The sequence below is a fragment of the Nocardioides hungaricus genome (assembly GCF_054782915.1).
In genome coordinates this window covers 1-43,071 of record NZ_BAAGRO010000015.1, presented here as the reverse complement: position 1 = coordinate 43,071, position 43,071 = coordinate 1, and the positions used below count along the sequence as shown (strand labels likewise).

Genomic DNA, 43,071 nt, shown 5'->3' with positions numbered 1-43,071 from the left:
CCCTCCCAGGAGGCCCTGATACAGACCGCCTAGACAACGACTGTCTCACCAGCCTTGACATCTTCCGGTGACCCCGGCGCCGTCCCCCACGATCGCACCCGTACTCACGCCTGTCCAGGCATACTGTCCCGGCTCTCTAGACGAACTCGCCTCGGCCCGCCAAGTGGATCGCCCCGTCGACGCGGCCACGCCTTCCCTGATCTCCCCGCCTACCGGACGACATCCTCGGCGCCCGTTGTTGTTGCGCGCAGGAGTCCCACTGCCGCGTTTCAAGAGCAAGACCGGGTTCTGCGTGAGGCGGAGCGTTCGCAGCATCGGCGCGCGGTTGGTCAGGTCGAACGCCAACCATGACCCGATCACCGAGCCGGATCGCCGCCGCGCCGAGGTGGAGCGATACCTTTCTACGGACGGTGCCACGATTGACGGCGACCGGCGGCAATGACGATGACCCGGCACGTCATCTTCGACGTCGATGGGACGTTGGTCGACAGCGTAAGAGACCGTCATCGGGTGGCTTTCAACTGTGCCTTCAAGGAGAGCGGTTTCCCGTATCAGTGGGACGAGGAAGAATACGCAGCCTTCCTCACGGTGACGGGCGGCGGCCGACTGGATCGATGGTTGCGCCTACAAGGCTGGGACGAGCACGAGGCGAACAAGGTGGCCGCCGAGTTGCACAGGCGCAAGATTGAGATCTTTCGCACTTTGGTCCTGTCGGGAGGGATCCAACCTCGCCCAGGTGCTGTCTGGCTGTTGCGCTCGCTGCGCGAAGCAGGGGCGCGCATGCATGTCGCGACGACTGGGTCACGTATCTGGGTCGAACCACTGCTGGGCCGACTTTTTGGCGACACCTTCGAGGTGATGGTGACGGATAGCGAGGTGAGGCGTTTAAAACCGGCTCCCGATGCCCACCGCGAGGTTCTGCGCCTGGGGCATGTTCACCCCGACCACGCGGTAGCAGTGGAGGCTTCACCACTCGGGGTCGAGGCAGCCCTGGGTGCGGGACTGCGCTGCCTCTGCATCCCCAACGGCTTCACCGAGCACCATGATCTTTCCGCAGCCACGTGGCTTGGCGCCCGGCTCGACGATCATCAGGTGCTCGACTGGCTGCTCACAGCATGACTGGTCCGGCTTCCTCGCAGGCAGCGAAGGATCCCCGGGGCTCGAAGGAACGCCGCCGACGCTTCTCCATATGGTGCGCACCGAAACGCTCGTGCACACGGCTGCGCGGTATCCGGTGCTCGGACGCCATGAGCACCTCTTCTTGGAGGGGCTGGCGACTGCCAATGGCCGCGGACCACAGGCCCGGGCACAGCCGCCGAGCGCACGTCCAGGCGCCGCGCCGAGGCCCCAGCTCGCGGTCGACCCCTCGACCTTGGTGAGCAGCCGGACCGGCGCCGTCGCCGATTCAGTCCGCGGAGCTTTCTCTCTCCTCGGCCCGATCGGTGAAGAGGGTGCTACCGCGGACGTCCTCGGCGGTCAGCAAGATCAGGTCCTGCTTCCCCAGCGGACGGTCGAGCCCGACAAGTCGCCGCGCTTGACGGAGCCGGCACCGCTCGATCGCGTTGCGGACGCTGCGTGCGTTGGAGAAGTTCGGTCGAGCTCGCCGAAGGGTGAGGTACTCCGAGAAGACCTCGCGTGCCTCCTCGTCGAATCGGAAGTTCTCCCCCGCGACCATCAGTTCAGCGATCTGCATCAACTCGTCGTGGTTGTAGTCCTCGAACTCGATGTGGTGGGGGACACGGGAGCTGAGGCCGGGGTTCGCCGAGAAGAACGTCGCCATCCGGTCGGGATAGCCGGCGAAGACGACCACGAGGTTCCCACGGTCGTTCTCCATTTCGGTGAGCAAGATTTCGATGACTTCCTGTCCGTAGTCCCGTTCGTTTTCCGGACGGAAAAGGTAGTAGGCCTCGTCGATGAAGAGGATCCCCCCTGCTGCCTTGGCGATCGCCTCTTTTGTCTTCGGCGCGGTGTGACCGATAAATTGGCCGACGAGATCGTCGCGGGTGACAACGTGCACCCGCGGCGCACGGATGTAGCCGAGCGCGTGCAGAATCGCCGCCATCCGCATGGCCACGGTGGTCTTGCCGGTTCCCGGCCCACCGGTGAAGCTCATATGCAGGGTGGGCTTCGACGACGATAGGCCGAACTGGCCGCGCGCGCGGTCGACCTGGAGCAGTGAGGCGATCTCCCGAACCCTGCGCTTGACCGATGCCAGCCCGACCAGCTCCGCGTCGAGGGCAGCCAGGGTCTCCTCGACCCTGGCTGCAGCCTCGTCCGCGGCAAGATCCAGCTGGGCGTCGTCTGCGAGGATCACGGCCTCGGCCGTCTGCTCATCGGGGGTGGCGGCCGGTCCGCCACCAGTAGCGGCCGTTGGTGGATATCCGAACCCCTGGGATGCCATGATTTCACTCTCCCGCGTAGCGCGTTCCGGTAGGCCGGTCGGTGGCGTAAGACTTCACTGAATAATGCTGGACTCGGTCGTGGGCGTCCTGGCGCACGAGCAGCAGGCCCGGCTCGTTCGTGGGGGTCTGGACTAGGAACGACATGGCGGTCGTCTGCTTGCCGAGCCTGGCGTCGTAGGCGAGCACGCGGATGTAGTGCTCCGGCTTGGCGGTCCGGCACTCGTTGATCTGCGTGAGGACGCCGTCGGGCTCGATCAGGTCGAACATCGGCAGGCCCCACATCTCCCAGTAAATGTTGCGGGGGTGGGGGTCGTCGGTGTACTCGATAGACACGGGCCACTCGTGGTCGAGCGCGTACTTCACCTGGGCCGCGATCTCCTCGTCGGTGAGATCTGGCAGGTAGGAGAAGGTACCGTAGTGGATCTTGCTCATGGTGTGCTCCTCTCGATGAGTTGTGGTCAGGACGGGGTCGCGGTCGGGACGAAGTCGGGGGCGTCGGTGCTGGTGTAGTCGAAGGTGACCTCGCCCCAGGTGGTGAGAGCGGCCTCCAGTGGCTGGCAGGTCTTGGCCGCCTTGCGGAGCAAGTCGGGGCCTTCTCGCAGAAGGTCCCTGCCCTCATTGCGGGCCTTGACCATTGCTTCGAGCGCGACCCGGTTGGCCTCGGCGCCCGCGGCGATGCCGTAGGGGTGTCCGATTGTGCCGCCGCCGAACTGCAGGATGACGTCGTCCTGGAAGAGGTCGAGCAGTTGGTGCATCTGCCCGGCGTGGATGCCTCCCGAGGCGACGGGCATGACGCCCGGTATCGATGCCCACTCCTGGTCGAAGAAGATGCCGTTCTGCAAGTTGGTCGGGACCTTGTCCTCGCGCAGCGTGTCGTAGAAGCCACGCGTGGTGGCCGGATCCCCCTCTAGCTTGCCGACGACCGTGCCGGCGTGCACGTGGTCGACACCCATCAGTCGACACCACTGCGAGATCACTCGGAAGCTCACACCATGCGTCTTCTGACGGGTGTAGGTCGAGTGTCCGGCCCGATGCAGGTGAAGCAGCAGCCCGTTCTGACGGCACCAGTTCGCCATCGACTGGATCGCGGTGTAGCCGATCGTCAGGTCGATCATCACAATGATGCTGCCGATCTCCTTGGCGAACTCCGCCCGGCGATACATCTCCTCCATCGTGCCCGCGGTGATGTTGAAGTAGTGACCCTTCAGCTCACCAGTCTCGGCCATCGCCTTGTTGAGGCCCTCCATGCCAAAGAGGAACCGGTCGCGCCACCGCATGAACGGCTGGGAGTTGATGTTCTCGTCGTCCTTGGTGAAGTCGAGGCCACCCTTGCAGGCCTCGTAGACGACACGGCCGTAGTTCCGGGCCGACAGGCCGAGCTTGGGCTTGATTGTGGCGCCGAGCAGCGGGCGTCCGTACTTGTTGAGGAACTCCCGCTCCATGACGATGCCGTGCGCAGGCCCTTGGAAGGTCTTCTTGTAAGCGACCGGGATCCGCATGTCCTCCAGCCGCAGTGCCTTCAGGGGTTTGAACCCGAACACGTTGCCGATGATCGAGGAGGTAAGGTTGGCGATCGAGCCCTCCTCGAAAAGGTCGATGTCGTAGGCGATGTAGGCGAAGTACTCGCCCGGACGACCCGGGACGTCCTCGACCTTGTAGGCCTTGGCCTGGTAGTGCGAGTTGGCGGTCAGCCGGTCTGTCCAGACCACGGTCCAGGTCGCGGTCGAGGACTCTCCCGCCACCGCCGCGGCGGCCTCGACCTTGTCCACGCCGTCCTGTGGCGTCATCCGGAAGACCGCGAGGATGTCGGTTTCCTTCGGCTCGTAGTCGGGGTTCCAATAGCCCATGCCTGCATAGCTCTGGACGCCTGGGTCCCAGCGTTCCTTGATCTCCGTGCTCGTTTCGATGGTTGTCATCGCAGTTTCCTTTCCGGTTGCCTGCGGGAGACCAGTCTGTGGGCGCAACTGGTCAACTACAATTGACTCTTCACTGCCAAGAGTTAAGAGATAGATTAGCTATGACCAGAGCCACGGACCTCCCGGCAGCTGCCACCTGGGCTCGTCTGCAAACGTTCATTGCGGTGTACGACGGCGGTAGTGTCCGGGTGGCCGCCGAATCCCTCCACGTGACGCCGCCTGCCGTGTCGGCCGCCATCACCGCGCTGGAATCGGTGCTCGGCGTACCCCTCTTCACCAAGGCTGGTCGCGGCATCGTGCCCACCGACGCCGGAGTCATCTTCGCCTCCTATGTCCGCAAGCTGCTGGGTCTGCTGGCCGAGGCGGCCGGAGCCGTGCACGAGGCGGACCGCGGCCGCGTGCGGATCGGAGCCGTCGCGACGGCGAGCGAATACGTCCTGCCTGCCCTGGTCGCGTCCTTCGCCCGTGAGCACCCCCAGGTCGCGCTGTCGCTGTCGGTGCTGCCACGAGACGAGCTCTTCGCGCTGGCCGCCGATCACCACGTAGACGTGGTGCTGGCCGGCCGGCCCCCGCGCGGCGCGGGCCTGATCACCCGCGCCCGCCGCCCCAACAGGCTGCTGCTGGTCGGACGCCCCGGCCTCGACGGTGACCCGTTGAGCACGCCGTGGTTGCTCACCGCCGTCGGCTCAGGCACGCGGGACACCGCGCTGTCGCTCCTCAACCGGCTCCAGGCCAGGCCTCCCCTCCTCACCCTAGGCACGTCCGGGGCCGCCGTGGCCGCTGCGCGGCAGGGGCTTGGCGTGACCCTCGTGCACGAAGAGGCCGTGCGCGGCCAGGTCTCAAGCGGGGAGCTCACCACCTATCCTCTGGCCGGCACCCCCCTTGACCGCCCCTGGCACCTGTGCACCAGCGCCGAGCCGAATTCGGCGACGCGGTTGTTCGTGCGGCATGTCAGCAACGAGGAGGCCGTGGGGGAAGCGAGGTTTCACACCAGGGATCGCCCGAAGGGGTGAGTCCCCGTCGCCGCGCCCTGCGCATGCTGCGGGCATGAGCATCCTCCACAGCACAGCCCGCGAACTGACCCACGGTGGCCGCGGCATCCTCGCCGCCGACGAGTCCATCAAGACGATGTCTGCCCGCCTCGAGGGGCGAGGCATCACGGCCAGTGAGGCCGCGCGCCGGGACTACCGCGAGCTCCTGCTCACCGCTCCCGGACTCTCGACGGCGGTCAGTGGCATCATCCTTGCCGACGAGACGTTTGGTCAGGAGCTCAGCGATGGGCGCCCGTTCCCGGTCGCGGCCCGCGAACTGGGAGTCCTGCCCGGCATCAAGGTCGACACCGGCACCACCCCGTTGCCCGGTGGTGGCGGCGCCCTCATCACGGAAGGGCTCGACGGCCTCGGCGCTCGCCTGTCGTCATACGCCGAACGTGGAGCCGCATTCGCCAAATGGCGAGCCGTCATCGAAATCACCACGACCACCGAGCACACGGCTCGCGCCAACGCGCACGCGCTGGCTCGCTATGCGGCCCTGTGCCAGGAGCACGGCATCGTTCCGATCGTCGAACCGGAGGTGCTCTGCGCCGGCGACCACGACATCGTGGCATGCGCCGACACAACCCGCCTGGCGCTCGCTGTCGTCTTCAGCGAGCTCGATGACGCAAGCGTCGACCTGAAGGGCATCGTGCTCAAGCCGAACTTCGTCACGCCTGGCCTGGATGCGGCGAAGGTCAGCGCGGCTGTCGTTGCCGCCGCAACCTTCGAGATCCTTCGCGAGACGGTGCCATCGGCCGTCCCCGGGATCGCATTCCTGTCCGGGGGGCACCCGACGGAGGACGTGTGCGCTTTCCTCAAGGAGCTCAGCGCGATTCCGAACCGACCCTGGGACGTGACGTTCTCGTTCGGGCGGGCCCTGGTGAGTGCGGCACTGAACAGATGGGGTGGAGACCCGGCCAACGTCGACGCTGCGCAGGAACGACTTCTCGACAACTGTCGTCGGGCCGCCGATGCCACCGCCTGAGTCGGACACACAAGAAACGACGGACCAGAAACCTGTTTCTACGACAGGGGTAGCTCGACCAAGACGGTGGTCCCGCGACCGGGCGCCGACTCGATTCGCAACGAGGCCCCGATCACCGCACACCGCTCCGCGACCGAGCTCAGGCCGAAGTGCTGGTCCCCGTCCAAATTCCCCACTCGGGAGGCACGCGCGTCCGCCACGTCGAAGCCCAGGCCGTCGTCGGCACATCCTAGAATCATTGAGTCGCTCACGCGTCGTAGCGAAAGAGTGATCTTCTCAGCTACGGCGTGCTTGATCGCGTTGGCGAGCGTCTCCTGGGCAATCCGGTAGAGCGACGCAGCCGCGTGGTCCGGGATCGTGGCTAGGTCCGCCTCGGGGTCCACGACGAGCCGGATGTCCGGCCCGTCGTCTCGTTGCGCTGTCTGCACGAGCGATTCGATCGCCGCGACCAGCCCGAGGTCGTCCAGGACTAGGCTGTGCAGTCCGGCGATCGCCGCGCGGGTCTGGTTGTAGGCCAGGTCCGCGAGCGCCCGGGCATTGGAGAGCTCGTCTCGCGCGCGGTACAGTTCCCTGACCCAAGCAGCTAGATCGGGCTCGTCGCTGCAGGCGAGCTCGGACACGGTGAGGTCCGCAGCCGAGAGGTGGAACGACATCGATGCCAACGCCGTGGTGACCCCGTCGTGCAGGTCGAACGCCAGTCGGCGGCGCTCTGCCTCCTGGGCATGGACTGCCTGCTGGATCAGCCGGTCACGCTCGGTGCGGTGCCGGCTGACAGCCCGGAAGAGCTGTTGCGCGTGAACGCGCAGACCGAGCATGGCAACCACGGACTCCGCGGCCACCAGATCCGGCTCACCGAACGGGCGACGCGAGTTTCGGTGCACGGCAAGCACGCCGATCACCCGACCGTCGACCCCCGGGAGCGGCAAGCACATCCGCGCCACCGTCTTGTCGGGCGTGAGCCCGAGCAACTGCCGATGGAGCGCGTTGCGCGGAGAGTCCGCCTCCAGTAGCACCGGCTGCTGCGTGCGAGCCACTCGGCCGGTGACGCCAAAACCGACCTGCAACACCAGGGATGCGGCGGAGGGATGCGGGGGGAACATGTCGGCGATGGTGAGATTCTGGTCGTCGATCTCGTATAGGAGCGCGCCGTCCGCATCCAACAGCTCCGCGAGCTGTCGGGCGTCGGGCACACCGTCGCCGGCGGGCCTCACCGGAACAGGCCCTCCCGGAGCGCCACCGCGGTCGCACCGCTGCGGTCGGAGACCCCGAGCTTTCGGTAGAGGCCGCGAATGTGGCTCTTCACGGTGTCCTCGCTCACCACCAGCTTGTTGGCTACGCCCTTGTTCGAATGACCTGAGACGATAAGCTCGAGAACCTCGGACTCGCGGTGGGTGAGCCCGAGATGCGCCCCCGACCAGAACTCCCCGGCACTCAGCCTGGCGGCAGAGAACGCCACCCGACCCGCCAACGCGCGATCCACGACCGTCTCCCCCTCACGGACCAACAGTAGATCTGTTACAAGGTCCTGTCCGTCAATGCGCTTGAGGATGTACCCCGAGGCGCCGACCCGGAGCGCCTGGTAAAGGTAGTGATCGTCGTCGTACGCCGTCAGCAGGACGACCTTGGTGCCGGGGTACTGGGTAGTGACCTGCCGGCACAGGTCGAGGCCGCTGTCCTGGCCGATGCGCACGTCGCACAAGAGCACGTCGGGGCTTAGATCCGCGACAAGCGCGACGGCAGCCGTTGCGTTGGTCGACTGGCCCAGAATCTGCACATCTCCCGCGAAGTGGCCGAAGATTGCGCACAGACCTTGCAGCACCATCTCGTGGTCGTCGACGAGGACGAGGCGCAGGGGGCTCGGGGCGATCTCCGGCATGGCACAAGGTTAGTCATCGGAGCGGGTCCACGGGGATGTCCGTCGAGCATTTCACCCGCACCTCCACCCAGGTGGGTGAGTGCCCTACACCGACGCGCGCGGTCGAATGGAAGCACCAGACCAGAAGGGAAGCGATCCCGATGGCCCAGCCCGCCGCGAACGACACCCGAACCCATAGTCCGCTCATCGTGCCCTCCGTGCTGCCCGCTGACTTTGCCCGCATCGGTGACGAGGTCCGCGCGCTCTGCGAGTCCGGCGTCGACCGCATCCAGTGGGACGTGATGGACGGCGTGTTCGTCCCCAACCTCACCTTCGGTCCCGACGTGATCGCGGCAGCGCGCCCGCACAGCTCGGTCGGCTTCGAGGCGCACCTCATGGTCGTCAATCCCGACGAGTTGCTGGGAAAGTATGTCGACGCGGGCTGTGACCTCGTCATCGTGCACTCCGAGGCGTGCACCCACCTGCACCGCACGCTTCACCGCATTCGTGAACTCGGCGCCCGCAGCGGGGTCGCGTTGAACCCGCACACCCCGGCCGAAGTTTTCCAGCATGTCATGGAGGAGACCGACCTGGTCCTTGCGATGACGGTCAACCCGGGCTTCGGGGGCCAAGCTTACATCTCTGCGGTCGAGCCCAAGGTCGCAAGCCTGCGCCGGATGATCGATGAGTCCGGCCTCGACATCGAGCTTGAGGTTGACGGCGGCATCACCGACTCGACCGTTCGCGGGGCGGCGGCCGCCGGCGCAGACGTCTTCATCTCAGGCTCGTGGATGTACGCCTACCCCGACGGCAAGACAGCCGCCGTCAGCCGGCTCCGAGAGATCGCCGCCGCCAACATGACCAGTCCCCTAATCACGACATTCCGAGGTGCCCCATGACCGACGTCCTGCAGTCCGAGCCCACGACGGTCTCGACCGACCAGCTGGCCATTGATACCCTCCGCTTCCTGGCCGCCGACATGGTCCAGGCCGCCAACTCGGGGCATCCCGGCATGCCCATGGGTGCTGCGCCGATGGCATGGACGCTGTGGAGTCGGCACCTGCGCCACGACCCCGCCGACCCGACCTGGGCCGACCGTGACCGCTTCGTGCTGTCGGCCGGCCACGGCTCGGCGCTGCTCTACGGCCTCCTGCACATCTTCGGCTACGACCTGCCGACCGAGGAGCTGCGGACTTTCCGCCAGCTCGGCTCGCGCACACCGGGACACCCGGAGTTCGGGCACACCGCCGGCGTCGAGTGCACCACCGGACCGCTCGGCCAGGGGCTGGCCATGGCCGTGGGCCTGGCTCTCGCCGAGCGGATGACCCACACCCGGTACCCCGAGGTGACGGACCACCGCACCTACGCGATCGTCGGCGACGGCTGCCTGATGGAGGGCATCAGCCACGAGTCGGCGTCTCTCGCCGGCCATCTCGGGCTGGGGCGACTCATCGTGCTCTGGGACGACAACGCCATCACCATCGACGGGGGAGTCGAGCGCTCCACCGGTGATGACCAGCTCGCCCGCTTCGCGGCCTACGGCTGGCACACCGAAGCCGCGGTCGACGGCACCGACCTGGCCGCGATCGACGCGGCGATCACCCGCGCCAAGGCCGACCCGCGACCCAGTTTCATCGCCGTCCGCACCATCATCGGCCACGGCGCACCAGGGATCGAAGGTACGGCGAAGGCGCACGGCTCCCCGCTCGGCGAGAACGTCCTGGCCGAGACGAAGCGGCTCGCGGGCTGGGGCTACGCCCCGTTCGAGGTGCCGGCCGAGGTGCAGCAAACCTGCGCCGCCGTGGCCGCCGGAGGAGCCAACGCGCACGGAGCGTGGGACACCGCGTTCGCCGCACTCGAGGAGGACGACCCTGACCTGGCCGCGCAGTTCCGCCGTACGCGCGACCTGGTGCTGCCTCCTGGTGTCGCCGAGGCACTCCTCGTGACCGTCGGCGAGAAGCCCCGGGCCACCCGGCAGTCCTCGCAGGCCTGTCTGGATGCCCTGCGCGAGGTCATGCCGGAGCTCGTGGGCGGTTCCGCCGATCTGTCCGGCTCGACCGGCACGGCGTTCGGCGAGCTGGTCACCCGTGACAATTACGCGGGGCGCGCGATCGCGTTCGGTATCCGTGAGTTCGGGATGGCCGCGATCATGAACGGGATCAGCCTGCACGGCGGGTTCCGGGTCTTCGGCAGTACCTTCCTCGTCTTCGCGGACTACCTGCGTCCGGCCCTGCGCCTGGCCGCGCTGATGCATCAGCCCGTGATCCACGTGCTCACCCACGACTCGATCGCTGTCGGCGAGGACGGGCCCACGCACCAGCCCGTCGAGCACGTGGAGTCACTGCGGATCATTCCCGGCCTGCAGGTCTTGCGCCCTGCCGACGACGCGGAGACCGCGGCGGCTTGGCGGCTGGCGCTGGAGCGCACCGACGGCCCGACCGCGCTGATCCTCTCCCGTCAGGGCCTGCCGCAGCTCGATCCGTCCAGCTTCGAGGGGGACGGCCAGTCCGATGTCCAGATCGTGGCCACCGGGTCGGAGGTGTCCCTGGCCGTGGCGGTCGCCGAGCGCCTGCGCGAGGAGGGGTACGGCGCCCGCGTCGTCTCGGTCCTGGACCGAACCCACTACGCGCCCGACCCCGGGGTCACGACGGTGAGCCTCGAGGCCGGCGCAACCGCCGGCTGGGCCGGCCTGGTCGACCTCGCCATCGGCCTCGACGGATTCGGCGACAGCGGTCCCGGTGATGAGGTGATGGCTCACCATGGCTTCACCGTCGACACAGTCGCGGAGCGGATCCGCGCGCACCTCGCTGCGCGATGAGTGACCTGTCGGCGGTCATCTTCGATGTTGACGGCACCCTCGTGGACAGTGAGCGTGACGGCCACCGGGTGGCGTTTAACGCGGCGTTCGACGAGGCGGGGTTGCCCGACCGGTGGGATGTCAGGACCTACGGCGACCTGCTCCGCATCCCCGGCGGCGTCCAGAGGATGGTGCACTGGTTCGAGCGCGCCGGCCGACCCTCTGGCGAGGCGCGCGAGCTGGCCGCCGCGTTGCACAAGCGCAAGACCGCAATCATGCGCGACCTCGTCGAGGCGGGGCGCATCCAGGCGCGGCCGGGGGTTCACGAACTGATCGGTGAGCTCGCGACTCACGGGGTGCCGATGCACGTCGCCACCACCGGCACCCGCGCCTGGGTGGAGCCCCTGCTCGACCGGGTTTTCGGAGACCGCTTCGGACTCGTCGTGACCGGGACCGAGGTGCCAGACCTCAAGCCCAGCCCCGCCGTCTACCTCGAGGTGCTGCGCCAGCACGGCACCGCACCGGAGGGGGTCGTGGCGGTCGAGGACTCGGCGAACGGCGTACGCGCGGCCGTGGCCGCAGGCCTGGTCTGCGTGGCCACCTACAACACCTACACCCGTGACGACGACCTGTCCGCAGCGACGCTGGTGGCCCCTGACGCCGGGGACCCCGCGTTCACGGCCTGGTTCCGGGACCGGCTTCGAGCGGCGGCCCGCCCGGCCTGATCGCTTGCACACTCAGGACAATGCAGATCGCCGAGGCCGTCGCCGAGGCCGTCGCCGAGCTCGTCAGCCAGCTCCCCGACGGGGTGGTGGTGACGGGCGCCGACGAGATGGACAAGTACCGCGAGGACTTCGCGCGGGACGGGTCGGCCGGGATGCCGATCGCCGTCGTACGCGCCGGCAACGCCAGCCACGTGCAACAGGCAGTGCGCTGGGCGGCCGCGCACCGGGTGCCCGTGGTCCCGCGTGGCGCCGGCACAGGCCTATCGGGCGGGTCCTCGGCCGTCGACGGCGGGATCACGATCTCGTTGGACCGGATGCGACACATCGAAATCGACCCCGCCTGCCAGGTCGCGATCGTCGACCCGGGGGCGCTGAATGCGGACGTCAAGCGAGCAGCTGCCGAGCACGGCCTGTGGTACCCGCCCGATCCCTCGTCGTATGAGATCTGCTCGATCGGTGGCAACCTCGCCACCAACGCCGGCGGCCTGTGCTGCGTGAAGTACGGCGTGACGACCGACTACGTCCTCGGCATGGACGTCGTCCTGGCCGACGGCACGCTCGTCACGCTGGGCGGCAAGCAGATCAAGGACGTCGCCGGGCTGTCGCTGCTGAAGCTGTTCGTCGGCAGCGAGGGCACCCTCGGCGTGATCACCCGGGCGACTCTGCGGTTGATCCCTGCCCAGACCGCAGGCGCGGCTCTGGTCAGTGCTTTCCCGACCATGGCCGCCGCAGCGCGGGCCGTGGTGGCGATCCGCAGCCGCGTGCGTTGCTCGATGCTGGAGCTGATGGACAACACCACCATCAACGCCGTCGAGGACTGGCGCTCCCACGGACTCGACCGTTCGACCGGCGCACTGCTGATCGCGCAGTCGGATGCGTCCGGCCCGTCGTGCAAGACCGAGATTGACCTGATCCGCGAGCACTGCGAGCAGGAAGGCGCGACGGACGTCTTCACGACTACCAACGCCGACGAGGCCCAGATGTTCGTCGCAGCCCGCCGCAACGCGTTCCTCGCTCTCGAGCAGCGCGGGAGCGTGCTGTTTGAGGACGTCGGCGTCCCGGTGCCGCTGCTGCCCGACCTCGTCGACGGAGTGGCCGGCATCGCGAAGCGCTGCGCCGTGGAGATCGCCGTCGTGGCCCATGCCGGCGACGGAAACACCCACCCGATCATCGTGTACGACGCCGCGGATCCCGGTGCCGCGGTCCGGGCGCGTCAGGCGTTCGACGAGGTGATGACGATCGCGATCGCGCTCGGCGGGACCATCACCGGGGAGCACGGAGTGGGACGCGCGAAGAAGGCCGCACTGCCCGACCAGCTCGGTGCCGACGTGATGACACTGACGAAACGCATCAAGGATGCTCTCGACCCCGACGGCATCCTAAACCCCGGCGCAGTCCTGTAGTGCCAACGAGGAGAGAGATGACACCCATCGTCAGACGCCACCTGTTCGGTCCCGGCCCGACCAACCCCTACCCGGAGGCGACGGAGGGTCTGGCCCGGCCGTTGCTCGGTCACCTCGATCCGGCCTTCATCGCGATCATGGACGAGACCTGTGATCGCCTCCGGGAGGCGTGGGGCACCGCCAACGTACGCACGCTTCCGCTCTCGGCAACAGGGTCGGCGGGCATGGAGGCGGCCTTCGTCAACACCGTACGGCCCGACGACGTCGTGGTCGTCGCGGTCAACGGCCTGTTCGGGCAGCGGATGTGCGAAGTGGCGAGGCGATGCGGCGCCCACGTGGTCCCTGTTGAGCACACGTGGGGCACCCCCGTCGATCCCGAGCGAGTGCTGGCCGCCCACCCTTCGCCCACACTCGTGGCCGCAGTGCACGCCGAGACGTCGACGGGGGTCCAATCCGACATCGCGGCGCTGGGTGAAGCCGTGCGCGCGGCCGGGGACGCACTCCTGGTCGTCGACGCGGTGACCTCCATCGGCGGCCTCAAGCTACGGGCCGACGACTGGGGCATTGACGTGGGCTACGCCGGCACTCAGAAGTGCCTGGGCGTCGCACCGGGACTTGCTCCGTTCACCATCAACGATCGCGCGTTCGCGCGTCGCGTCGAACGCCCGCAGTCCTGGTACCTCGACCTCGGTCTCATCGGGGGCTACGCCGGCGAGGCGGTGTCGAAAGGAGGTGGCCGCACGTACCACCACACGGCGCCCGTCGCGATGGTCACGTCGCTCCACGCCGGCCTCGGCAGGATCCTCCACGAGGGATTGCCGAACGTGTGGGCCAGGCATGCGGCGGCGGGCCAGGCTCTTCAGGACGGGCTCGAGGCCATGGGCCTCGAGTTGTTCGCAGAAAAGGGTTCACGGCTGCCCGACCTCACCGCGGTCAAAGTGCCGGCCGATGTCGACTCGGCCGCGGTCCGGCGCACCCTGCTGAACCGCTACGACATCGAGATCGGCGCCGGGGTCGGCGAGTTCGCCAGCTCGGTGTGGCGCATCGGTCTGATGGGTCCCAACGCGCGACCGGACGCGGTCACCATGGTGCTCGGCGCCCTGGCGGAAGTGCTGGGACGCTAGTTAGCGTCGGTCGGCCTGGTCGGGTTCCGCCCGCTGCCCAAGCCGTTCACGGCTGTTGAATGGCCACGGGATCCTCCTAGCGCGGGGACGATGGCGTTGATGGGCTCAGCGGGCCTTGTCGCGGTGCTCGAGCAGCCGCCACAGCATCGGCGTGAAGATCAGCTGCATGGCCAGGTCCATCTTCCCGCCGGGGCACACGATGGTGTTCGGCCGCGACATGAACGAGTCATGCAGCATCGAGAGCAGGTAGGGGAAGTCGATCCCGCGCGGGTTGGCAAATCTGATCACGAGCATCGACTCGTCTTGGCTTGGGATGGTCCGCGCGATGAAGGGGTTGGACGTGTCCACGATTGGGACCCGCTGGAAGTTCACGTGCGTGCGGGAGAACTGTGGGCACATGTAGTTCACATAGTCGTCCATCCGGCGCAGGATGGTCTCGGTGACCGCCTCCGCGGAGTAGCCGCGCTGGGACTTGTCGCGTTGTACTTTCTGCGTCCACTCGAGGTTGATGACCGGCACTACACCGATCAGCAGATCGGTGAATTGCGCGACATTGACCGTCTCGGTGGCCACCGCGCCGTGCAGACCCTCGTAGAAGAGCAGATCGGTGCCAGCAGGGATCTCCTCCCAAGGCGTGAACGTGCCCGGCTCCTGGTTGTACGGCGCCGCTTCCTCGTCGCTGTGGAGATACTTGCGCAGCTTGCCGGTGCCCGTTTCGCCGTACACCCGGAACAGCTCCTCAAGTTCCCCGAAGAGGTTAGCCTCGGGCCCGAAGTGGCTGAAGGTGTGGTCACCCTCGGCCAGCGCACGCGCCATCTCCGCCTTCATCTCCACGCGGTCGAACCTGTGGAAGCTGTCGCCCTCGACGAAGGCCGCATTGACGTGCTCGCGACGGAAGATCTGCTCGAACGTGCGCATCACCGAGGTGGTTCCGGCGCCGGACGAACCGGTGATGGCAACGACTGGGTGCTTGACGGACATGGGGACCTCCTCAGGTGTTGACGCGGAACAGACCGCGCAAGCCGTAGAGCGGGTGGTTGTCGGCCGCCGCGTCGGCCGGCTCGGCGTGATAGCGCTCGATGCGCTCCACTTCCTCGCGGCTGCCGAAGATGAAGCCGATGCGCTGGTGCAGGTCCTTCGGCTTGACGTCCAGGACGCGTTCGTAGCCGGTCGTGGCGCGGCCACCTGCCTGCTCGATCAGCATCGCGATCGGGTTCGCCTCATACAGGAGGCGCAGCCGGCCTGCCTTGTCGGAGTCCTTGGTGTCGCGCGGATACAGGAAGACTCCGCCGCGGGTGAGGATCCGATGCGTTTCGGCAACCAGGGACGCGACCCAGCGCATGTTGAAGTCCCGTTCGCGCGGGCCGTTGACCCCTTGGAGGCACTCGCTCACGTAGCGCAGAACCGCCGGCTCCCAGAAGCGCTGATTGGAGCTGTTGACGGCGTACTCCGAGGTGGACTCGGGGAGGGTGAGGTCTACCTCGGTGAGAAAGAACTCGCCAAGACTCGGGTCCAGGGTGAAGACGTGCACGCCCCTCCCGACGGTGATCACCAGGACGGTGGCCGGACCGTAGACGGCGTACCCGGCTGCGACCTGCTGGGTCCCCGGTTGGAGGAAGTCCTCGACCTCGGGGTCCTCCCCCGCGGTGGTCGCGCGCAGGATCGAGAAGATGCTGCCCACCGAGACGTTGACGTCGATGTTGGAGGAGCCGTCGAGCGGATCGAAGGCAAGGAGGTACTTGCCGCGTGGATAGGCGGCCGGGATCAGGTAGGGGTCATCCAGCTCTTCGGATGCCATCCCGGCCACATTTCCGGTGCCTTCGTTGACGGACAGGAAGATGTCGTTGGCGACGATGTCCAGCTTCTGCTGCTGCTCACCCTGGACGTTGACGGCCCCCGCCTTGCCGATCACATCGGTGAGGGCGCCGGTGGCCATCCGCTTCGCGACCGCCTTGCAGGCCAGAGCGACGTCGAGGATGAGCGAGTTGAGTTCGCCGCTCGACTCGAGGTGACGGCGACGCTCCTCGATGAGGAACTGCGCGAGCGTGGTGCGTTCGATCAGCATCATGAACTCCTCAAAGGAAGGTGGCGGGGACGACGGGTGCGTGCGACCTGGACCGAGCAAACCAGCGGGGCCGGTGGCCCGGCATCCATCCGAGGGGTGGCCGGAGGGGTGGATCGGCCTGGACAGCGCCTGTGGGAGGCCGACAGGTCTGGGACCTACCTAGGTTCGCGTCGTGGCGCGGGCTCATCCCCCCTTGGCGGCGGGGTGGAGTGCCTGGGCAGCGGCGCGGCACGACGCACTGAGGGCAGCCTGGCCGGAAATGATGCCCCCATCCTGGCTCGTCCAGGCAAGGGTGGCCGGGGCGACCAGTGCGCGCCCGAACGCGAACGTGATCGGCAGACGCAGTCCTGCCTCCGCCGCTTGGCCGCTCACGGCACCCAGGGAGGCACAGGCAACGTCGTTGTCCAGCCCTGTCGACATGAACATCACCCCCGCGAGGGTGGGGGGAACATGCTCCCTGAGCAGCTGAATGGTGGTTTGGGCCACGAGCTCCGGGTCGGCCGGATCGTCGTGCCACACGCCCGGCCGCACGAAGTTCATCCTGATCACCACCTGGCTCGCGGGGACGGACGCAGCGGCCAGCGCTCTGTCCAGCGCCCGGATGGCGTTGCCGGTGACCGCCATCGCCACCGCATGACTGTGCGAGCACTGGTTGGGCATCGCAATGTCCAGCATCGGCAGCAGGCCCACCTCAAGGCTGGCCGCGGCCCGTTCAGCGAGCAGGGTCGTGTCGACGTACGCCGCCGGTCCGGTCGTCGTGAAGGGGTCGAGATCTGCCCGCCACTTCACGAAGCTGGCACCATCTCGAACAAGGTCGCCCAGGTCGCGTTCTGCCCGATGCGCGTCGAGGCGCACCCCGACCACGATTCCCGTGGGCGCGGCCCCGCGGCACTGGGTCAACCCCTCGGGCGCGACCAGCACGCCCGAGATCCACTGATCGAGTTCGGGGGTCTCGAGCAGCATCGCTCGGTGGCCCTGGGCCTCGAACTCGGCTCTCCCATCGGTGTCGGTCGAGATGCGATCGAGGTGCTCGTCGACCGCGAGCAGACCCTTCCCCGGAGTGAACAGGCGCGCGGCGATGCGTTCGGGAGTCATGAGGCCGGCTGCGCTTCGAGGACGTGCCGAACGGTGCTGATCAGGAGGGTGCGGATGCGGCCGTTGGTCATGGCGATCTCCCTGGAATCGGTGGATCTCCACCTTCGGACCGGCGGAACCGCGCGTCCACCACCCCCAGGGTGAGGTCGGGGGTGAGGTCGGGGGTGAGGTCGGGGGTGAGGTCGGGGGTGACCTCGTACCTGACATGTCGTGGGCCCCGAAGTCTGGAGACCTCACCCACCCGCTCCCCCGGCAGGGTGATCCATTCCGGCGCGGGCCGGTCGATGGTGGAGCCAGGCACTTGTTCCCTCGTCGAAGGAGACGAACAACCATGGCCCCGAGCACCACGACACCCAGCGGCCTCGACCCCGACCTGGCGACCCACGAGCAACCGATCCAGGAGATCATCCGGGTCGCCCATGAGCGCCTGGCGCAGCGTTTCGAGGACATCCATGTCATGACCTGGCCGCGTCAGGCCCGCGACGTCCAACACCGCGCCGACGCGATGCTCATCGAACTCACGCGCCACGTCAACGCCGTGCGCGCCGTGGCCATCGACGAGGTCCGTTCCGTCGGCGAGGCCGACCTGGCCCAAGCGCTGCGCACCCTGTGCCGCGACGTCGAGCAGAGCACGTTGTGGATCAAAGCCCGGCTCTACGGCAGTTCCAGCATGAGCAAGTGTTCGTTCCCTGCCCTGGTGGCCGAGGTCGAGGAACAGGTCGCCACCCTCCTCGACCTCGAGCAGCAGGCCCTGACCCAGCTGCGTAAACACCACGACCACGCCGGCCTGGTGCGCATCGGCGAGCGACTCCTCCGGGTCGAGGCCCACTCACCCACCCGCCCGCACCCCCACCTGCCCCACCAGGGGCGACTCGGCGCCCTGGCGCGCGCGGTGACGTCCCGCACCGACGCCATCTGGGACACCGTCGAGGGCCGCTAGGACACCGACTGCGGACGGCCCGTCAGGCCCCCTGTTGCGCCAGCCGCGTGTTGGTGAGGACCACCTGCTCCGCCGACCTGGCCAGCAGGGTTTCGGCCTGCGCCGACGTCAGCCGGTCGCACGCGAACGACCAGTGGATCGCCGCCCAGTCGCCCTCGGTGAACTCGGCCATCGCGCCGTCTGCGGTACGCCACGCCACGCGTTCGTGACGCGGCTCGCCGATCCGCAGCAGCCCGTCGTGGTGCAAGGTGTCGACCTCCACCAGCATCGAGTCTTCATCGACGTCCAGCACGCGACCGGCGCGGATCCGGCATGAGTCCAGGACGTGCAGCGGCTCAGGCAGTCCGGTTGAGAGCAGCCGCGTCCAGGGATATACGCCGAGGACGTGGAAGGCGTGAGTGGGCCGCACCTCCGGCAACAGCTCGGCACGCAGATGGGACCAGTAGTGCCCCGCCTGTGCGGCGAACCGGTCGATCAACAACTCACCGAGACGCTGGTCGTCCACCTGGTCGGTGACGTCCGACCCGGTCCAGTAGGCCCGGCCGACCGCCTCGGAGAGCGGGTCGAGACCCACGAACTCGCCGATCAGCACCTGATAGGGCCAGACCCCCGAGAACTGCGTGGCTGTGCGCCGTACCCCACCTGGCTCGACCGGCCGGCCGCAGGCCGAGCGCTGGAGGACGGCCGCGGCCGAGGGACCGCAGTAGCCCAGGGCGTTGGGCGCGTGCGCGTAGCGGGCGAACAGCCGCTCGCCTTCGACGTCGTGGTCCGAGGTCTCGCTCACAGCTCGGCGCGCTCACCCACCATGATGGCCGTGTCGCGGTGCAGTCGGCCGAAGTTGTAGTACGCCGCGCAGGCGCCCTCCGGCGAGACCATGCAGGTCCCGATCGGGGTCTCGGGGGTGCACGCGGTGCCGAAGACCTTGCACTCCCATGGCTTGATGACGCCCTTGAGGACTTCCCCGCACTGGCAGGCCTTTGGGTCGGCGACCCGGATGCCCGGCATCGAGAATCGCTCCTCGGCGTCCCAGTCGGCGTAGTCGCGGTGGACCTTGAGGGCGCTTTGTGAGATGAAGCCGAGACCACGCCACTCGAAGTGGGGACGCAGCTCCATGGTCTCGCCGAGCAGCTTGAGTGCCTGCGGATTGCCCTCGGCTCGGACGATGCGGGAGTACTGGTTCTCGACCTCGCATCGGCCCTCGTCCATCTGCTTGAGCAACATGTGGACCGACTGAAGGATGTCGAGTGGTTCGAAGCCGGCTACCACCATCGGCTTGCCGTAGACCTCGTTGACGAACCGGTAGGGCCTGGTGCCGACCACGGTGGAGACGTGACCGGGCCCGAGGAAGCCGGAGAGCCGCAGGTCGGGCGAATCGAGGATGGCCTTGATCGGCGGGACGATCGTGACGTGGTTGGCGAACACGGAGAAGTTGGTGACTCCCAACTGCTTCGCGCGCACCAGGGTGACCGCGGTGGAGGGCGCCGTCGTCTCGAACCCGACGGCGAAGAACACGACGTGCTTGGTCGGGTTCTCCATCGCGATCTTCAGCGCGTCGAGCGGGGAATAGACGAAGCGACAGTCCGCGCCGCGCGCCTTGGCGTCGAGCAAGGAGCCCGTCGACCCGGGCACACGCATCATGTCGCCGAAGGTCGTGAAGATGACACCTTCTTGCTGGGCGAGCCAGATCGCATCGTCGATGCGTCCCATCGGGATGACACAGACCGGGCAGCCGGGCCCGTGCACCAGTTCGATGTTGTCCGGAAGGATGTGCTCGAGGCCGTGTCGATAGATGGTGTGGGTGTGTCCGCCACACACCTCCATGAACTTGTATTCGTCCTCGGTGGCCAGCTGGGTGATCTTTCTGACCAGAGCGCGCGCAGCGGCCGGGTCTCGGAACTCGTCGACGAACTTCATCTCGCGTCTCCTACAGGCTCGTGGAGCTGAACTGCTCCAGTTCGTTGTCGTACTCGCTGCCCATCTTCTGGAGCTGCGCGAGGGTGATCGCCGCTTCTTCCTCGTCGATCCTGGCCATGGCGAACCCGACGTGCACCAGCACCCAGTCGCCGTCCTTGAGGCCGGTGTCGGCCAGCAGTCGGACGCTGATGGTTCGCCGTACTCCCGACACGTCGACCTTTGCCAGGTAGTTCTCCGCGTCGACCGTCTCGACGACCTGTCCCGGGATTCCCAGACACATGGCTCTTCCTCTCGATCAACAATGGGGGGCATCAGCTAGGGGTCAACAGATTCGGGGCAACGGGTCGCCGACGAGCATGTCGACGATTCGGCTTCCGCCGAACGGGGTGCGCAGCGCCACGATCCCCGGGGGATCGGCCACCACCTCCGCGATGATGTCGGCGTCATGCCCCAGCGGGTGCGCACGAAGGGCCGCCAGCGCGGCCGCCGACTCCTCGACTGGCACCACCGCGACGAACTTTCCTTCGTTGGCGACATAGAGCGGATCGATGCCGAGCAGGTCACACGCGCCGTTGACGATTGGTCGGACCGGGAGCCGCGCCTCTTCGATGATCACCCCGACGTTGGCGGACTTCGCCAACTCGTTGAGCACTGTGCCGACCCCACCGCGGGTAGCGTCGCGCATCCAGCGAGTGCCCGGTGCGGCCGCGAGCAGTTCGCTCACGATGCCGCCGAGGGCCGCGGTGTCGGAGGAGATGTCGGCCTCGATGTTGAGCTCGCCGCGCGCGAGCATCACCGCCATCCCGTGGTCGCCCATCGTGCCGGAGACCAGGACTCGGTCGGTGGGCGCGACGCGCTCGGGTCCGAGCACTCGATCGGCCGGGACGATGCCGATGCCGGCGGTGTTGATGAAGAGGCGGTCGGCGGCGCCCCTGGGTACCACCTTGGTGTCACCAGTCACGATCTCGACGCCGGCAAGTGCCGCTGCCTCGGTCATGTCGGCGACGATCTCGCGCAGCACCTCGATGGACAGTCCCTCCTCGATCACGAAGCCGGCCGAGAGCCACTTCGGATTCGCGCCCGAGACTGCCAGATCGTTGACCGTGCCGTGCACGGCGAGGTGGCCGATGGACCCGCCGGGGAACTGGATCGGCTGGACCACGTAGGAGTCGGTGGAGAAGGCGAGACGTTCACCACTCGGCAGGGTTAGTCCGGCCGAGTCGCCGAGGGCGGCGAGGGTGGGGTTGCCGAAGGCTTCCAGGAAGACGGCGTCGGTCAGCGCCGCCGACGACTTGCCGCCGGCGCCGTGGGCCAGCGTGATGACGTCCTCGAGCAACCGGGGCCGACGTTGCCGGAAGGCCTCGATCCGGGAGAGCACCTGCAGCTCACGCGGCGTCTGGGCGCGTGGTGTGACCGTCATCGGCTGACCTCTTCTCGCGTAGGCGGTTCCGCGGCAGCGGCTGGCGCCGAACGGCGCACGGCGCGCCACTCCCGCATGGTCTCCTGCGCAACGGACCACAGCCGGTGGCCGATCATCGCGTGCGACTCCTGGATCCGGTGGATGGATTGGGAGTCGACGGTGAAGCAGTAGTCGAGTTCGTCACTGGCCTGCATCTGCCCGCCGTCGTACCCGGCGAAGCCGATCGTCAGCAGGCCGAGTTTGCGGGCCTCTGCCAGACCGCGGAGCAGGTCGTCGGAGTTGCCGCTCGTGGACAGGGCGATCGCGACGTCGCCGGGGGTGGAATGGGCGATGATCTGCCGGCTGAAGATCAGCTCGAAGCCGACGTCGTTGCCCAGGGCGGTGACGACCGCCTGATCGTCTGTGAGCGACCACGCCGCCACCGGTCGCCCGGCAGGCGGGTTGCAGAAGAGACCCGCTAGGGTCGCGGCATCAGTCGAGGAACCGCCGTTGCCGAACGTGTAGAGCCGACCGCCGGCGATGAATCGCTCGCCCATGGCGCGCCCAGCGGCCACGATGTCGGGCTCCATCCGCGCGAGGGAGGATCGTTGCAAGTCACGGGAGATCGCCGCCTTGTCGCGCGCCGAGGAAGCGAGGTCGGCGAGCAGGGCCTGCGGATCATTCTCGTCGGCCTCGATGAAGGGATAGAGGAAGCCGGTGCTGTCGTCCGTCATGAAGGCTCCACCTTGGTCAGGGCCATGCCGGCATGGATGAGGATCAGGTCGCCCGGAGCGACGTCGCCAACCAGGCTCACGTCGACGTCCTCCTCACCGGTGGCAGTACGTACGGCGGCGGGCTCTGTCGGCTCGGAGGGCGCCTCGAGGACCTCGGCGAGGCGGCCCTCGTCCGAGCAGGTCACGCAGACCTCCTCGGTGCACTCCTCGTCCTCGGCGGTGAGCAATCCCGGGTGCTCGAAGCAGACGTGGGTGAGTTCCCAGAGCAGGTGGTACATCAGCACGAAGCGCCCCGTCGCCGGGACCATCGGATCGTCGGAGGCAACCCAGAGCACGTGGTCGGCGGCGCCGTCCGGTGGTCGCTGGCCGAAGCCGACCCAGATCGTGGAGACCCCCCACGCGGGCGCCCGCTGCATAAGGCTAAGTGCGGTGGGGTCATCGGCGGCCGCCACCGCGATCACGACGTCGCCGGCCCGCACGGCGACTCGGGTCTGAGCCACCGGGTCAGCGCCCACGAGGGCCACCGACGGAAGCGCACGCTTGCCCATGATCACCGGGTGCACGAACTCCACGGCGACGTGGTGGGCGTGTGGCTCCCACTGCGGGCTGACCACCCACAAGGTGGCGCCACGGTGGAAGGCCCGGGCCAGCGACAACGAGGCCTGGGCGAGGTCCTGGGAGAGGTCGGCGCCGATCAGCTCGTCGGCGATCTGGTCACGCACGGTCTGAGCAGTCATGCCGTTCCCTCCAGCAGTCCGACCTCGCGCATCACCGCGACAGTCTTGCGGGCCTCTGCCTCGTCGAGCCGGGTGAGCGCGAAGCCAGCATGCACGATGGTCCAGTCGCCGACGGCGAGGTCAGGCAGGTAGTTGAGCCGGATCACTCGTTCCTCGCCGACGAAGTCGGCACGGGCGAGCAACGCGCCCTGTGGGTCGGTCCACCGTTCCCGGATCTGGCCGGGCACTCCGAGGCACATCAGATCTTCTCCTTCATCGCGATAGTCGAGGTCTTCAAGATCGGCCTGGTCGTCGGTGTCCCGGCCAGCATCGCGGTGGCCACCGCGGCCTGGCCGAGCGCCAGGCCACCGTCGTTGGGTGGCACTTCGCGGTGCGTGAGGACCTCGAAGCCGGAGGCCTCAAGGCGTCGCGTGACGGCGTCGGCGAGCAGTCGGTTGCAGAACACGCCTCCGGTGAGTCCGATCGTCTCGGTCCCGGCGGCGGCCGCCTGGACGCTGGCGAGAGTGACGGTCGCGTCGGCGAGCGCGTGGTGGAACAGCAGCGCCGAGCGGCCGACGTCGACGCGAGCATTGGGCCGACACAACGCCCGTACCAGCGGTTCGGGATCGAGGAAGGGGATCCCGCCGGCCGGGTTACGCATTGGCAGCCACGCCGGGGCCACCGGCTCGTCACCCGCGGAGTTCCGCTGAGTGACGCGAGCGGCCATTTCGAGCTCGATCGCGGCCTGTGCCTCATAGGTGACTCGGCCGCGGATGCCCAGCAGCGCCGCCGCAACGTCGAAGAGCCGGCCTACCGAGCTGGTGGTAACCCAACCGGTGCCGTGCTCAAGGAGGCCGGGCAGGACCTGTCGCTCCTCCGGGGTGAGCTCGAGGGGGAGGTCGTCGAGCGACCCGCCTGCGGCGAGGACTGCAAGAGCGGCCGTGCGGAGGGGGTTGCGGACGCCAGCGTCCCCGCCGGGGAGGCGTACGGCGCCGAGGTGGCCGACCCGCTCAGCGGACGCGCCGGAATGACCGAGGACGAGGAACTCACCACCCCACACAGTGTGGTCGCAGCCGTAGCCGGTGCCGTCAAAGACGACGCCAAGAATCGTGTGGTCCAGACGGCCGTGTTCGGCCGCCAGCGCGGCGAGGTGCGCGTGGTGGTGCTGGACCTCGACAACCGGAACGTCGAGCTCCTCGGCCCGGCGTCGTCCCCAGGCCGACGAGGCGTAGGCCGGGTGCGGGTCGACGGCGACGGCCTCGGGGGTGGCCCGGTGGAAGCGCAGCATCGTTGCCGTCGCCGCGTCATGGACGCGTTGGGCCTCGAGCGAGCCGAGGTCGCCCACGTGTGCGGAGAGGAAGGCCTGGCCGTCGCGCGTCAGGGAGAACGTGTTCTTGATCTCGGCCCCGGCGGCCAGCACGACCGCATCGCCGGGCAGTGCCACTGGCAAGGGAGCGTAGCCGCGCGAACGTCGAACCGGCACCGGGCCGCGAGGGCCCACCGCGACGACGGAGTCCTCGCAGGGCACCACGATCTCCCGGTTGTGGGTGAGGAACAGGTCGGCGATCCCGGCGAGGCGATCGAGCGCGTCGGCATCGGTGAAGGCGATCGGCTCGCCGGAGGCGTTGCCCGACGTCATAACCAGCACGCTCGGCGCGCCGGGCGCTCCCTCAGGCAGATCGGCGAAGAGCAGGTGGTGCAACGGGGTGTAGGGCAGCATCACGCCGAGCTCGTCGTATCCGGGCGCCACACAGTCGGCCACCGGCGCTGCGGGATGGGCGGGCAGCAGGACGATTGGGCGTGCCGCTGACGTCAGGAGAGCCTCGCCGCCACGGACGTCGACCAGGGTGGCCGCGGTCTCGAGGTCGCGGGCCATCAGCGCGAAGGGCTGGTCGGGGCGGTGCTTGCGGCCCCGGAGCACCTCGACGGCGGTGCAGGAGGTGGCGTCGCAGGCGAGGTGATAGCCGCCGATCCCCTTGATGGCCACGATCGCCCCGCCGCGAAGGGACGCCACGGCGGCGCGCAGCGCTCCTTCGGTGTCGGTGGCCAGCTCTGTGCCGTCGGGCGAGCGCAGGACGAGCCGCGGGCCGCAGTCGTGGCAGCCGATGGGCTGGGCATGGTGGCGGCGGTCCCGCGGATCGGCGTACTCCCCAGCGCACTGTGCGCACAGCGGGAACGGTGCCATCGAGGTCTGTGGCCGGTCGTAGGGCAGGTCGCGGGTGATCGTGAAGCGCGGACCACAGTTGGTGCAGGTGATGAAGGGGTGCCGGTGCCGGCGATCCCCGGGGTCGACCAGCTCGCTCAGGCAGTCGTCGCAGACCGCCGCGTCCGGCGCGACCAGCGTGCGGGCGCCGACCGAGGCGGAGGAGGTCTCGATGGTGAAGCCGACCTCGCCGGTGGGACTCACGGGTGCTGCGTCGACCGAGGCGATGCGCGCCATCGGCGGCGCCTGGCCGACGAGCCGGATCAGGAAGTCGTCGACCCGCTCCGGCGGGCCCTCGACCTCGATGATGACGCTGGTCGCGTCGTTGCGGCAGTGTCCGACTAGGCCGAGCTCCTCGGCGAGTCGGGCGACGTGCGGCCGGAAGCCGACGCCCTGGACGACGCCTCGGACCACCACCCGTTGCCTAACATTCGTCTCGGTCCAGCTCCTCAGCGACGTCATGGCCGCTCCCAGATGGCGATGCGGTTGTTGCCGCTGTCGGCGACCAGCAGCAGGTCTGGAGCATCCCCGCCGCCCGGGTGCCAGTGCACGCCGTACGGCCAGCACAGTGTGTCGGCCGCGACCTGCTCCCAGCGGTTCTCCCCGTTGGCTGCGAAGGTCGGCTGCCCCAGCACGGCATCGGGTGCGGCGTCGTGAGTGGCCTCGACCGAGCCGTAGATCAGCACCCGGTTGTTGGCCGTGTCGGCGACCGCCATAGCCCCACTGGGTGTCGTCGAGACGGCGTAGGGGAAGCGGAAGCGCCCCGCCTGCGAGACGTAGGGGAACTCCATCGAGGCGGTCATGTCGAGTTGGCCGAGCACGGCATCGGCCGGGCAGTCAGTCTCCGGGTGCCGAGCCCAACGCAGCAGGCGGTGGTTGCCGGCGTCGGCGACGACGATCCCGTCGCCCGCGGCGGCGATGTCGTGGGGCCATCGGAAGGAGTCGGCGCCGGCTTCATCGCCACGGTTCTCCTCGCGGTCGGCGGGTCCGGGCTGTCCCAGGACCACGTCCGCGGGCCGGTCCGTGGTGGGGACGCCATCGCGCCACACCAGGACCCGGCGGTTGCCGGTGTCGGCGACGTAGAAGCGGCCGCCGATGACCGCGATCCCGAACGGCCAGTAGAACGACGCTGCGTCCGCCTCACCGCCACGGTTGGCTTCGACGTGGTGGGCGTCGACCTGCCCGAGCACGCGGTCGGGCGGCGTCCCGGTCACGGTCGGGACGGTGTCCCACATCAGGATGCGGTGGTGCCACGCGTCCGCGACGACTAGACGCCCCTCGTGGACCAGCACCCCGGTGGGCAGCTGCATCCCGACGGCCGGGCCGAGGCCGCCGGCGGCCGGGCCCTCCGTGTGCTCGTCGGGCTGGCCCAGCACGACATCGGCCGGCACCCCGTCGCTGGTGGGGACGCCGTGCCAGATCATCACGCGATGGTTGCCGGTGTCGGCAGCGACCACGATCTGCCCGTCGGTCCAGGCCGCCCGGGGCGCGTAGAGCTGGCCGGCAGCCGGTGCCGCCGCCGGCAGTTGCAGGCCGCCAGGGGAGTCGGCGCCCAGGATCGCGCGTGGTCGCCAGCCGCCGTACGACGCGGGCGCGGCCTCGTCGAGGCCGCCGAACCCGTGCCCCGGCAGCACTCCGGTGTGAACGGAGCCAGTTGCGATCACCTGAACCCGCACGCGTCAGCCCCCGAGGTCTCCGCTGGCGCGGACCCAGACCTGGCCGTGCTCGAGACGCAGCGGCAATTGTTGGAGCTGCGCGCCGGGCATCGACATGCACTCGCCGTTGCTGGAGTCGTAGCAGAAGCCGTGACCGGCGCACGTGATCGTGCCCTCTTCGGCATCCACGAGCGCGTCGTCGAGACGGCGCCCCATGTGGGCGCACTCGTTGATGAAGGCCGCCATCTGCCCGGCGGCGTTGACCACGATCACCTCGAGTGAGGGTGCGTCGCGCGGAGTCAGGGTCACCGCACAGACCTCGCCGACACCGACGGTCCCGACGGCAACCGCTGATGACCAGCCAGCTTCCTCGAGCGCACGCTCGGCCCGGGCGAGGTCCTCGGCAGCTTGGTCGGGTGAGCCCACCGTGATCGAACTCAAGGGGATCAAGGTCGGCGACGGGTCGTTCGGCAGCACCTCGACCGAGGTGAGACCGGGTACGCCCTCGACCAGTGCGGCCTCGACCCCGTTGCGCATCGTGACCGATGCCATCGAGCAGCCGTTGCAGGCACCCTGGAGCTTCACGAACGCCGTGCTCCCCTCGATCCGGTCGAGCTCGACGCCTCCCCCGTGGGACGCCAGGCCGGGGCGGACCGAGTCGAGCACCCGGCGAGCCTGGGTCATCGCGTCAGGTCGGACGATCCCGTGCATGGTGAGGGCCATCAAGACGTCAGGCTCGTCCACCAGCTCGAAGAGCAGCTCCTTGCCGCGCGGGTCGTCCCGCAGCCGACGTACGACCGTGGTCAACGCCTGCTTGTGCAGGGCGTTGAGCGCGTCCAGGGCGTCGGTGATGACGGCGCGCGAGTCCGGCTCGAGGCCGGACAGCCCGCCCATCGCCTCGTCGAGCGCGGCCGCAAGCTGCTCGATCGATCGATCGGCGACATCGTGGACCGGCTGTGCCTGGGTGCTCATGGCCGGTCCTGACCAGGGCGAAGCACGGTGACCTTGGGCTTCGGCGGTGTCACCGCGTCGACGCCCAGCGCCGCGGCCTGCGCGCGGACCCCCATGCCCGAGGTGAACGTCTCCGGCTGCGGCATCCGGCCGAGCTGCTCGGCCCGCCGGGCCATGTCCGTGAGAGAATCGTCGGGGTCCTCGACCCCAGACCTCGCGATTTCGTCGAGCACACCGCGGACGGCCAGCGCCGAAGCGTGGTCGAGCTGGGTCTCAAAGAGGTAGCGAGCTTCGACCAGTTTCGCCTTGGCCTGGTCGAAGATGCCCAAGTGAGCCAGCACGTTTCCCTGGTTGGCGAGCAGCCGGGCAAGGGCCGACGGGTCCGACTGGCGGATGCCGCTCGCCAGGATCTCCTCGTAGAGCTCGACCGCCTCGACGAGGTTGTCGCCTTGGTGGGTGGACGGGGTGTAGACCAGCGCGTTGGCGAGGTTGAGGGTCGCCGTCGACCACAACTCTGGCGCTGCATCGGAGGTGAACACCCGACGACACGCGCGCAGCGCCTGGGTCGCGACACCGAGTCGCAGCTGGTCCGAAGCCGTGGTCATCGGGGTCGCCAGGTGGGCGGTGGCCAGGTCGAGCTGCAGGCCGGCCCACAACTCGGGCGCCGACTCCTCGGTCACGAGCTGGAGCGCGTCGTAGTAGCAGCGCATCGCCTCGTGGAGCAGGGTCCGCGGGTCGCCCCGGCCGCTGGCGGCGTCCTCGTGGGACAGGCTGCCGAGGTGGTGCAGGAGCTCGGCGCGCGACTCGCGTAGGTCGCTGCTGCCGTCGAGGAGCGTGGTCGCCTCGGTCAGTGCGGCCCTGGCCTCCTCACGGTGCCCGGCCTCGCGCAGCAGCGTGCCGTGGTGCCCGCGCAGGACTCCCGCGAGTGCCGCAGCCGGAGCAGCAGCCTGTGCGGCCCGGTCGAGCAGGTCGAGGGCGGTACGGCCGTTGCCGGCCTCCAAATGCTCAGTGGCCAGAGCTGCCCACACGAGCGCCTTGACCTCATCGGCGGCCACCGCAGGCGGAAAGGCCGGCAGCTCACCTTGACCGGTCGTGTAAGCGACCACGTCGACCAAGGGGGCCAGCTCGGGGGGAAGACCGGCGCGGATAACGGCCGGGTCGGCCGACTCGGGATCGAGCACCCAGCGGTTGTAGGCGCTGATGGGGTCGTCGCCCCAACAGACGTCCGAGGCGGCGACCGGCTCCCCGGTATGTGCCAGTTCGTGGGTTCGGAGCTCCTTGGGCCAGACTGTGGGCAGGACTCCCGCCGCGAGGTCTGCCCGCACGTCGGCGTACCCCTCGACGAGCAGCAGCCCCTGGGGGAAGGCAAAGGCGCCCAGACCCCAGACCGTCGCCGTGTCAGCCGTGCCTGTCATCGTTGTCCTCCACCGGCGCGCGACGCCGGGCTGCTGTTCGGCGGATCACGTCGGCCGCCAGGTTCGCGTGCGCCGGCGATCTGTGGGTCGAGACGGCTCGTCGCTCGAGTCCCTGGTCGCTGATGACCACGAGGTAGACCGTCCACTGGCCGGACTCCCGGATCACCTCTGTCGTCACCTCGAGTCCCATGGCGGTCCTCCTCTCCGGAGTCGTCACCGGCCAGCTGCACGGAGAGCACGCCCTTCGCGTCGTCCCAGCTCGCCGAGAACCGGCCCGCCACCGGTCGAAAGCCCAGCACCTCGTGGATGAGGACGGTCCGGTCGCCTGCGGCGTTGCGTTGGCGGAGGACCAGGCCCCCGTTGGCGGCGCCGATGAGTGGGATCAGCTCGAGGACCGCACCGTCGAAGCTGGCGACGCACACGTCGGCCGGGAACCGGGCGTTCGCGAGCTCGGCCCCCAGGTGGAGGTAGCCGTCGTCGGTGATCTCGACGGTCGAGGTTCCTGACCGGGGGTAGAAGTCGCGGTCGATGAGTCTGATCACCTGGTGCATGGCCTCGTCCACCTCACGGGTGAGTGGCGCCCCGAAGTCGATGGTGGCGACCTCGACCAGGAACACGGTGATGTCAGTGGGTCGCTCCGGACCGAGCAGCCACTCGGAGAACGCCAGCGCGTGGTCCCACCTGAAGTTGTGAGTGTGCAGCCCGTCGATCGGCGGCAGCTCCTCGAGCTCGGCCGCCGGCACCTGGTAGATGGTGCCCGCCTCGGCGCCGGTGTGTGCCGCGTCGACGATCACCACCCGCCGGGCGCCGCGCATGCCGAAGGCGACGTCCATCCCCGACGTACCGCCGTCCACGATGCGTACGCCGTCGGGCACCCCCCGGGTGAACAGCGTCCGGATCAGGACGGGCCCGACGGCGTCGTCACCGCGCAGGATGTTGCCGCAGCCGATGACCAGCAGGTCGCAGGCCTCCGGCGCGAACCCGTCATCGAGGAGGGCGTGCGGAGGTGGGGCCGGGTGGGTCGTCCCGGCCCCGGGACCGGGACCGGGCTCAGACCATGCCATTGATCACGAACTTGTTCAGTTCCTTGCCGGTCTTGCCGTCGTAGGCATGCACGGTGCAGACCAGACAGGAGTCGAAGGAGCGGGCGACGTGCCCGAGCTCCACGGGGTCGGACATGTCCTTGACCGGCGTGCCGACCAGAGCGGCCTCGATGGGTCCGTTGGTCCCCTCGGAGTCTCGCGGCCCGATGTTCCATGCCGTCGGAGTGACGACCTGATAGTTCGCGATCTTGCCGTCCTCGAGCACGATCCAGTCGGCCAGCGCGCCGCGGGCCGCCTCGGTGGCACCGAAGCCCTTGCCCGAGGAGGGCTCTTCGGGCTTGGTGTAGAACGACCCGTGCAGGTCGATCTCGCTGAGCCACTCCATCACCCAGCTCAGATACTTCGGCGCCTCGTGCATGCGGGCCATCTGACGAGTGAACACCGACGGGCCGAGCTTCTCCAACATGTCCACGAACAAGGGGTCGTCGTCCTGGTGCGCGGCCGCGCCCGGAGCACCAGCCGCGATCCGCCGCGCCAGCGGACCGGCTTCGAGCGGGATCCGGCCGAGGTCCGGCACGTCGTAGCGCGGCGACTTGGCCCAGGAGTACTTGCCGTCCTTGCGACCCTGCAGCGGGTCGATCGGGTTGGTCTCGCCCTCCCACGGGTGTAGTGGCCGGTCGCCCGTGAAGAAGGAGTGGGTGACGTCCTCGGTGACCCGCAGGTGGTCGAAGTCGTGCCACCGGCCGTCCGCATAGACACCCGAGCGACCCCGCAGTGCGTCGTTGCGGGCGTCAACCGTGGGGTTCTCGTACATCGACGGCTCGAGGTAGGTCCCGGTGGCGAGGAAGTTGCCGCAACCGGCGCCGTACTTGTCCAGGCCGACGTCCAGGGCGTAACGGATGAAGAAGCCACAGTCCGAGTTGTACTGCGACTCGTTCTCCTCGACCCACGCCTGCATGTCGTCCCAGGTCTTGATCTCCATCCACCGTTCGATGGAGCAGCCGAGCCACTCCTTCTCCAGCCAGTTGTCCTTCCAGTGGTGGAGGATCGCGGTAGCGCGCGTGATGTCGGAGAGGTTCGGCGCACTCATCACACCGCCCGGAACCATGAACGAGCTGTGCGGCCACTGACCACCGAAGATCGCGTAGACCTCGACCGGCTTGCCGGAGAGGACCACGCCCTTCTGGTAGGCGGTTCCGACGTACGGCGCAAAACGGCGTACCGCCTCGTCGTACAGGGGCGAGTTGGCGTAGTTCTTGTTCACCAGGTCGACTGCGAAGAGCGCGTAGAAGTAGCGGGGAATCGACTGGAGCGTCTCGCAGGCCTGCGCAATGTTGCGGATCAACGTGGCGTTCTGCGGGACGTGCGTGGCCCACGCCGTGTCGAGGGCGTAGCAGGCCTTGTACAGATGGGAGCCGCCGCAGATGCCGCAGATGCGGGGCGTCACGATGAGTCCGGCCTGCGGGTCCTTGCCGCGCAGGATGATCTCGAAGCCGCGGAACATGGCGGCCTCGGTCCACGCGGAGGTGACCACGCCATCCTGGATCGTGACCCGCACATCCAGGTCGCCCTCGACGCGGCCCATCGGGCTGACGAAGAGGTCGATGGAGTCGGCACCAGCAACCGGGTTGTCAACTGCAGTCATGGGTTCCTCGTTCCTGTTCCGACATGTCCGTCAGACGACGAACATGTCCTCCTTGGACCACTGCGGAGCAGCGATCCGAGCGGCGGCGGCGTGTGCCATGTAAGTGATGTGATCGGCACCCTCGGGGACTTCCTTGGGGATGGTTCCGGAGACCTTCTGGGTCTTGAAGACGGTTCCCTTCGCCAGGTCGAAGAACGGGAACTCCGGCTCCGTACAGCCCAGACATGGCATGCCGGCGCGCGTCTTGGAGCTCTGGCGATTCCACAAGATGCGGTTGCACGGGCTGTGCGTCATCGGGCCGCGACAGCCGAACTCGTAGAACAGACAACCGGTGCGGGTGCCCTCGCCGAAGCTCGTCGTGGACTGCTTGTACTCGAAGAACTGGACCCGGGTGCAACCCGTCTGCGTGAACGTCTTGAAGAACGTCTGGGGACGGTGCAGATCGTCCAGCGCGATATCGCCGGCGCGACCGGTGGCCAGCGCAACCAGGATCTGGGTGATCCAGTCGGGGTGGGCCGGGCAACCCGGAATGTTGATGACGGGGAGACCGGACTTGCTGCGCCAGTCGGGTCCCAGGAAGCCTCCTCGATCACGCTTGTGGAACTGCAGACCGGTCGAGTCGCTGGGGTTGGGCTCCATGGCGGGGATGCCGCCCCAGCAGGCGCAGTCGCCGATCGCGACGACGATGCTCGCGGCCTCGCACAGCTCGGTGACCCACTCGATCATGGGTCGGTCCGCGAACATGTCCATCCGCCCCGAGCCGTCCGGACCCTGGATGACGGTTCCTTCGAGCACGAAGATGTCGAGCGGCCGTGCGCCGGAGGCACAGTCGTTGAAGATCTTGGTGGCGTTGTCTCCGAGTTCCATCCCGAGGCTGGGGTGCCACAGGAGCTCGAGCCCGAAGTCGACGATCAGGTCGACGACATTGGGCTCCTCGGCGTTGAGAAAGGACATCGTGTTACCTGAACACGCGCCTGCTTGAAACCACAGCACTGACGACATCTGATGACCTTCCTAGTTCTCTGAGAGGTTGACGGTGGTCGAAGACGCTGCTTCGAGCTCCTGGCCGATGGACTTCGCGACGGTGGCGCCGTAGCTGAGGGCGCGTCGGATGTCGGGATCTTTGAGCAGCCGAGCCAGGCTCAGTAGCCCGGTGACCGCGACCGGCGACTCCTTGAACTGCTGGCCGCCGGCCACGAGGCCGCGCGCCACCGTGGCCACTGAGTCGACAGCCTGGGGACTCATCACGTCGGATGCCGCGAGCCGCTTGGCACTCGCGACCAGGCCCGACACATCCACCGTGCCCAGGGTGCCCAGCGTTGAGGCGAGTGCAGGGTTGCCGTTGACGGTGGTGCGCAGCTCGTCAACGCTGGCGAAGAGACTTTCGCCGACGGTCTCGCTGCGCGCGACCAGCCCATCCAGCCCCTCGAGCAGCACGGCCACCAAGTCAGCGTGGTCCAGCAGACTCGCGACAGCCGCGGCGACCTGAGGGTCCTGGAGCTTCTCCAGAACTGCGTCCGTGGTGCGTTCACTCGGTGGCGACAACGTCATCCCATGACCTCCTAGCGACCCTGATCCGTGGAGTGCCGAATGTAAGCGGGCTCACATTCGGCGACTATCGACTTTGCGAATGCACTATCAAGATCGCGCAACATTCTTGATGCAATGACGCAGAGCGTTGATAGTGGGCAGCGTCCGATGGAGTCGGAGGGAGTGTCCATGGAGCGGCTGTCTCGCCTGAGATTCATGAACGTGGACCGCACGCGCGAGCCCGTCCGACGCCGGATCCGGCCACGGGGCGTGCCCAACGCGCTGCAGGACCACCCCGTCGTCGACACCGACGACCGGGCCCGGGCGCTAGACGTGACCCGCCAGCTGCTCGGCGAGTGTCAGGTCACCCCAGCGCGGACAGAGCTCGACGACTTCCATTGCCGGCTGCATGCCGTGCAGCTGCTCGACGTGTCGATGACCTACCTCGACTACGCTGCCGCGACCAGCATCAAGGTGGCCGAGTCCGCCGACTGCTACACGGTCCACATGACCAGCGCCGGTCACGGGACCGCGCACATCGGAGGCCAGGAACACCACCTCACGCCGTTCTTCGCATTGGTCATCTCGCCCCGCACGACGTACACGCTGAGCATGGACCGCGACTCCCCCCAGAACATCATCCGGATCGAGCGTGAGGCCGTCGAGCGACAGCTCTCCCGCCTGCTCGGCCGCCAGCTCCGCGAGCCACTGGTCTTCGATGCGGTCGGCGACCTCACCACCGACGAGGCCGCCCGCTGGCACGGCGCACTGCAGATCTTCTCCAACGAGGTGATGTCGCCCCGCTCGCTGATCCAGCAGGGCATCGGCGCCGCGCCGCTGGAGGAGATGGTGATCTCCACCCTGCTGCTCGTCCAGGAGAACAACTACAGTCACGCCCTCAAGTCGCGCCCGACCACGTCGGGGAAGCCGGCGGTCACGCGCTCCATCGAGTTCATCGAGCTGCACCTGGCCGAGCCCATCACCCTCAACGACATCGCCCGCTACGCCCAGATGAGCCCCCGCTCGATCCAGGCCGGCTTTCGCGAGGACCTCGGCACCACCCCGATCACGTTCATCCGGGATCGGCGGCTTGACGCCGTACGCCGCGACCTGCTCTCGGCGATGCCGCGGGAAGGCGTCACGGTGACCGATGTCGCCGTCCGGTGGGGCTTCAACCACCTGGGGAGCTTCTCCGGCATCTATCGCGACCGATTCGGCGAATCGCCCTCGGCCACGCTGCGAGGGACGCGCAGTGCATGAGCTCTCGCTGTGCCGCAGCATCCACCTGATCGTGGACCGCTCCCGTCAGGAGCGGCAGGTCCTCGCCGTGCACCTCCAGGTCGGGCAGTTGCGCCAGGTGATCCCGGAGACCCTCGTCTACTGTTGGGACCTGGTCACCGCCGACGGCCCGCTGGCGGGCGCCAAACTTCAGATCGACCAAATCCCGGTGGTGCTCTCCTGCCACAGGTGCGGAGTGGAGACCACGGTGCAGCACGCCCTGGTCCTCATCTGTGGCGCCTGCGGCGGGGCCGACACGCACCCAATCAGGGGCGAGGAGTTCATGGTGACGTCCCTCGACCTGGCGCCCGCACGAGTCACCAGCCCACCCAGCGAGGAGAACGACCATGGGCCGATTCCACCGGCATGACGACGGCACCGAGCACGACCATAGGCACGAGGAGCATCCGCGGGGCCAACCCCACGAGGACGTCGGCGACCACTCCGGCTACGAGACCGGCGCCGAGCGTATCAATGTCCTGGAGCGGATCTTCAGTGAGAACGACGCCGCTGCCGATGCCAACCGTGCGGCCTTCGCCGAGCACGGTGTGCACTGTCTCAACCTGATGTCATCACCGGGCGCGGGCAAGACCACGCTGCTCGAGCGCACCCTGGCCCACCTCCAGGAGCGTGGGATACGGGCCGGGGTCATCGAAGGCGACATCGAGACCTCGATAGACGCAGACCGGTTGGCGGGATACGGCGCACAGGTGGTCCTGCTCAACACCGGGGACGGCTTCGGCGGCGAGTGTCATCTGGACGCGCCGATGGTGCGCAAGGCCGTGGGCGGACTCGACCTGGCCGCGCTCGACGTCGTCATCGTGGAGAACGTCGGCAACCTCGTCTGTCCGGCCGAGTTCGATGTCGGGGCACACACCTCCGCGATGGTCTATTCCATCACGGAGGGTGAGGAGAAGCCGCTGAAGTATCCCGTCATGTTCCGCGCCTGCGACATCGTGTTGGTCAACAAACTCGATCTCCTCCCGCACCTCGACTTCGACCTTGACCTGTTCAGGCGAAACCTCGCCCAGGTCAACCCCAAGGCGGTGGTCTTCGAACTCAGTGCCCGCACGGGCGAAGGGCTTCAGGCCTGGCATGAGCAGCTCCAGGATGCGTTGGTCCCGGCCTGATGCTGCCCCGGATCGACGCTACCGACGACCACATCGGTTTCACCTGGCTCTCGCCCGAAGGACGAGCGCTGCGGCTGCGCCAGGTCATCGCCCTGCCGGGAGCCGAGCCGGAACGCTGGCTGCCGACCCATCTCGAGGCTCTCGACGACGTGCTGATCGAGGTCGCCGGAACGTACGGCGAGGTCCTCGGCGGCGGTCGGCGCCCGACTGCCTCCGAACGCGAGGACCTGGTCGGTGTCTACGCAACCCTCGACCGGCTGTGCTGGGAGTACGCCGATGCCCTCGCAGCAACCGAACGCCCGGGATCGGTGCGCGCGGGGCAGATCATCGGCACGGCTGCGTTGATGAGCATCCGGACCCGCGAGGCCGTCTCGATGATGGGCGCGCCACCCTTCGAGGGTGAGCTCGACGAGCCCGGTCTGGGCGTGATAGGAGGGCGGGCGGGCCTGCACTGGGTCACCCCCGAGGCGGCGTGGCCGGGAGCCCGCTGGCTGGTCGTCACCGACGGCGGTCTGCGGCTCCCCGCGACGCTGTCGATGCTGATGTTCGACGCCTCAGGTGTCGACAAAGACGCGACCCTGACCGAGCACCGAGAGGCGCTTGCTCGGGTCACGGAGGCCGAGACCGACCCGGCGGCAGAGCCTATGCGGGCGAGTGGCGCGCTCGACTGGTTGCTGTTCGACTGGATCATGGCTCACCGTGACGGCCCCGACTCCGGGGCGGTCCAGATTCGCTCCGGCAAGGTGGCCGACGCCGACATGATCGTCGCCGCCACGGCCGCTTCCGCCCGGATCCGCGCCCGCTTCGACCCGGCGCTGGTTGGGACACTGGCCTGACGGCGCTCCGACACCTCGACGACGAGCGCGTCGAGGAGGCTGCGGCACTTCACACCCCTGATCGCCCACGGGGGTGAGTCCGCACATGGCGGGAATTGGCACGCTCTAACAGGTATCGCCCGAAGAAAGAGGAGCCGCCGATCTCCATGAGCACGAAGCGCCCGCGCGCTCTGTATGCGCCAGCCCGGACCGCCCACATCGCCCGACGCCTGATGGGCGATGGCCGCGGGATCCTGTCGGCCGACGAGTCGATCTCAACCGTGTCCGGGCGGTTCGTCGACGAGAGCATCGAGCCCAGCACGCGCGTACGACGCGACTACCGCCAACTTCTTCTGACAGCTCCCGGTCTCCGGACGACGGTCAGCGGCATCATCGTGTGCGACGAGACGTTCGGCCAGGCGCTCACCACCGGCGAACAATTCCCGGAGGCGGCTGCCGCCCGCGGCATCCTCGTCGGGATCAAGATGGACACGGGGACACTTCCGAGCCCAGTGGTGCCCCAGGGCGCACTGGTGACCGAGGGGCTCGAGGGTCTCCAGGCTCGGCTCGAGTCCTACGCCACCCGCGGGGGCCGCCTTCGCCCAATGGCGAGCGGTTGGATGTCGCCACCCCGGACAGGGCGGTCATCCGCGAGAACGCACATCGCATGGCGGTGTACGCACGATGGTGCCAGGACGCCGACATCGTGCCGATCGTGGAGCCCGAGGTGCTGGCCGCGGGCGCGCACAACCTGGACGCGTGCAGACAGCTGACGCGGCTGGCACTCACGACACTCTTCGATGCCCTGGCCGTGCAGGGCGTGGACCTCGCGGGCGTGGTGCTCAAGCCCAACTTCGTCACGCCCGGCCTCGCCAGCCAACCGTTGTCGGCCACGACCGTGGCCACCGAGACGTTCGACGTGCTGCGTGAGACCGTGCCGAGCGAGGTGCCCGGCATCGCCTTCCTGTCCGGCGGCCATCCGGCCGATGCCGCCTGCGCCTACCTCGCCGCGTTGCGCGCCGTGAACGGCCGGCCATGGGATGTTACGTTCTCCTTCGGCCATGCACTGGTCAGCGAGGTCCTCGCGATCTGGGGTGGCTCACACGCCAACGTCACCCTCGCCCAGAGGTCCTTGTTGTCCAACTGCGCCCGGGCTGCCGCAGTATCGCGTGATCCGGACTTGTCCGGCCACAGCGGCGGCGCTGAGGCCCAGCTGCTTGATGGTCACCGGAACAGCCCCTCACGCAGGGCCACGGCCGTCGCGCCGCTTCGATCGGACACACCAAGCTTGCGGTAGAGGCCGCGGATGTGCGTTTTGACGGTGTCCTCGCTTACGACGAGGGTGCTCGCCACGCCGCGGTTGGAGTGGCCTGCCACCAGGAGCTCCAGGACCTCCGACTCGCGCTGCGTGAGCCCGAGGTGGGCACCCGGCCAGAACTCGCCTGAGCTCAGCCTGGCCGCCGAGAGCGCGACCCGGCCCGCGAGAGCGGCGTCGATGGCTGTCTCCCCCGCCGCCACTCGAACCAAATGGTCGACCAGTTCTCGGCCGCCGATCCGCTTGAGGAGGTAACCGGACGCCCCCGCCCGCAGGGCCTTGAAGAGATAGTGCTCGTCGTCGTAGACGGTCAGCATCACGACCCGGACCCCCGGGTGCTCGGCGGCGATGCGCCGGCAGAGGTCGAGTCCGCTCTCCCGGCCGATCCGGACATCACACACGGCGATGTCGGTCCGCTCCGTGGCGATCACCCGCATAGCGTCGCCCGCCGTTCGCGCGCTGCCGACAACGAAGACCTGCTCCTCGAAGTGGGTCAGCATCGCAGCGAGACCCTGCAGGACCATCTCGTGGTCGTCGACAAGGACCAAGCGCAACGGGCCGCGCGAGGTCATCATGGCTACAGCCTAGCGGCCCCAGCTTGGCTCGGCCCTCTCTGGCCCGCGCCTCGCGAACTCGGTTAACTGGGCGGTGGAGAAGGCGAACGTCCAAACAGACCTGCCGAGGTACTCGGAGACTTTCTCGATGCTCAGAAGCGGCTCCAGTCCGCCCGAAGTAGGAGTGGTCTCTATGCGGTGGCTGGCAGAGTGGCCCACGCGACTCCGGCACGTCCCCCTATCGGCACCCGGAGGCGCTCTTTAACACCCGGCCGTGCGAGCCGTGCTCGACCTTGACGACCGATCGGACAGGGTGTCGTCGGGCGACCGGCTGGCAGCGTGCAGGAGGGGGGACAATGCCCGCCATAAGTTCGGAGCGGCCCCGAGCGCGACTGGGCCCTCACCAGACGGAGGCCGAACTCGCTCAGCGAGGCAGCGCGCCAGTTCGATGTCGCCGTCCACACATGAGATCGAGGTCGCGCTCCGCCAGCGCCGGACCTGCCGCTCTTATTCACGAATTGCAGGGTTGTACGTCGTACGTCGAGCTGTTGAAGCGCCCGCAACAGGTCCAGGGTGGCTGCTGCTGCACCCTTCGAGGGGCCTGGGGCATCGAAGCCGTGGCGTCGAGCGCGCCCAGTGCACGCCAGAGAGGACACCGACGCGGCTGCCTGCGCGGATCGGCACCTGACCGGGTTCCGTTGGCCGTCGAAATCGGCGACTGGCACCGGTTCACCGTGAAACACCATCGGCTCTGACGTCGGGGTGGCGCCCTGAGACCCCTCTCGGGCGCCTCCCGCATGCTGGGCCTGAAACAGGTCGCGGCAGAGTGCGGACGATTTCCCGCCGACTTTCCGTGACCTGGACGACCTCCAGGCACGGGGTCGGCTGCGCAGGCGGTCCGCGGGTGGCTCCACGCCCAGTCGTCGACGGCTCTCCGCACGAGATTGGTGGAGTACGAGGTTACGGGTGCGAATCGCCGGCCTGGCACAGGCTTCGACATGCCAAGCCTCACGCAAGAATGATGGGGGCGCTGTCGACGCCGAGCTGACGCTCCAGTCCTCGCCACATCGCAGCGTTGGACGAGATCGTGTGGCCGTCGTCGAGTGCCGCCCAGGCCGTCGTGACCACGGCCTGCAACAGGTCGCGTCCGCTGTCGCCTTCTCGAACGTGCACGAAACCGTCAGGCGAGATTTCGACCAAGTCGCCCGGCGTCTGGCGCAGGCGCAGGGGAGACTTGAGCAGTCCGGTAAGGTCGCGTGCGACGTACGTCGGCCGCTGGCAGTCAGGAGCGAACGCGAGTTCCTGCAGGCGTGAGGCTCCGGACAGAACGAACAGCGAGTCGAGGTGTGCAGCGTTGGCCCCTGCGATGTCGGTATCGAGGCGGTCTCCGCACACGAGGGTGGCGTCGTGCCTCGTATCGAGTCTGGCACGAGCCAGGTCGAACAACGCTGGACCCGGCTTGCCGGTGACGTGTGGGTCCACTGTCGTGGCGGTCCGGACCGCGGCCACAAGAGCGCCATTGCCGGGCGCCGGGCCGTCCGCAGTCGGGAAGGTCAGGTCGCGGTTGGTGGCTACCCAAGGCACACCGCGCCGGACAAGGTTGCCGACCGCGGCTAGCTCGCGCCAGGTGACCTCCATCCCCAGACCCTGGACGATCGCCACAACCGTGGTGTCGGCCACGTCCGGGACGCGGACCGGGCCCAGCCCAGCCTCTGCGAGCGCCTCCGAGACTCCAGGTCCGCCAACAGCCAGCACGGACGCGCCAGGCGGAAGCCGCTTCGCCAAATACGCCGCAGCAGACTGGGAGCTGGTCACCACCGACCAGCCGGGATCTTCCACGCCTATTTCGCGCAAGTGCCTGGAGACCTCCTCCGGCGAACGCGACGCGTTGTTGGTCGCGAAGACGACCCCAACGCCGCTGGCAAGGACGTCGCGCAGGGTCGCGACCGCACCGGGCACGGCAGCGTCTCCTCGGTAGACGACGCCGTCGAGATCGCAGATCACCCCGTCGTACTCGGCGACTAGGGAGCCGGTCGAACGATCGGTCTGAAAGTCCTCGGACGGTGGAAGCACGACTTTCGCTCCTCGGTTGGGATGGGATCATCAGACGCTAGGTGCGTCACGAGTCCCAGCGGCTCACCCGCGCGAATGACGTCGGGGGTGAGCCTCGATGCTGCCGCCTGGGCGAACCTGCACCGCGACCACGCCAGCACCACGTAGAACACTTGGACCTTCCGACCCGCGATAAACTGCTCGGCCCAGTCGATCGCCAGCACCTCGGCCGGCGACCACACCGCGGGACGACGGCCACTCGCGCGGGCCTGGCCCTGACGCCACGAGCGCTTCGCATCCGCGACCAGTCGCCGGAAGTTGCGGTCCGAGCCTTCATCGCCCGCCGCCCGCTGCGGCCGGCAGTAGCCGCTTCGTGCTGATCTTCCGAAGGGTCGTCGGGACCTTCTCCGCGACCGACTCGGCCACAGCTCGAGTCCTCGGCTACCGCGTCACCCTCTAACCCGCCGCCCGAGACTCCGGCAGCACGCCAACCTAGGCTCCGCCGGATGCTGTCACCCGCCCGGCTGAGGTCATTCGGACTAGGATTGCGGTCGTTGGATCTCTCAACAGACACGGCCGTTCGGAGGTCGCCGGTTTAGAAGCCGTACTTGACTGGTGGCGAAGCGTCGACGTCGCGAGCCGGTCGAACCTCGATGGGACTGACCGAATGCCCAACATCAAACACGCAATGCGGCAGGCTCCAGAGTTAATCGAAGTGCCCTGAGGAGAATCCCAACACGGCCCGCAAAGCAGAACGAAGTCTGCGCTATCGAGACAGTCAACGCCGTTCCGCGCGTGTACCTTCGAGTGGACCAGCCAAGACGGCTCAGATGCCCACTCACCACGGAGCTCACCATGATTGACGATGAAGTTGACGGGCAGGACCCCACCAACGAGACGGTCGACGACTTCGCGGTGTCGGTCGAAGAGCATGACGAGGGGTGGGTGGTCGTTAAGACGGCTAATGGCGAGCAGACGGTCGTCGATACGCACCCAGATGAGAAGTCAGCACGACTGCAGGCCGACCAGTTCGAGGACGCAGCAACGCGCTACGACGGCGCAGCACGCGAAGAAGAAGTTCCGCCTACCCACCCTGGTAAGGGCGCCAACGAGACGCAGCATGCTCCATCGGACCGAGACACCTGACGCGAACGTCGTCGCAATGCAGGCCGACTGACCAATCGCGAAGGAGTGTCGAACCACTGGTGCGATCGCCATAAGACTCCGGACGACGGGTCGAAGAGCCACGTTGACGCAGGTCACGGCGGGCCTCGAAGCCGTCTGGCGTGTGTTCCATCAGGACATCGGCGACACATCTCTCAAGACATAGGCGACACCGGCTCGGCGGCGATGCTCGGGCATGTCGAAGGCGCGCCTGGTCCTGACCGCCCTGTTCGTTGACCACCAGACCCCCGCGGAGGTCGCTGCCCGGTACGGCGTGAATCGCGCCTGGGTCTACAAGCTCAAAGCCCGCTACGAGGCCGAGGGAGAGTCCGCGCTCGAACCCCGGTCCCGCCGCCCGAAGACCACCCCCACAGCGTTGCCCCAGGCCACCGTCGATCTGATCGTCGAGCTCCGCGACAAGCTGAGCACTGCCGGTCTGGACGCCGGGCCGGACACGATCGCCTGGCACCTGGCCCAGCACCACGCCACTACCGTGTCGGTGGCCAGCATCAGCCGCTACCTCACCCGGGCCGGACTGGTCACCCCACAACCGAGGAAGCGCCCGAAGTCGTCCTACATCCGCTTCCAGGCACAGATGCCCAACGAGACCTGGCAGTCGGACTTCACCCACTACCGGCTGACCAACATCGACGGATCGCCCGGGGCCGACACCGAGATCCTGACCTGGCTCGACGACTGCACCCGCTACGCCCTGCACGTGAGCGTCCACCACCGGGTCAGCGGTCCGATCGTGCTCGCCGCGTTCCGCGCAGCCCTGTCCGCACACGGGATTCCCGCCTCGACGCTGACCGATAACGGCATGGTTTACACCACCCGGTTCGCCGGCGGACGCGGCCGGACGGACCAGCCTCGAGCACGAGCTGCGGCGACTGCACGTGGTCCAGAAGAACTCGCGGCCGAACCACCCCACCACCTGCGGCAAAGTGGAACGGTTTCAACAAACGATGAAGAAGTGGCTCCGCGCCCAGCCCGTCCAACCACGCACCATCGCCGAACTCCAGACGCTGCTGGACCGGTTCGTCGCCGAGTACAACCACCGCCGACCGCACCGGTCCCTGCCGCACCGGGCCACCCCCGCGGCGGTCTACCAGTCGGTGCCCAAGGCCCTACCTGGCCCCAGTAGGGACGCTGAAGCGCCCCAGGTTTGATGCCGCTCCTGTTTGAGTCCAGGAGGATGAGCAGCATGCCGAAGAAGA

At 68.1% G+C, this 43,071-nt stretch carries 42 protein-coding genes and 1 pseudogene; 18 read left to right on the top strand and 25 right to left on the bottom strand.

The window, feature by feature from the left end:
- Positions 1-444: 444 nt before the first annotated feature.
- Positions 445-1,119, top strand: a complete 675-nt coding sequence (locus ACYVKX_RS05030) for an HAD family hydrolase (RefSeq protein WP_460829538.1) — start codon at positions 445-447, stop codon at positions 1,117-1,119.
- A gap of 286 nt (positions 1,120-1,405) precedes the next feature.
- Here ACYVKX_RS05030 and ACYVKX_RS05025 read toward each other — a convergent pair whose 3' ends face one another.
- From ACYVKX_RS05025 to ACYVKX_RS05015, 3 genes are read right to left on the bottom strand one after another with little or no spacing between them, the layout of a single operon-like run.
- Positions 1,406-2,401 (bottom strand): AAA family ATPase, encoded by a 996-nt coding sequence (locus ACYVKX_RS05025; protein WP_460829537.1) that lies wholly within the window; start codon positions 2,399-2,401, stop codon positions 1,406-1,408.
- 4 nt (positions 2,402-2,405) lie between these two features.
- Positions 2,406-2,834: a ribulose bisphosphate carboxylase small subunit gene (locus ACYVKX_RS05020; RefSeq protein ID WP_460829536.1), complete on the bottom strand. Its 429-nt coding sequence runs from the start codon at positions 2,832-2,834 to the stop codon at positions 2,406-2,408.
- A 26-nt stretch (positions 2,835-2,860) separates the two neighbouring features.
- Positions 2,861-4,318: a form I ribulose bisphosphate carboxylase large subunit gene (locus ACYVKX_RS05015; RefSeq protein WP_460829535.1), complete on the bottom strand. Its 1,458-nt coding sequence runs from the start codon at positions 4,316-4,318 to the stop codon at positions 2,861-2,863.
- A gap of 101 nt (positions 4,319-4,419) precedes the next feature.
- On the opposite strand from ACYVKX_RS05015, the gene ACYVKX_RS05010 reads away from it, so the two are divergent.
- Entirely contained in the window at positions 4,420-5,331 is a 912-nt protein-coding gene (locus tag ACYVKX_RS05010) for a LysR family transcriptional regulator (protein ID WP_460829534.1), read from the top strand.
- Between the two features lie 34 nt (positions 5,332-5,365).
- Positions 5,366-6,337, top strand: a complete 972-nt coding sequence (locus tag ACYVKX_RS05005; protein WP_460829532.1) for a class I fructose-bisphosphate aldolase — start codon at positions 5,366-5,368, stop codon at positions 6,335-6,337.
- A gap of 38 nt (positions 6,338-6,375) precedes the next feature.
- Here ACYVKX_RS05005 and ACYVKX_RS05000 read toward each other — a convergent pair whose 3' ends face one another.
- Both ACYVKX_RS05000 and ACYVKX_RS04995 read right to left on the bottom strand, forming a co-directional pair.
- The gene (locus ACYVKX_RS05000; RefSeq protein WP_460829530.1) at positions 6,376-7,548 is read right to left on the bottom strand and encodes a GAF domain-containing sensor histidine kinase; all 1,173 of its coding nucleotides are present in this window, start codon (positions 7,546-7,548) and stop codon (positions 6,376-6,378) included.
- A complete protein-coding gene (locus ACYVKX_RS04995; protein ID WP_460829529.1) occupies positions 7,545-8,213 on the bottom strand; it encodes a response regulator in 669 nt (222 codons plus the stop codon). Before ACYVKX_RS04995 ends, ACYVKX_RS05000 begins: the two co-directional genes overlap by 4 nt.
- Before the next feature lie 35 nt (positions 8,214-8,248).
- On the opposite strand from ACYVKX_RS04995, the gene rpe reads away from it, so the two are divergent.
- From rpe to ACYVKX_RS04970, 5 genes are read left to right on the top strand one after another with little or no spacing between them, the layout of a single operon-like run.
- Entirely contained in the window at positions 8,249-9,091 is an 843-nt protein-coding gene (gene rpe, locus ACYVKX_RS04990; RefSeq protein WP_460829528.1) for a ribulose-phosphate 3-epimerase, read from the top strand.
- Entirely contained in the window at positions 9,088-11,010 is a 1,923-nt protein-coding gene (tkt, locus tag ACYVKX_RS04985; RefSeq protein WP_460829527.1) for a transketolase, read from the top strand. The genes rpe and tkt overlap by 4 nt, the downstream gene beginning before the upstream one ends.
- Complete coding sequence (locus ACYVKX_RS04980; RefSeq protein ID WP_460829526.1) at positions 11,007-11,714, top strand: HAD-IA family hydrolase; 708 nt, start codon at positions 11,007-11,009, stop codon at positions 11,712-11,714. The genes tkt and ACYVKX_RS04980 overlap by 4 nt, the downstream gene beginning before the upstream one ends.
- 20 nt (positions 11,715-11,734) lie before the next feature.
- On the top strand, positions 11,735-13,117 hold the full coding sequence (locus ACYVKX_RS04975) for an FAD-binding oxidoreductase (protein WP_460829525.1): 1,383 nt from the start codon (positions 11,735-11,737) through the stop codon (positions 13,115-13,117).
- A 17-nt stretch (positions 13,118-13,134) separates the two neighbouring features.
- Entirely contained in the window at positions 13,135-14,241 is a 1,107-nt protein-coding gene (locus ACYVKX_RS04970) for a pyridoxal-phosphate-dependent aminotransferase family protein (RefSeq protein ID WP_460829524.1), read from the top strand.
- 105 nt (positions 14,242-14,346) lie between these two features.
- On the opposite strand, the gene ACYVKX_RS04965 is transcribed toward ACYVKX_RS04970, so the two are convergent.
- From ACYVKX_RS04965 to ACYVKX_RS04955, 3 genes are all read right to left on the bottom strand, one after another.
- Entirely contained in the window at positions 14,347-15,222 is an 876-nt protein-coding gene (locus ACYVKX_RS04965; RefSeq protein WP_460829522.1) for a phosphoribulokinase, read from the bottom strand.
- Positions 15,223-15,232: 10 nt separating this feature from the next.
- Positions 15,233-16,306 (bottom strand): class 1 fructose-bisphosphatase, encoded by a 1,074-nt coding sequence (locus tag ACYVKX_RS04960; RefSeq protein ID WP_460829521.1) that lies wholly within the window; start codon positions 16,304-16,306, stop codon positions 15,233-15,235.
- A gap of 183 nt (positions 16,307-16,489) precedes the next feature.
- Positions 16,490-17,401 carry a class I fructose-bisphosphate aldolase gene (locus ACYVKX_RS04955; RefSeq protein ID WP_460829520.1) on the bottom strand — a complete coding sequence of 304 codons (912 nt, stop codon included), beginning with the start codon at positions 17,399-17,401 and terminating at the stop codon, positions 16,490-16,492.
- A gap of 331 nt (positions 17,402-17,732) precedes the next feature.
- Here ACYVKX_RS04955 and ACYVKX_RS04950 point away from each other — a divergent pair, with 331 nt between their 5' ends.
- On the top strand, positions 17,733-18,341 hold the full coding sequence (locus ACYVKX_RS04950) for a hypothetical protein (RefSeq protein WP_460829519.1): 609 nt from the start codon (positions 17,733-17,735) through the stop codon (positions 18,339-18,341).
- Between the two features lie 22 nt (positions 18,342-18,363).
- On the opposite strand, the gene ACYVKX_RS04945 is transcribed toward ACYVKX_RS04950, so the two are convergent.
- From ACYVKX_RS04945 to ACYVKX_RS04875, 15 genes are read right to left on the bottom strand one after another with little or no spacing between them, the layout of a single operon-like run.
- Complete coding sequence (locus tag ACYVKX_RS04945) at positions 18,364-19,125, bottom strand: DUF6390 family protein (RefSeq protein WP_460829518.1); 762 nt, start codon at positions 19,123-19,125, stop codon at positions 18,364-18,366.
- The gene (gene hypD / locus ACYVKX_RS04940; RefSeq protein ID WP_460829517.1) at positions 19,122-20,255 is read right to left on the bottom strand and encodes a hydrogenase formation protein HypD; all 1,134 of its coding nucleotides are present in this window, start codon (positions 20,253-20,255) and stop codon (positions 19,122-19,124) included. The genes ACYVKX_RS04945 and hypD overlap by 4 nt, the downstream gene beginning before the upstream one ends.
- Before the next feature lie 10 nt (positions 20,256-20,265).
- Complete coding sequence (locus ACYVKX_RS04935) at positions 20,266-20,535, bottom strand: HypC/HybG/HupF family hydrogenase formation chaperone (protein ID WP_460829515.1); 270 nt, start codon at positions 20,533-20,535, stop codon at positions 20,266-20,268.
- 42 nt (positions 20,536-20,577) lie between these two features.
- Entirely contained in the window at positions 20,578-21,675 is a 1,098-nt protein-coding gene (gene hypE / locus ACYVKX_RS04930; protein ID WP_460829514.1) for a hydrogenase expression/formation protein HypE, read from the bottom strand.
- Positions 21,672-22,388, bottom strand: coding sequence for a D-sedoheptulose-7-phosphate isomerase (locus ACYVKX_RS04925; protein ID WP_460829513.1), 717 nt, complete (start codon positions 22,386-22,388; stop codon positions 21,672-21,674). The genes hypE and ACYVKX_RS04925 overlap by 4 nt, the downstream gene beginning before the upstream one ends.
- Entirely contained in the window at positions 22,385-23,125 is a 741-nt protein-coding gene (locus ACYVKX_RS04920) for a HypC/HybG/HupF family hydrogenase formation chaperone (RefSeq protein ID WP_460829512.1), read from the bottom strand. Before ACYVKX_RS04920 ends, ACYVKX_RS04925 begins: the two co-directional genes overlap by 4 nt.
- A complete protein-coding gene (locus ACYVKX_RS04915; RefSeq protein WP_460829511.1) occupies positions 23,122-23,364 on the bottom strand; it encodes a HypC/HybG/HupF family hydrogenase formation chaperone in 243 nt (80 codons plus the stop codon). The genes ACYVKX_RS04920 and ACYVKX_RS04915 overlap by 4 nt, the downstream gene beginning before the upstream one ends.
- Complete coding sequence (gene hypF, locus ACYVKX_RS04910) at positions 23,364-25,769, bottom strand: carbamoyltransferase HypF (RefSeq protein WP_460829510.1); 2,406 nt, start codon at positions 25,767-25,769, stop codon at positions 23,364-23,366. Before hypF ends, ACYVKX_RS04915 begins: the two co-directional genes overlap by 1 nt.
- A complete protein-coding gene (locus ACYVKX_RS04905; protein WP_460829507.1) occupies positions 25,766-26,971 on the bottom strand; it encodes an NHL repeat-containing protein in 1,206 nt (401 codons plus the stop codon). The genes hypF and ACYVKX_RS04905 overlap by 4 nt, the downstream gene beginning before the upstream one ends.
- Before the next feature lie 15 nt (positions 26,972-26,986).
- Positions 26,987-27,934 (bottom strand): NifU family protein, encoded by a 948-nt coding sequence (locus ACYVKX_RS04900; protein WP_460829506.1) that lies wholly within the window; start codon positions 27,932-27,934, stop codon positions 26,987-26,989.
- Positions 27,931-29,328, bottom strand: a complete 1,398-nt coding sequence (locus ACYVKX_RS04895; protein WP_460829505.1) for a hypothetical protein — start codon at positions 29,326-29,328, stop codon at positions 27,931-27,933. The genes ACYVKX_RS04900 and ACYVKX_RS04895 overlap by 4 nt, the downstream gene beginning before the upstream one ends.
- Positions 29,325-30,392 carry a hydrogenase maturation protease gene (locus ACYVKX_RS04890; protein ID WP_460829504.1) on the bottom strand — a complete coding sequence of 356 codons (1,068 nt, stop codon included), beginning with the start codon at positions 30,390-30,392 and terminating at the stop codon, positions 29,325-29,327. The genes ACYVKX_RS04895 and ACYVKX_RS04890 overlap by 4 nt, the downstream gene beginning before the upstream one ends.
- The gene (locus tag ACYVKX_RS04885) at positions 30,379-32,016 is read right to left on the bottom strand and encodes a nickel-dependent hydrogenase large subunit (RefSeq protein WP_010834800.1); all 1,638 of its coding nucleotides are present in this window, start codon (positions 32,014-32,016) and stop codon (positions 30,379-30,381) included. Before ACYVKX_RS04885 ends, ACYVKX_RS04890 begins: the two co-directional genes overlap by 14 nt.
- Positions 32,017-32,046: 30 nt before the next feature.
- Entirely contained in the window at positions 32,047-33,018 is a 972-nt protein-coding gene (locus ACYVKX_RS04880) for an NADH-quinone oxidoreductase subunit B family protein (protein ID WP_036491546.1), read from the bottom strand.
- A 12-nt stretch (positions 33,019-33,030) separates the two neighbouring features.
- On the bottom strand, positions 33,031-33,459 hold the full coding sequence (locus tag ACYVKX_RS04875; protein ID WP_460829503.1) for a DUF1641 domain-containing protein: 429 nt from the start codon (positions 33,457-33,459) through the stop codon (positions 33,031-33,033).
- Positions 33,460-33,762: 303 nt separating this feature from the next.
- Between ACYVKX_RS04875 and ACYVKX_RS04870 the strand changes: the two genes are divergently transcribed.
- From ACYVKX_RS04870 to ACYVKX_RS04845, 6 genes are all read left to right on the top strand, one after another.
- Entirely contained in the window at positions 33,763-34,806 is a 1,044-nt protein-coding gene (locus ACYVKX_RS04870; protein WP_460829502.1) for an AraC family transcriptional regulator, read from the top strand.
- Positions 34,799-35,194, top strand: coding sequence for a hydrogenase maturation nickel metallochaperone HypA (locus ACYVKX_RS04865; protein ID WP_460829500.1), 396 nt, complete (start codon positions 34,799-34,801; stop codon positions 35,192-35,194). Before ACYVKX_RS04870 ends, ACYVKX_RS04865 begins: the two co-directional genes overlap by 8 nt.
- Positions 35,172-35,954, top strand: a complete 783-nt coding sequence (hypB, locus tag ACYVKX_RS04860; RefSeq protein ID WP_460829498.1) for a hydrogenase nickel incorporation protein HypB — start codon at positions 35,172-35,174, stop codon at positions 35,952-35,954. The genes ACYVKX_RS04865 and hypB overlap by 23 nt, the downstream gene beginning before the upstream one ends.
- Positions 35,954-36,790 carry a hypothetical protein gene (locus ACYVKX_RS04855; RefSeq protein WP_460829497.1) on the top strand — a complete coding sequence of 279 codons (837 nt, stop codon included), beginning with the start codon at positions 35,954-35,956 and terminating at the stop codon, positions 36,788-36,790. Before hypB ends, ACYVKX_RS04855 begins: the two co-directional genes overlap by 1 nt.
- 146 nt (positions 36,791-36,936) lie before the next feature.
- A complete protein-coding gene (locus ACYVKX_RS04850) occupies positions 36,937-37,542 on the top strand; it encodes a class I fructose-bisphosphate aldolase (protein ID WP_460829496.1) in 606 nt (201 codons plus the stop codon).
- Complete coding sequence (locus tag ACYVKX_RS04845) at positions 37,437-38,066, top strand: class I fructose-bisphosphate aldolase (RefSeq protein ID WP_460829542.1); 630 nt, start codon at positions 37,437-37,439, stop codon at positions 38,064-38,066. The genes ACYVKX_RS04850 and ACYVKX_RS04845 overlap by 106 nt, the downstream gene beginning before the upstream one ends.
- On the opposite strand, the gene ACYVKX_RS04840 is transcribed toward ACYVKX_RS04845, so the two are convergent.
- Positions 37,994-38,656, bottom strand: coding sequence for a response regulator (locus ACYVKX_RS04840; protein WP_460829495.1), 663 nt, complete (start codon positions 38,654-38,656; stop codon positions 37,994-37,996). The genes ACYVKX_RS04845 and ACYVKX_RS04840 overlap by 73 nt on opposite strands.
- A 990-nt stretch (positions 38,657-39,646) precedes the next feature.
- Positions 39,647-40,711: an HAD-IIA family hydrolase gene (locus tag ACYVKX_RS04835; protein ID WP_460829494.1), complete on the bottom strand. Its 1,065-nt coding sequence runs from the start codon at positions 40,709-40,711 to the stop codon at positions 39,647-39,649.
- An 834-nt stretch (positions 40,712-41,545) separates the two neighbouring features.
- On the opposite strand from ACYVKX_RS04835, the gene ACYVKX_RS04830 reads away from it, so the two are divergent.
- The 3 genes and pseudogenes from ACYVKX_RS04830 (at position 41,546) to ACYVKX_RS04820 (ending at position 43,023) form a co-directional block, all read left to right on the top strand.
- Positions 41,546-41,836 (top strand): hypothetical protein, encoded by a 291-nt coding sequence (locus ACYVKX_RS04830; RefSeq protein WP_460829493.1) that lies wholly within the window; start codon positions 41,546-41,548, stop codon positions 41,834-41,836.
- A gap of 214 nt (positions 41,837-42,050) precedes the next feature.
- Positions 42,051-42,632, top strand: a pseudogene (locus ACYVKX_RS04825) (helix-turn-helix domain-containing protein); the annotation flags it as partial.
- A gap of 118 nt (positions 42,633-42,750) precedes the next feature.
- The gene (locus ACYVKX_RS04820; protein WP_460829540.1) at positions 42,751-43,023 is read left to right on the top strand and encodes an integrase core domain-containing protein; all 273 of its coding nucleotides are present in this window, start codon (positions 42,751-42,753) and stop codon (positions 43,021-43,023) included.
- The last annotated feature ends 48 nt before the right edge of the window (positions 43,024-43,071 follow it).

Excerpts from the sequence above, each read along its gene's own strand:
- ACYVKX_RS05005 (WP_460829532.1), top strand. The coding sequence starts at position 5,366 with ATGAGCATCCTCCACAGCACAGCCCGCGAACTGACCCACGGTGGCCGC.
- ACYVKX_RS05025 (WP_460829537.1), bottom strand. The coding sequence starts at position 2,401 with ATGGCATCCCAGGGGTTCGGATATCCACCAACGGCCGCTACTGGTGGC.
- hypD (WP_460829517.1), bottom strand. The coding sequence starts at position 20,255 with ATGAAGTTCGTCGACGAGTTCCGAGACCCGGCCGCTGCGCGCGCTCTG.
- ACYVKX_RS04955 (WP_460829520.1), bottom strand. The coding sequence starts at position 17,401 with ATGACTCCCGAACGCATCGCCGCGCGCCTGTTCACTCCGGGGAAGGGT.
- ACYVKX_RS04885 (WP_010834800.1), bottom strand. The coding sequence starts at position 32,016 with ATGACTGCAGTTGACAACCCGGTTGCTGGTGCCGACTCCATCGACCTC.
- ACYVKX_RS04980 (WP_460829526.1), top strand. The coding sequence starts at position 11,007 with ATGAGTGACCTGTCGGCGGTCATCTTCGATGTTGACGGCACCCTCGTG.
- ACYVKX_RS04855 (WP_460829497.1), top strand. The coding sequence starts at position 35,954 with ATGCTGCCCCGGATCGACGCTACCGACGACCACATCGGTTTCACCTGG.
- hypE (WP_460829514.1), bottom strand. The coding sequence starts at position 21,675 with ATGACGGTCACACCACGCGCCCAGACGCCGCGTGAGCTGCAGGTGCTC.
- ACYVKX_RS04830 (WP_460829493.1), top strand. The coding sequence starts at position 41,546 with ATGATTGACGATGAAGTTGACGGGCAGGACCCCACCAACGAGACGGTC.
- rpe (WP_460829528.1), top strand. The coding sequence starts at position 8,249 with ATGTCCGTCGAGCATTTCACCCGCACCTCCACCCAGGTGGGTGAGTGC.
- hypB (WP_460829498.1), top strand. The coding sequence starts at position 35,172 with ATGGGCCGATTCCACCGGCATGACGACGGCACCGAGCACGACCATAGG.
- tkt (WP_460829527.1), top strand. The coding sequence starts at position 9,088 with ATGACCGACGTCCTGCAGTCCGAGCCCACGACGGTCTCGACCGACCAG.
- ACYVKX_RS04925 (WP_460829513.1), bottom strand. The coding sequence starts at position 22,388 with ATGACGGACGACAGCACCGGCTTCCTCTATCCCTTCATCGAGGCCGAC.
- ACYVKX_RS04915 (WP_460829511.1), bottom strand. The coding sequence starts at position 23,364 with ATGTGCCTCGGAGTGCCCGGCCAGATCCGGGAACGGTGGACCGACCCA.
- ACYVKX_RS04900 (WP_460829506.1), bottom strand. The coding sequence starts at position 27,934 with ATGAGCACCCAGGCACAGCCGGTCCACGATGTCGCCGATCGATCGATC.
- ACYVKX_RS05015 (WP_460829535.1), bottom strand. The coding sequence starts at position 4,318 with ATGACAACCATCGAAACGAGCACGGAGATCAAGGAACGCTGGGACCCA.
- ACYVKX_RS04890 (WP_460829504.1), bottom strand. The coding sequence starts at position 30,392 with ATGGCATGGTCTGAGCCCGGTCCCGGTCCCGGGGCCGGGACGACCCAC.
- ACYVKX_RS04880 (WP_036491546.1), bottom strand. The coding sequence starts at position 33,018 with ATGTCGTCAGTGCTGTGGTTTCAAGCAGGCGCGTGTTCAGGTAACACG.
- ACYVKX_RS05010 (WP_460829534.1), top strand. The coding sequence starts at position 4,420 with ATGACCAGAGCCACGGACCTCCCGGCAGCTGCCACCTGGGCTCGTCTG.
- ACYVKX_RS04970 (WP_460829524.1), top strand. The coding sequence starts at position 13,135 with ATGACACCCATCGTCAGACGCCACCTGTTCGGTCCCGGCCCGACCAAC.
- ACYVKX_RS05020 (WP_460829536.1), bottom strand. The coding sequence starts at position 2,834 with ATGAGCAAGATCCACTACGGTACCTTCTCCTACCTGCCAGATCTCACC.
- ACYVKX_RS04935 (WP_460829515.1), bottom strand. The coding sequence starts at position 20,535 with ATGTGTCTGGGAATCCCGGGACAGGTCGTCGAGACGGTCGACGCGGAG.
- ACYVKX_RS04950 (WP_460829519.1), top strand. The coding sequence starts at position 17,733 with ATGGCCCCGAGCACCACGACACCCAGCGGCCTCGACCCCGACCTGGCG.
- ACYVKX_RS04850 (WP_460829496.1), top strand. The coding sequence starts at position 36,937 with ATGAGCACGAAGCGCCCGCGCGCTCTGTATGCGCCAGCCCGGACCGCC.
- ACYVKX_RS04845 (WP_460829542.1), top strand. The coding sequence starts at position 37,437 with ATGGCGGTGTACGCACGATGGTGCCAGGACGCCGACATCGTGCCGATC.
- ACYVKX_RS04995 (WP_460829529.1), bottom strand. The coding sequence starts at position 8,213 with ATGCCGGAGATCGCCCCGAGCCCCCTGCGCCTCGTCCTCGTCGACGAC.
- ACYVKX_RS04870 (WP_460829502.1), top strand. The coding sequence starts at position 33,763 with ATGAACGTGGACCGCACGCGCGAGCCCGTCCGACGCCGGATCCGGCCA.
- ACYVKX_RS05030 (WP_460829538.1), top strand. The coding sequence starts at position 445 with ATGACCCGGCACGTCATCTTCGACGTCGATGGGACGTTGGTCGACAGC.
- hypF (WP_460829510.1), bottom strand. The coding sequence starts at position 25,769 with ATGACGTCGCTGAGGAGCTGGACCGAGACGAATGTTAGGCAACGGGTG.
- ACYVKX_RS04920 (WP_460829512.1), bottom strand. The coding sequence starts at position 23,125 with ATGACTGCTCAGACCGTGCGTGACCAGATCGCCGACGAGCTGATCGGC.
- ACYVKX_RS04840 (WP_460829495.1), bottom strand. The coding sequence starts at position 38,656 with ATGACCTCGCGCGGCCCGTTGCGCTTGGTCCTTGTCGACGACCACGAG.
- ACYVKX_RS04975 (WP_460829525.1), top strand. The coding sequence starts at position 11,735 with ATGCAGATCGCCGAGGCCGTCGCCGAGGCCGTCGCCGAGCTCGTCAGC.
- ACYVKX_RS04965 (WP_460829522.1), bottom strand. The coding sequence starts at position 15,222 with ATGTCCGTCAAGCACCCAGTCGTTGCCATCACCGGTTCGTCCGGCGCC.
- ACYVKX_RS04960 (WP_460829521.1), bottom strand. The coding sequence starts at position 16,306 with ATGCTGATCGAACGCACCACGCTCGCGCAGTTCCTCATCGAGGAGCGT.
- ACYVKX_RS04895 (WP_460829505.1), bottom strand. The coding sequence starts at position 29,328 with ATGACAGGCACGGCTGACACGGCGACGGTCTGGGGTCTGGGCGCCTTT.